This window comes from Flavobacterium suzhouense (genome assembly GCF_042684765.1).
In the GTDB taxonomy this organism is placed as follows: Bacteria; Bacteroidota; Bacteroidia; order Flavobacteriales; family Flavobacteriaceae; genus Flavobacterium; species Flavobacterium suzhouense.
In genome coordinates this window covers 230,687-286,801 of sequence record NZ_JBHUMD010000030.1, presented here as the reverse complement: position 1 = coordinate 286,801, position 56,115 = coordinate 230,687, and the positions used below count along the sequence as shown (strand labels likewise).

General features: G+C 39.3%; 61 protein-coding genes (2 of these 61 only partly in view). 20 read left to right on the top strand and 41 right to left on the bottom strand.

Translation table 11 applies throughout. The features are described from left to right. Window positions 1–408 carry the 5' portion of an NAD(P)H-dependent oxidoreductase gene (locus tag ACFSR3_RS17150; protein WP_379822758.1) on the bottom strand. The gene continues 231 nt to the left of window position 1, outside the view, so only the first 408 of its 639 coding nucleotides appear in the window; its start codon is at window positions 406–408; its stop codon lies off the left edge, out of view. A 13-nt stretch (window positions 409–421) separates the two neighbouring features. Further along, entirely contained in the window at window positions 422–874 is a 453-nt protein-coding gene (locus ACFSR3_RS17145) for a MarR family winged helix-turn-helix transcriptional regulator (RefSeq protein ID WP_379822756.1), read from the bottom strand. 140 nt (window positions 875–1,014) lie between these two features. Here ACFSR3_RS17145 and ACFSR3_RS17140 point away from each other — a divergent pair, with 140 nt between their 5' ends. From ACFSR3_RS17140 to ACFSR3_RS17130, 3 genes are read left to right on the top strand one after another with little or no spacing between them, the layout of a single operon-like run. After that, on the top strand, window positions 1,015–1,596 hold the full coding sequence (locus ACFSR3_RS17140) for a redoxin domain-containing protein (protein WP_379822754.1): 582 nt from the start codon (window positions 1,015–1,017) through the stop codon (window positions 1,594–1,596). A gap of 11 nt (window positions 1,597–1,607) precedes the next feature. Continuing rightward, window positions 1,608–2,216: a thioredoxin family protein gene (locus tag ACFSR3_RS17135; protein ID WP_379822753.1), complete on the top strand. Its 609-nt coding sequence runs from the start codon at window positions 1,608–1,610 to the stop codon at window positions 2,214–2,216. 23 nt (window positions 2,217–2,239) lie between these two features. After that, window positions 2,240–2,554, top strand: a complete 315-nt coding sequence (locus ACFSR3_RS17130; RefSeq protein ID WP_169520366.1) for a rhodanese-like domain-containing protein — start codon at window positions 2,240–2,242, stop codon at window positions 2,552–2,554. A 41-nt stretch (window positions 2,555–2,595) separates the two neighbouring features. On the opposite strand, the gene ACFSR3_RS17125 is transcribed toward ACFSR3_RS17130, so the two are convergent. Together ACFSR3_RS17125 and ACFSR3_RS17120 are read right to left on the bottom strand one after the other, a co-directional pair. After that, window positions 2,596–3,033 (bottom strand): DUF1456 family protein, encoded by a 438-nt coding sequence (locus tag ACFSR3_RS17125; protein ID WP_379822751.1) that lies wholly within the window; start codon window positions 3,031–3,033, stop codon window positions 2,596–2,598. A gap of 185 nt (window positions 3,034–3,218) precedes the next feature. After that, on the bottom strand, window positions 3,219–4,013 hold the full coding sequence (locus tag ACFSR3_RS17120) for an alpha/beta hydrolase (RefSeq protein WP_379822750.1): 795 nt from the start codon (window positions 4,011–4,013) through the stop codon (window positions 3,219–3,221). Between the two features lie 52 nt (window positions 4,014–4,065). Between ACFSR3_RS17120 and ACFSR3_RS17115 the strand changes: the two genes are divergently transcribed. Together ACFSR3_RS17115 and ACFSR3_RS17110 are read left to right on the top strand one after the other, a co-directional pair. Continuing rightward, window positions 4,066–4,467, top strand: coding sequence for an excinuclease ABC subunit B (locus tag ACFSR3_RS17115; RefSeq protein ID WP_379822749.1), 402 nt, complete (start codon window positions 4,066–4,068; stop codon window positions 4,465–4,467). A gap of 276 nt (window positions 4,468–4,743) precedes the next feature. Beyond that, complete coding sequence (locus ACFSR3_RS17110) at window positions 4,744–5,046, top strand: hypothetical protein (protein WP_379822747.1); 303 nt, start codon at window positions 4,744–4,746, stop codon at window positions 5,044–5,046. On the opposite strand, the gene ACFSR3_RS17105 is transcribed toward ACFSR3_RS17110, so the two are convergent. The 15 genes from ACFSR3_RS17105 to ACFSR3_RS17035 form a co-directional block, all read right to left on the bottom strand. Next, window positions 5,043–5,879: a mechanosensitive ion channel family protein gene (locus ACFSR3_RS17105; protein WP_379822746.1), complete on the bottom strand. Its 837-nt coding sequence runs from the start codon at window positions 5,877–5,879 to the stop codon at window positions 5,043–5,045. The two genes, ACFSR3_RS17110 and ACFSR3_RS17105, sit on opposite strands and share 4 nt — an antisense overlap. A gap of 20 nt (window positions 5,880–5,899) precedes the next feature. Continuing rightward, on the bottom strand, window positions 5,900–7,777 hold the full coding sequence (locus tag ACFSR3_RS17100; RefSeq protein ID WP_379822744.1) for a mechanosensitive ion channel family protein: 1,878 nt from the start codon (window positions 7,775–7,777) through the stop codon (window positions 5,900–5,902). A gap of 113 nt (window positions 7,778–7,890) precedes the next feature. Then, complete coding sequence (locus ACFSR3_RS17095; protein WP_379822743.1) at window positions 7,891–8,250, bottom strand: DUF4180 domain-containing protein; 360 nt, start codon at window positions 8,248–8,250, stop codon at window positions 7,891–7,893. 2 nt (window positions 8,251–8,252) lie between these two features. Then, a complete protein-coding gene (locus ACFSR3_RS17090) occupies window positions 8,253–8,747 on the bottom strand; it encodes a TPM domain-containing protein (RefSeq protein WP_379822741.1) in 495 nt (164 codons plus the stop codon). A 43-nt stretch (window positions 8,748–8,790) separates the two neighbouring features. After that, complete coding sequence (locus tag ACFSR3_RS17085) at window positions 8,791–9,153, bottom strand: hypothetical protein (RefSeq protein ID WP_379822740.1); 363 nt, start codon at window positions 9,151–9,153, stop codon at window positions 8,791–8,793. Window positions 9,154–9,329: 176 nt separating this feature from the next. Continuing rightward, on the bottom strand, window positions 9,330–11,315 hold the full coding sequence (uvrB, locus tag ACFSR3_RS17080; RefSeq protein ID WP_379822738.1) for an excinuclease ABC subunit UvrB: 1,986 nt from the start codon (window positions 11,313–11,315) through the stop codon (window positions 9,330–9,332). A 149-nt stretch (window positions 11,316–11,464) separates the two neighbouring features. Beyond that, window positions 11,465–12,127 (bottom strand): thiamine diphosphokinase, encoded by a 663-nt coding sequence (locus tag ACFSR3_RS17075; protein ID WP_379822737.1) that lies wholly within the window; start codon window positions 12,125–12,127, stop codon window positions 11,465–11,467. Between the two features lie 106 nt (window positions 12,128–12,233). After that, window positions 12,234–13,058, bottom strand: coding sequence for a DUF4249 domain-containing protein (locus tag ACFSR3_RS17070; protein ID WP_379822735.1), 825 nt, complete (start codon window positions 13,056–13,058; stop codon window positions 12,234–12,236). A 6-nt stretch (window positions 13,059–13,064) separates the two neighbouring features. Beyond that, on the bottom strand, window positions 13,065–15,443 hold the full coding sequence (locus ACFSR3_RS17065) for a TonB-dependent receptor (protein ID WP_379822734.1): 2,379 nt from the start codon (window positions 15,441–15,443) through the stop codon (window positions 13,065–13,067). A 277-nt stretch (window positions 15,444–15,720) separates the two neighbouring features. Continuing rightward, window positions 15,721–17,946 (bottom strand): NADP-dependent isocitrate dehydrogenase, encoded by a 2,226-nt coding sequence (locus ACFSR3_RS17060; RefSeq protein WP_379822732.1) that lies wholly within the window; start codon window positions 17,944–17,946, stop codon window positions 15,721–15,723. 232 nt (window positions 17,947–18,178) lie between these two features. Next, the gene (locus ACFSR3_RS17055) at window positions 18,179–18,406 is read right to left on the bottom strand and encodes a hypothetical protein (RefSeq protein WP_114757040.1); all 228 of its coding nucleotides are present in this window, start codon (window positions 18,404–18,406) and stop codon (window positions 18,179–18,181) included. A 222-nt stretch (window positions 18,407–18,628) separates the two neighbouring features. After that, window positions 18,629–18,982 carry a 50S ribosomal protein L19 gene (rplS, locus tag ACFSR3_RS17050; protein ID WP_114757041.1) on the bottom strand — a complete coding sequence of 118 codons (354 nt, stop codon included), beginning with the start codon at window positions 18,980–18,982 and terminating at the stop codon, window positions 18,629–18,631. 179 nt (window positions 18,983–19,161) lie between these two features. Further along, window positions 19,162–19,836 (bottom strand): tRNA (guanosine(37)-N1)-methyltransferase TrmD, encoded by a 675-nt coding sequence (gene trmD / locus ACFSR3_RS17045; protein WP_379822730.1) that lies wholly within the window; start codon window positions 19,834–19,836, stop codon window positions 19,162–19,164. A gap of 148 nt (window positions 19,837–19,984) precedes the next feature. After that, complete coding sequence (locus ACFSR3_RS17040) at window positions 19,985–20,437, bottom strand: DUF1569 domain-containing protein (RefSeq protein ID WP_379822729.1); 453 nt, start codon at window positions 20,435–20,437, stop codon at window positions 19,985–19,987. 42 nt (window positions 20,438–20,479) lie between these two features. Beyond that, entirely contained in the window at window positions 20,480–21,280 is an 801-nt protein-coding gene (locus ACFSR3_RS17035) for a class I SAM-dependent methyltransferase (RefSeq protein WP_379822727.1), read from the bottom strand. 116 nt (window positions 21,281–21,396) lie between these two features. Here ACFSR3_RS17035 and ACFSR3_RS17030 point away from each other — a divergent pair, with 116 nt between their 5' ends. The 3 genes from ACFSR3_RS17030 to ACFSR3_RS17020 all read left to right on the top strand — a co-directional run bounded on the left by ACFSR3_RS17030 (window position 21,397) and on the right by ACFSR3_RS17020 (window position 23,502). Then, complete coding sequence (locus ACFSR3_RS17030; RefSeq protein WP_379822726.1) at window positions 21,397–22,329, top strand: peptidylprolyl isomerase; 933 nt, start codon at window positions 21,397–21,399, stop codon at window positions 22,327–22,329. A 177-nt stretch (window positions 22,330–22,506) separates the two neighbouring features. Next, complete coding sequence (locus ACFSR3_RS17025; protein ID WP_379822724.1) at window positions 22,507–23,067, top strand: hypothetical protein; 561 nt, start codon at window positions 22,507–22,509, stop codon at window positions 23,065–23,067. Window positions 23,068–23,166: 99 nt separating this feature from the next. Further along, window positions 23,167–23,502, top strand: coding sequence for a tRNA-binding protein (locus tag ACFSR3_RS17020; RefSeq protein ID WP_379822821.1), 336 nt, complete (start codon window positions 23,167–23,169; stop codon window positions 23,500–23,502). A 165-nt stretch (window positions 23,503–23,667) separates the two neighbouring features. Here ACFSR3_RS17020 and ACFSR3_RS17015 read toward each other — a convergent pair whose 3' ends face one another. Further along, entirely contained in the window at window positions 23,668–24,039 is a 372-nt protein-coding gene (locus tag ACFSR3_RS17015) for a PUR family DNA/RNA-binding protein (RefSeq protein WP_114757048.1), read from the bottom strand. 71 nt (window positions 24,040–24,110) lie between these two features. Then, entirely contained in the window at window positions 24,111–25,871 is a 1,761-nt protein-coding gene (locus ACFSR3_RS17010) for an ABC transporter ATP-binding protein (RefSeq protein WP_379822722.1), read from the bottom strand. Window positions 25,872–26,067: 196 nt separating this feature from the next. Between ACFSR3_RS17010 and ACFSR3_RS17005 the strand changes: the two genes are divergently transcribed. From ACFSR3_RS17005 to yajC, 4 genes are all read left to right on the top strand, one after another. After that, the gene (locus tag ACFSR3_RS17005; RefSeq protein WP_379822720.1) at window positions 26,068–27,171 is read left to right on the top strand and encodes a Glu/Leu/Phe/Val dehydrogenase dimerization domain-containing protein; all 1,104 of its coding nucleotides are present in this window, start codon (window positions 26,068–26,070) and stop codon (window positions 27,169–27,171) included. Between the two features lie 122 nt (window positions 27,172–27,293). Continuing rightward, the gene (gene nusB / locus ACFSR3_RS17000) at window positions 27,294–28,211 is read left to right on the top strand and encodes a transcription antitermination factor NusB (RefSeq protein WP_379822719.1); all 918 of its coding nucleotides are present in this window, start codon (window positions 27,294–27,296) and stop codon (window positions 28,209–28,211) included. A 23-nt stretch (window positions 28,212–28,234) separates the two neighbouring features. Next, entirely contained in the window at window positions 28,235–28,717 is a 483-nt protein-coding gene (locus ACFSR3_RS16995; RefSeq protein ID WP_114757051.1) for a DUF1573 domain-containing protein, read from the top strand. A 3-nt stretch (window positions 28,718–28,720) separates the two neighbouring features. Further along, on the top strand, window positions 28,721–29,005 hold the full coding sequence (gene yajC / locus ACFSR3_RS16990; RefSeq protein ID WP_379822718.1) for a preprotein translocase subunit YajC: 285 nt from the start codon (window positions 28,721–28,723) through the stop codon (window positions 29,003–29,005). A 156-nt stretch (window positions 29,006–29,161) separates the two neighbouring features. On the opposite strand, the gene ACFSR3_RS16985 is transcribed toward yajC, so the two are convergent. The 3 genes from ACFSR3_RS16985 to ACFSR3_RS16975 all read right to left on the bottom strand — a co-directional run bounded on the left by ACFSR3_RS16985 (window position 29,162) and on the right by ACFSR3_RS16975 (window position 31,850). Then, window positions 29,162–29,746, bottom strand: a complete 585-nt coding sequence (locus tag ACFSR3_RS16985; protein ID WP_379822717.1) for a YdeI/OmpD-associated family protein — start codon at window positions 29,744–29,746, stop codon at window positions 29,162–29,164. 157 nt (window positions 29,747–29,903) lie between these two features. Next, the gene (gene pepT / locus ACFSR3_RS16980; RefSeq protein WP_379822716.1) at window positions 29,904–31,145 is read right to left on the bottom strand and encodes a peptidase T; all 1,242 of its coding nucleotides are present in this window, start codon (window positions 31,143–31,145) and stop codon (window positions 29,904–29,906) included. An 81-nt stretch (window positions 31,146–31,226) separates the two neighbouring features. Further along, window positions 31,227–31,850, bottom strand: a complete 624-nt coding sequence (locus tag ACFSR3_RS16975; protein WP_379822714.1) for an HD domain-containing protein — start codon at window positions 31,848–31,850, stop codon at window positions 31,227–31,229. A 100-nt stretch (window positions 31,851–31,950) separates the two neighbouring features. Between ACFSR3_RS16975 and ACFSR3_RS16970 the strand changes: the two genes are divergently transcribed. Both ACFSR3_RS16970 and ACFSR3_RS16965 read left to right on the top strand, forming a co-directional pair. Then, a complete protein-coding gene (locus tag ACFSR3_RS16970; RefSeq protein WP_379822713.1) occupies window positions 31,951–32,979 on the top strand; it encodes a quinone-dependent dihydroorotate dehydrogenase in 1,029 nt (342 codons plus the stop codon). A 109-nt stretch (window positions 32,980–33,088) separates the two neighbouring features. Then, complete coding sequence (locus tag ACFSR3_RS16965) at window positions 33,089–33,952, top strand: hydroxymethylglutaryl-CoA lyase (protein ID WP_379822711.1); 864 nt, start codon at window positions 33,089–33,091, stop codon at window positions 33,950–33,952. Window positions 33,953–34,071: 119 nt separating this feature from the next. On the opposite strand, the gene ACFSR3_RS16960 is transcribed toward ACFSR3_RS16965, so the two are convergent. Further along, window positions 34,072–34,365, bottom strand: coding sequence for a type II toxin-antitoxin system RelE/ParE family toxin (locus ACFSR3_RS16960; RefSeq protein ID WP_379822710.1), 294 nt, complete (start codon window positions 34,363–34,365; stop codon window positions 34,072–34,074). Then, a complete protein-coding gene (locus ACFSR3_RS16955) occupies window positions 34,358–34,609 on the bottom strand; it encodes a type II toxin-antitoxin system ParD family antitoxin (RefSeq protein ID WP_379822708.1) in 252 nt (83 codons plus the stop codon). Before ACFSR3_RS16955 ends, ACFSR3_RS16960 begins: the two co-directional genes overlap by 8 nt. Before the next feature lie 160 nt (window positions 34,610–34,769). Here ACFSR3_RS16955 and guaB point away from each other — a divergent pair, with 160 nt between their 5' ends. After that, on the top strand, window positions 34,770–36,242 hold the full coding sequence (guaB, locus tag ACFSR3_RS16950) for an IMP dehydrogenase (protein ID WP_379822706.1): 1,473 nt from the start codon (window positions 34,770–34,772) through the stop codon (window positions 36,240–36,242). 187 nt (window positions 36,243–36,429) lie between these two features. On the opposite strand, the gene ACFSR3_RS16945 is transcribed toward guaB, so the two are convergent. The 6 genes from ACFSR3_RS16945 to ACFSR3_RS16920 all read right to left on the bottom strand — a co-directional run bounded on the left by ACFSR3_RS16945 (window position 36,430) and on the right by ACFSR3_RS16920 (window position 42,915). Continuing rightward, window positions 36,430–38,328, bottom strand: coding sequence for a monovalent cation:proton antiporter-2 (CPA2) family protein (locus ACFSR3_RS16945; RefSeq protein WP_379822705.1), 1,899 nt, complete (start codon window positions 38,326–38,328; stop codon window positions 36,430–36,432). Between the two features lies 1 nt (window position 38,329). Then, window positions 38,330–38,932 (bottom strand): NAD(P)H-dependent oxidoreductase, encoded by a 603-nt coding sequence (locus ACFSR3_RS16940; RefSeq protein ID WP_379822703.1) that lies wholly within the window; start codon window positions 38,930–38,932, stop codon window positions 38,330–38,332. Between the two features lie 166 nt (window positions 38,933–39,098). After that, the gene (gene purB / locus ACFSR3_RS16935) at window positions 39,099–40,451 is read right to left on the bottom strand and encodes an adenylosuccinate lyase (RefSeq protein ID WP_379822701.1); all 1,353 of its coding nucleotides are present in this window, start codon (window positions 40,449–40,451) and stop codon (window positions 39,099–39,101) included. Window positions 40,452–40,646: 195 nt separating this feature from the next. Continuing rightward, window positions 40,647–41,333, bottom strand: a complete 687-nt coding sequence (locus ACFSR3_RS16930; protein WP_379822699.1) for an SIR2 family NAD-dependent protein deacylase — start codon at window positions 41,331–41,333, stop codon at window positions 40,647–40,649. Window positions 41,334–41,590: 257 nt separating this feature from the next. Then, window positions 41,591–42,385: an anti-sigma factor gene (locus tag ACFSR3_RS16925; protein WP_379822698.1), complete on the bottom strand. Its 795-nt coding sequence runs from the start codon at window positions 42,383–42,385 to the stop codon at window positions 41,591–41,593. Then, window positions 42,385–42,915 (bottom strand): RNA polymerase sigma factor, encoded by a 531-nt coding sequence (locus tag ACFSR3_RS16920; protein ID WP_114757066.1) that lies wholly within the window; start codon window positions 42,913–42,915, stop codon window positions 42,385–42,387. The genes ACFSR3_RS16925 and ACFSR3_RS16920 overlap by 1 nt, the downstream gene beginning before the upstream one ends. A 65-nt stretch (window positions 42,916–42,980) precedes the next feature. Between ACFSR3_RS16920 and ACFSR3_RS16915 the strand changes: the two genes are divergently transcribed. Beyond that, a complete protein-coding gene (locus tag ACFSR3_RS16915; protein ID WP_379822697.1) occupies window positions 42,981–43,643 on the top strand; it encodes a TrmH family RNA methyltransferase in 663 nt (220 codons plus the stop codon). 169 nt (window positions 43,644–43,812) lie between these two features. Here the strand turns inward: ACFSR3_RS16915 and ACFSR3_RS16910 are convergent, their stop codons facing one another. The 6 genes from ACFSR3_RS16910 to ACFSR3_RS16885 all read right to left on the bottom strand — a co-directional run bounded on the left by ACFSR3_RS16910 (window position 43,813) and on the right by ACFSR3_RS16885 (window position 48,540). Continuing rightward, window positions 43,813–44,586 (bottom strand): carboxypeptidase-like regulatory domain-containing protein, encoded by a 774-nt coding sequence (locus ACFSR3_RS16910; RefSeq protein WP_379822695.1) that lies wholly within the window; start codon window positions 44,584–44,586, stop codon window positions 43,813–43,815. A 161-nt stretch (window positions 44,587–44,747) separates the two neighbouring features. Then, a complete protein-coding gene (locus tag ACFSR3_RS16905) occupies window positions 44,748–46,586 on the bottom strand; it encodes a DEAD/DEAH box helicase (protein ID WP_379822694.1) in 1,839 nt (612 codons plus the stop codon). A 99-nt stretch (window positions 46,587–46,685) separates the two neighbouring features. Next, entirely contained in the window at window positions 46,686–47,258 is a 573-nt protein-coding gene (locus tag ACFSR3_RS16900; protein WP_379822693.1) for a non-canonical purine NTP diphosphatase, read from the bottom strand. Then, window positions 47,258–47,815 carry a hypothetical protein gene (locus ACFSR3_RS16895; protein ID WP_379822691.1) on the bottom strand — a complete coding sequence of 186 codons (558 nt, stop codon included), beginning with the start codon at window positions 47,813–47,815 and terminating at the stop codon, window positions 47,258–47,260. The genes ACFSR3_RS16900 and ACFSR3_RS16895 overlap by 1 nt, the downstream gene beginning before the upstream one ends. Then, window positions 47,791–48,198 carry a DUF2752 domain-containing protein gene (locus ACFSR3_RS16890; RefSeq protein WP_379822690.1) on the bottom strand — a complete coding sequence of 136 codons (408 nt, stop codon included), beginning with the start codon at window positions 48,196–48,198 and terminating at the stop codon, window positions 47,791–47,793. Before ACFSR3_RS16890 ends, ACFSR3_RS16895 begins: the two co-directional genes overlap by 25 nt. A gap of 6 nt (window positions 48,199–48,204) precedes the next feature. Further along, window positions 48,205–48,540 carry a TM2 domain-containing protein gene (locus ACFSR3_RS16885; protein WP_379822689.1) on the bottom strand — a complete coding sequence of 112 codons (336 nt, stop codon included), beginning with the start codon at window positions 48,538–48,540 and terminating at the stop codon, window positions 48,205–48,207. A 256-nt stretch (window positions 48,541–48,796) separates the two neighbouring features. Between ACFSR3_RS16885 and ACFSR3_RS16880 the strand changes: the two genes are divergently transcribed. Next, window positions 48,797–50,062 (top strand): aminotransferase class I/II-fold pyridoxal phosphate-dependent enzyme, encoded by a 1,266-nt coding sequence (locus ACFSR3_RS16880; protein WP_379822687.1) that lies wholly within the window; start codon window positions 48,797–48,799, stop codon window positions 50,060–50,062. Window positions 50,063–50,114: 52 nt separating this feature from the next. Here ACFSR3_RS16880 and ACFSR3_RS16875 read toward each other — a convergent pair whose 3' ends face one another. From ACFSR3_RS16875 to ACFSR3_RS16865, 3 genes are all read right to left on the bottom strand, one after another. Next, a complete protein-coding gene (locus ACFSR3_RS16875) occupies window positions 50,115–50,381 on the bottom strand; it encodes a hypothetical protein (protein ID WP_379822686.1) in 267 nt (88 codons plus the stop codon). Window positions 50,382–50,510: 129 nt separating this feature from the next. Further along, window positions 50,511–51,629: a GTP cyclohydrolase gene (locus tag ACFSR3_RS16870; protein WP_379822684.1), complete on the bottom strand. Its 1,119-nt coding sequence runs from the start codon at window positions 51,627–51,629 to the stop codon at window positions 50,511–50,513. Between the two features lie 8 nt (window positions 51,630–51,637). After that, on the bottom strand, window positions 51,638–52,654 hold the full coding sequence (locus ACFSR3_RS16865; RefSeq protein WP_379822683.1) for a transporter: 1,017 nt from the start codon (window positions 52,652–52,654) through the stop codon (window positions 51,638–51,640). An 84-nt stretch (window positions 52,655–52,738) separates the two neighbouring features. On the opposite strand from ACFSR3_RS16865, the gene ACFSR3_RS16860 reads away from it, so the two are divergent. The 3 genes from ACFSR3_RS16860 to ACFSR3_RS16850 form a co-directional block, all read left to right on the top strand. Next, the gene (locus ACFSR3_RS16860; RefSeq protein ID WP_379822682.1) at window positions 52,739–53,017 is read left to right on the top strand and encodes a DUF4834 family protein; all 279 of its coding nucleotides are present in this window, start codon (window positions 52,739–52,741) and stop codon (window positions 53,015–53,017) included. 177 nt (window positions 53,018–53,194) lie between these two features. Then, window positions 53,195–55,648 (top strand): YfhO family protein, encoded by a 2,454-nt coding sequence (locus tag ACFSR3_RS16855; protein WP_379822679.1) that lies wholly within the window; start codon window positions 53,195–53,197, stop codon window positions 55,646–55,648. Between the two features lie 14 nt (window positions 55,649–55,662). After that, window positions 55,663–56,115, top strand: the 5' end (the start) of a protein-coding gene (locus ACFSR3_RS16850) for a glycosyltransferase family 4 protein (protein ID WP_379822677.1). It continues 825 nt past the right edge of the window; only the first 453 of its 1,278 coding nucleotides appear in the window; the start codon lies at window positions 55,663–55,665; its stop codon lies off the right edge, out of view.

The following is a 56,115-nucleotide window of genomic DNA, read 5'->3' as shown; positions in this document are numbered from 1 at the left end:
TTTCATTGTCCACGCATTCTTTTGCTCTTCGGTAAGTGAATTTACATATGAAGATATGTAATCGCTAAAGCCTTTTAAGTTTTCTACAGGAATATCTCTTGTCTGGCTGATGTTGTTTACGTAGTTTTCTACATGTTTGTCGCCAACATTTACTTCATTTGCGAAAATGAAAAGGTGAGAGGCATCTGCAATAAGGTTTTGGTTGTTACCACCAGCAGCAGCTTTAAGCTTGTTTTTCATCTCATCAGATTCAACAATAAATACTTTGTAAGGCTGTAAACCTATAGAAGAAACACTTAGTCTGATAGCTTCTTTCAGGTTTTCAATATCTTCATCAGATACTTTTTTAGTACTGTCGTACTTTTTGGTTGCATAACGCCAGTTAAGGCTTTCTATGTAATTGCTCATTGTTTTAGATTTATTATATGGTCCTGTATTTTTCTAACAGGGTATTCAGTTGTTCCAGTTCGGTAGGGGTAAGGTTGTTAGCAAACTTTTCCTCATGTCCCTCTACCAGAGGATCAAGCTCTTTTAACAGCTCAAGTCCTTTTTCAGTAATTAAAATTTCCATCTTCCTTCGGTTCTCTTCACATACTTCACGTGTAACGAGTTTCTTCAGGAGTAATTTGTCGACCAGGCGTGTAGTATTGCTTGTTTTAGCAATCATGCGTTCCTGGATTACACACATATTGGCGGGTTTCCCTTTTTGTCCCCTCAATATTCGCAGTACGTTAAACTGCTCAGGTGAGAGGTCATGTTCTTTCATTGTTTCATTAAAGTTCTCGCCAATTACATTTTGTGTATACATAATATTCATCATAACCTTCTTTGAGGTAGACATTCCCGGCGATTTTATGATGTTTTCTATTTTCATATCTGTAAATACAAAATTTGTATATACAAATGTAGTATGTTTTATATTTGTATATACAAATGTTGTGTTAAAATTTTCTTAAAATTATTTTAGTAGGCGATTAGGGCTTAATTTTAGTGGGCTAAAAGAAAATACAAAACATGAATAGAGTAAAAATTGGGGTAGGGTTAATGCTCTTTTTAGGTGTTATGCTTACTTCCTGTAACAAAAAAACAGAGACTGAAGCCGAAAAAACGTCAGAACCTGTTACTGAAATACAAAAAAACAATCCTCCGACGCCCTTAAAAGTATATACTAAAGATGGCGTAAGTGTAAAAGCTTACGACTTTGACAAGCTGGAATATTTCTTAACACAAAAGAATGATACTACTTATGTAGTGAATTTTTGGGCTACATGGTGCGTTCCGTGTGTAGAAGAGCTTCCGCACTTTGAGAAGCTGAATGAGAAATACAAACAGGATAAAGTAAAGGTTATGCTTGTCAGTCTTGATATGTATAAGATGGTTGAAAGCAGGCTGCTGCCTTTTATTAAAGAAAAACAACTGAAAAGTGATGTGGTTTACCTGCGCGATCCGGATCAGAATACCTGGTTGCCAAAAGTAGATTCAACATGGAGCGGTGCACTGCCGGCTACTCTTATATATAATAAGGACAGGCGTAAATTTTATGAACAGCAGTTCACTTATGAAGAACTAGAAAAAGAAGTAAGCAATTTTAAATAAATTATAAATCTATGAAAACAGTAAAAATTTTAGGAGCCGTTGTGCTTGTTGCTTTTCTGGCAGCATTCAATGTTAACTCAGTTGCAGGTTATAAAGTGGGCGATATCGCTACCGATTTCAGCCTCAAGAATGTAGATAATAAAAAGGTGTCTTTAAAAGATATTAAAGATGCTAAAGGATATATAGTAGTGTTTACCTGTAACCACTGCCCGTATGCACAGGCGTACGAAGACCGTATCATTGCGCTGGACAAGAAATATAAAAAGTTAGGATATCCGGTAGTAGCAATCAATCCGAATAACCCTGAGAAACAAAAAGACGACAGTTTCGTTAAAATGCAGGAAAGAGCTAAAGAGAAAAAATTCACTTTCCCATACCTGTTAGACGAAGGCCAGAAGATTTATCCACAATATGGTGCTACAAAAACCCCTCACGTATATGTGCTTCAGAAAACAGCTAAAGGAAACGTAGTGAAATATATAGGAGCCATTGATGATAACTACGAAGATGCAGCCGCTGTAAAAGTAAAATATGTAGAAAATGCGGTTGATGCCCTTGTAAAAGGTAAAGAAGTATCTGTAAAAGAGACTAAGGCTATTGGCTGTTCTATAAAAGCATAATACCTTTGCCAAAAACAATACAAATGAACATATCACAACAGGAATGGTGGGAAAAAGCTCAGGCAGACAGCAACGCTGTTATACTTGACGTTCGTACCGAAGACGAGTGGAACCGCGGTATCATACCGGGTGCCATCAACATAGATATCTATAAAGGTCAGGGCTTTATCTATGCAGTTGAAGAACTGGATAAAAGCAAGAACTATTATGTATACTGTGCCGCAGGCGCACGTAGTGCTCAGGCATGTAACATAATGAATCAGCTTGAAATCCCAAATACTTTCAATCTGATAGGTGGGATATCCCAGTGGGATGGCCCGGTCGTAGCACCTGAATAAAACAGAAAAGAGCCGAGAGGCTCTTTTTTTATGCTTAATCCTTAGGATTTCTTATTCTTACCGTTATTGAATCGTACTTTTTCAACAATAGGCTCTTGTTTTTTAGGTTTTGTTTTTTGCGACGGACCTTTAGGAGTGGGCTTTTTTGCAGCCGGTTTCTTAGGTTTGTCAAAAGAGGTCTGACCTGCAGGTTTCTCTTTTTTGGCAGATGCTACAGCAGCTTTATTTTGTTTCAGTACGTCCTGAACATTTTTAGGCTCTTCTTTAGTACCGCGAAGGTGAATTATAAGTCCGTTCAAGAAGTTGCGTAATACCTGATCGCCACAATCCATATAGTTGGGGTGGTCCGCATTGCGGAAAAAAGCACCAAGTTCGGCTTTAGATATCCTGAAATCTACAAGCTGTAATATCTCAACTATCTGGTCATCCCTTAACTGAAGCGCTACACGCAGCTTTTTAAATACATCGTTGTTATTCATCCTTCTTTATTTTAGGCAAAGATAGTGTATAATAGTTGATTTGGTTATTTGTTTAATTCGGTTATTTGTTACAATACAGGTTAATTAAACACAAAGAGCACAATGTGTTTGCAAGAAGTTCACAAAGCTTTGTGTTCGTTGTGATTGCTTAGCGTACTTTGTGGTTCAAATTTCGAATTACCAAATCAATCAAATAACCAAATGTAAGCTTCTGCAAATTCTTTAGCCCACAATGTTTCGTTATGCCTGCCGTTGTGTACAATCTTTTTATGGATATTCTTTTTATTGGTTTTTGTCAGCACGATGTCAAGCATGCGTTCCAGATCGTTTTGCATATTCTCGCTTTCGTGGTCTCCAGCCATAAAGTAAAGCTTCGCATTGATATGTTCAGTTTTGATAGCGAGATCGAAAATATCATCGTTAAACCAGAAGGAAGGAGAGAAGACTCCGGCTTTTCCGAATACTTTAGGGTATTTCAGTACAGCATAGAAAGACACCAATCCACCAAGTGAGCTACCAAAAATAGCTGTATGTTCTTTATCCGTTTTGGTGCGGTAATGAGCATCTACGTAAGGTTTTAAAGTATTTACCAGGAAATCGAGGTAAGCATCTGCATTTCCGCCTCCATATTTTTCGTTAGGGTGGGGAGTAAGTTCTTCAATACGTTTGTCACCACCATGTTCTATACCAATTACTATGGTTTTAGCATGCAGGCTGTCGAGTTGCTCATCAATGCGCCATTCTCCGGAAAAAGAAGTTGCCTTGTCAAACAGGTTCTGTCCGTCATGCATGTACATTACGGGATATTTATGATTAGTTTCTTTATAATCTTCGGGTAGGTATACCCATATTTTCCTGTCGGTTTTTAGTTGTGGGGCATGTATGGTAAACCACGATACGTTTTGCGAATAGGTCTGTTCCTGAGCTTTTATGTTCATAGAGGTAAGGTACAATAAAACGAATAAAAAATTGAGCTTCATTAGTTTGATTTTAACAGGCAAAAGAATAAATTAGCTAAAATTACCTATTCCGATGAATACTTACGAAGAAAAACTTAGCCTACTTACCGAAATGATTGCTTTTGCAAAAATTGACGGACAAATACATGACCGCGAATTCAGGTTTCTTGCCGTGGTGGCGCAGCAGTTAAAGGTTGAACCTGATGTATTTGAAAGTCTTTTCAATCAGCCGGCTGAGAAAGTTGTCATGAAGTCAGAGCATCAGCGCATTCTTCAGTTTTACAGGCTGGCATTACTAATGCAGGCCGACGGTGTACTGCATGACAATGAACAGGTTGCCATCCGTGAAATGGGTATCAATATGGGATTGAGCCCGTTTGCTATGAAAAGCGTATTGGTAGAAATGCAACGTTCTCCAACCGGAATGATTGATCCCGATATGCTCCTGGCACTGTTCAGAGCACAACAAAATTAAACCAACCGTATCTAATCCAATGAAGAAAATTATTTTACTGCTTGCTCTTTTACAGGTATAACCCTACATGCTCAGGAAGCCACCACAAATAAAGTTCCCGATACACTTCAGATCTATAGCATCAATTCAACGAATATAAAAGAGGTTGCGAAAGCCTCTCAAAAGAAAAATACTCTGCTGTTTACTTTTGCGAGTTTTTGCGATCCATGCCATGTTCATTTACCTACAGCGATTAAACTGGCTAAAGATTATGATCTTGATCTTTACGTAGTAATTATGGATTCGGAGAATAGTGATGGTATGAATAGATGTGCTGATTATATACATACTATAGATAAAACAACTAAGGTGGCAGTACTTTCAAATGAGACCTATGGGATTAAAACGAAGAAGCGAAACAGGCAATTTGTAACAGAAATGACACCTCCTCAATTTGAGAATATTGATGATTTTTCAAAATATATAGTTATCAATAAACTGGGGGAGGTAATTATGGTTACCACCTGGAAAGATAATAAAGGCAACGACTGGCACGATGATTCTAAAATGGTTCAGGAAAAAATAGTTCCTTTACTTTAGTTTTCATTTTTTGTTACTATTTTATGCACTACCCTTTGAGGGAAAGGTATTTCTATATTATTGCTTCTGAACTTTTCAAGGATAAGGTAGCGAATGTCGCTTTTGGCTTTTTCAACCCTGAAAACATCTTCTACCCAAAAATATACTGTAAATACCAGCGCAGAATCGGCAAACTCATTAAGCCTCACAAAAGGATCTGGTTTTTTTAATGCCATGGGTTCTTCAGCAACTGCTTCTAAAAGAAGTCTGGTAACCAAATCGACATCCGAACTATAATCCACCCCAACTTCGACGTGAAATCTGGAAGCCAGTTCATTATGGGTCCAGTTTATTACCTCATGACGGGTCAGATCGGTATTGGGTAATATTATGTATTTATCTTCACGTGTACGGATTGTTGTTGTCCTTAATTTAATTTCCTCAACAGTACCTACTATGTTATTGATTTCAATGACATCGCCAATTTTGAGTGAAGAGTCGATGAGGATTATAATTCCCGAGATGTAATCACTGAAAAGGTTTTGGATACCAAGACCCAAACCAACTAACAAGGCAGCAGAACCTGCTAATAATATGGAAAGGTTAAAGCCTATGATTTCCAGTGATATTACAATAGCAATAACAAGTACTACGTATTTAATCAGTGCAAAAATGGAATATTTTTTACCCTGATTAAAACTCTTAATACTATAGATACTTTTTTCTAAAAGCTTAAGGCCATACATTACGGCAATCCAAAAGGCTATTAGCAATAGTATAGAGCTAACGGTTAACTGGGTTTTACCAACAGTTAATAGGGTACTACTTAAAAACTCTTTAATATTTTCCCACATAATCAGTTGTTTTTAGTTGGTTATTGATCTTTATGCTCCTGAGAAAAATTGATATTAAAACCTCCGGGTTTATAATCCTTATTAAGATAATCTGAAGGGATGGTAGTAGTATTTCCATCTCTTGCGGCTCTGTAGTGTGGCGACATGATCTCTATGCCTGCCTCGTTAAAAGTATCCTGTATGTTACGGTGCAGATCGGAATAAATAGCCGACTGATGATTGGCGTCTCTGGTGTACCCATTGACCTGATACGACACATAAAAATCGTCAAGGCTAGTTTGCAGTACGAAAGGTTTAGGTTCTTTCAGCAGGCGTTCTGTCCTGTCCACTGCATCGAGTAATGCTTTTTCGACATCTTTGTAAGGTACATCATAACCTATGGTCACCGTGGTGTATAATATAAGTCCCCTGTCTGGGGTATCACTGGTGTAATTTATGGTATGGCTGTTCATTATTGTAGAATTCGGAATTGAGATGATCTCATTTTTAGGTGTACGAATTCGGGTTACAAGCATTGATTTTTCGATAATATCTCCTGTTATATCACCTATTTTAACCCTGTCGCCGATTTTGAAAAGCCTCATATAAGTTAGCACAATGCCGGCAATAATATTTGACAACGACCCCATAGACCCGAAAGTGAACAGAAAACCCAAAAAGACCGATACGCCTTTAAAAATATCAGAGTCGCTGCCCGGCAGGTAAGGGAAGATCAAAACCAGTAAAAATGCAAGTATTAGTACTCTCAATATCTGGTAAGTAGGATTGGCCCAGTCAGGGTAAAAGCCATCGATGTTCAGTTTTCCATACCTGATTTCTTCCTTAAGGAAGTTCAGGAACTTAAGCACATAATGGAAAATGACTACCAATACAATTATAGTGACAAGGTTAGGCATGTAGTTCCAAACCCCGAAAGCAACTTTCTTTACAGGAGTAAGGACATAGCTAAAGAGTTTTTCGGCAAAATCCTGTGTCCATGGAAAAATACCAAACAATATAGGTAGCGCTATATATATGAGTATTATAATAAATATCCATTTAGTAATGCTGTTGAAGAAAAGCAATACCCTTACCTGACGCTCAGGATTCAGGAAGTCGTAATTCTTAAAGCGGATACCATTAAGCCATTTGCCTTTTTGCTCATCAATTTTAAGAGCAGTCCAACGGAAGAGCTTGTTAGAAAAGTAAATGAATAGTACGAGCAACACGATAACAAAACCTGCCCATGCAATCTCGGTAGCCAGGGTTTTAAAGCTGGTCTCATGCCTATAGCGCGTTATTTCGTCGGATATGATTTTTTTAAAGGTCTTAGCCAACTCATGTCTCGAACTGTCGTTCCATATAGCATCGGTTTCAGATATGCTGGTGATAATGATGTCATTGTAAACCACATCAACCGTATTGTCAGTTTCGGCTATTTTCAGAGAGTCGGTATGGAATAGGTAATTGTCGCCCAATACCTCAATGCGCTTGGTTACCGCTTCGGCTCTTTCCCTTGCCGAAAAACTTCCCTGATTAGCATAAATAGTGAAAAGCGTATCGTTAAAGAAACCGGTAACAGGATAGCCTTTTACTTTAGAGCGTAGTGCATCGATTTGTTTTTTCTTTTCGGCATGACGTTCCTTTTCACGATCGTTAAGTTCGGTGAGTTTTTTTAAAAGTTCCTCTTTTTTAAGGTTGTCGGTAGTTTTAAGCGAGCTTAATTGTTTTTCCAGTTCGATGCGTTCCAGTGAATCCTGTACACGTTCCTGCTCTATAACCGCAAGTTTGGTGTTGTACTCCGCAAGTTTGATTGTGGTAAGTGAATCTTTTTTTTGTGGAATAGTGTCTTTCTGCTGGGCAAAAGAAACCTTTGAACAGCAAAGCAGGAGCAAAGCGAACAGGTAAAAGTGTTTCATACCGGTATGTGTTGGTTATGGTTCCTATAAATATAGAAAAAAAACAATCGGTAGTGTTAGAGGTGTTGATTTAGTGGTGTTTGTAAGTTTGCTTTTGAGCTTCGGAGAAGCTATCATATTGATAAAGCAGCCTGACCATCTTCCATCGTCGTTACAAAATTTATCCTGCCCTGTTTGTTACTTTCATAAATGAAATCTTTCAGGCTTTGGCTGTCATACTTTGAGAAGTCACCAATAATAGCCAGTCTGCCATTATAGGTAGAGAACTTTTGCAGTATATCACCCGCCAGTTTGGTCTTCAGGTCAAAGAAAGCGTGAGGGAGGTTATAGTCATATAGTATAATGCTGTCCGAATCCTGGTAAAGACAGTTCATCAACAACTCCGCAGCATCCTCTGCATTATCAAAGATGATATCCTGCGATTGTATAACAGCGATTTTTTTGGTTGGGGTTTGATGGAAGGTGAGGTGCATTTTTAGTTGTTTTTTTTAAGATGGTCAACAATTGCTTTTATACCATCTCGGGTACCTTTATAATAGTGGCCTTCTTTGAATTTTGGTATAAAAACAGTATCAATAATTTGTTTGGTTTCTTCATCAGCTAATCTGATTTCAATCCCAATGCCACTTTGAATTCTAATCCTTCTCAAGCCCTTTGAAATTCCTATAAGAATACCATTATTTTTTTTCGCAGAACCAATTTTCCATTTGTTAGCTATTTGTAGAGTCAAGTTGTCAAATTGCTCTGCAGTGGTTGATTTTTCATCAATAGTAATTACAACAATTACAGTATCGGCTTGTTCATTATAGGCGAACATTAGTCCATTTAAAATGGCTTCTTCCTCATCTGTGAAAATGTTTTCAAAATCATTAACTGAAACAATAGGTATAGGGAATTTATCTAAAACATCTTGAGCAAAAGCAGATTGAATAAATAGGATTGAGACTAAAAGTAAGTATGCTTTTTTCATATGATGTAATTTTGCACGAGCGTGACGCTCGCGTCAGCGAATCTTATATATCTAATTTTATTTTCAAACTATTCCACTCTATCCAGAATAACTTAAAAGCGTCTCTTCCCAATTCGTCTTCAGGTAAGATTTTTTTATTAGGACTACCATAAAAAGCCTCAATGTCAGATACAAAATTAATTATCTGGGTTTTATAAGTGTTGAAGTCTATTGTTGTTGAAATGGCGTTATCTGTGATAAGTTCAACATGGCTATTAATATGATTTACCTTCCAGTCAATACCTGTAGGACAACCATAAATTTCTACACGCGATCCATCTTCGTTGAAATACATTAAATGCCCACAGCACGGTATAAGCTGAGCTTCAAAATCGCCGGGTTTGTAATCTGAATATAAAGTCCTCATTAAATGTAGTCCTGCAGCAGTAGTGCACCAGGAATCAGAGTTTAAATCGGAAAGTAATTGATTTCCAATTTTAAGATGTACAACGCCGTGTGAACATAAGTCCTCTTTATCTACTAAACCGTTATCTTTTATCCAATGATGTCGAAGTACTTTTAATTCGAATATATTTTGCATACCTAAACCTTCTCCTGTAACACTTTAATTTCATCCCTTAGTTTTGCAGCCTGCATAAAGTCAAGTTCTTTGGCGGCTTTTTCCATGGCTTTTCGTTTCTCACGGATAATCTTCTCAATATCGCCTTTAGCCATGTAGGTAGTATCCGGCTCGGCAGCTATTTTAGGAGTGTGCTCAATTTTATAAGCTTCGCTGCGTCCAAGGGTGCTGTTCTCAATCTTCTTATTCAGTGCCATTGGCACTTTGTTGTTGGCTACGTTGTAGTTGTGCTGCTTCTCGCGTTTGTAGTTGGTTTCGTCTATGGTGCGTTGCATACTATCGGTTATCTTATCGGCATACATAATAGCCTTACCGTTTACATTACGTGCGGCACGCCCTACGGTCTGTGTCAGCGAACGGTTGCTTCTCAAAAATCCTTCTTTATCGGCATCCAGTATTGCAACAAGCGAAACCTCAGGTAAGTCAAGTCCTTCCCTTAAAAGGTTTACCCCAATAAGTACGTCAAACAAACCTTTACGTAAATCTTGCATGATCTCTACGCGTTCCAGTGTATCTACCTCCGAGTGGATGTAGCGGCATCGGATGGATACTTTGGTCAGGTATTTGGCCAATTCTTCCGCCATGCGTTTGGTCAGTGTGGTAACAAGCGTACGCTCGTCAAGTTCTACACGTTGCTGTATCTCGTCAATAAGGTCGTCTATCTGGTTCAGGCTTGGGCGTACCTCGATAATAGGGTCGAGAAGTCCTGTCGGCCTGATGATCTGCTCTACGTATACACCGCCTGATTTCTGTAACTCATAGTCGGCAGGGGTAGCACTTACGTATACCACCTGATTCTGCATTGCCTCGAACTCCTCAAACTTCAGTGGGCGGTTATCCATCGCAGCCGGCAGTCGGAAGCCAAATTCCACAAGGTTTTCCTTACGGCTGCGGTCACCACCATACATGGCGTGTACCTGCGAAACCGTAACGTGGCTTTCGTCAATAACCATAAGGTAGTCATTAGGGAAATAATCCAGCAAACAGAACGGACGCGTACCCGGAAGCCTGCGGTCAAGGTAGCGTGAGTAGTTCTCAATACCCGAGCAGTAGCCCAGTTCGCGAATCATTTCAAGGTCAAAGTTGGTACGTTCTTCAAGGCGTTTAGCCTCAAGGTGTTTGCCTATTTCTTTAAAGTAGTCTACCTGTTTTACAAGGTCCTGCTGTATGTCCCAAATGGCACTTTGAAGCACATCTGGACTCGTAACGAACATATTGGCTGGGTAAATATTCAGCCTGTCGTAACGTTCTATAACTTTAGAAGTAGCTTTGTCAAAAGCTTCAATCTCTTCAATCTCATCACCAAAGAAGTGAATTCGGAACGGTTCATCGCCATAACTCGGGAAAACCTCTACCGTGTCGCCCTTTATCCTGAAGTTACCGGGGCCAAAATCGGCTTCGGTACGTGAATAAAGGCTTTGTACCAGACGGTGCAGTAATTTGGTACGCGAAATAGTTTCGCCACGCTCTATGGAAACCACGTTTTTCTGGAACTCTACCGGGTTACCAATACCATAAAGACAGGAAACCGAAGCGACAACAATAATATCACGTCTGCCCGAAAGAAGTGAAGAAGTGGTACTAAGGCGCATCTTTTCCAGTTCTTCATTAATGGAAAGGTCTTTTTCTATGTAGGTTCCCGTTACGGGTATATAGGCTTCGGGCTGGTAGTAGTCGTAGTATGATACGAAATACTCCACCGCATTATTAGGGAAAAACTGTTTGAATTCGCTGTATAGCTGTGCTGCCAGCGTTTTGTTGTGCGCCAGTACGAGTGTTGGTTTCTGTACTTCCTGGATAACATTGGCCATGGTAAATGTCTTACCCGATCCCGTAACCCCAAGCAGTGTCTGGAAACGTTCTCCTGCTTCAATTCCCGCACTAAGCTCTTTGATAGCCTGTGGCTGATCACCTGTGGGTTTATATTCCGATACTACATTGAATCTCATTCTGTTTGGCTTTTTTACAAAGATAGCAATTATAGTATTCAGAATTAGTCTCAGTCCCAGTCTCAGTTTACAGTTTTGTAACTGATTTAACGATTTGGGACTCTATAGAAGTGCTTCACCTGAAAACTGTGACTGCGACTGAATACTCATTAATCAAAACATTCCATCATCAGCAGGTCGCCCTCTTTGTGTTCTATGGTGACAATGCCGTCTTTAAGAGGTTCGTTGCTGCTGCTGGTACGATAGCCAATATTTAGCTCATAATCGGTCATTTCATATTTAAGGTTATTGGTAGTTACCCCGCTAACCTTTCCTACGGGAATTATGGATAGGGGAGTACCTGCAGGATACCATTTCTCAAACTTTTGTGGTAAAAGGAAGACTTTTGAGTGATCATCCAGAATAACGATCTTCAGCTTATCGCGGAAACGTACTATATTAGTAATGTTAGATATGGTATGGTCGGCACGGCGGCCTGTCGCCCATATTACGTTTACAGCCGGAAAACCGCGGCCTATAAGGTAATCAAAAGCTTTTTCGAGGTCGGTTTTGTCCTGATCCGGAGTATGCACTATTTCCAGAGGAAACTGTTTCTGGCGATAATATTCCGGGTCAAAACCACGGTCAAAGTCCCCCAACAGAACGTCGACCTTAATGCCGAGTTCCATCACACGCGGCATAGCACTATCAAGTACAATAACAAGTGGCGACCATTCCAGTAATTGCCCCATAAGTTCGGTGCTGCATTCAGCCCCGTTGGCAATAATTAAAGCAGGTTCCTGGTCGTCGCGTACTATGTGGTGTGATGACATATATAAGTCGAAAGTTTTAAAGTCAAAAAGAAAAGTCCTCCGATGGGAGGACTTCAAAGTTACGTACATATTTTGACTTTAAGACTTTTGCCTTTCGACTTTGTACCTATTGTATTGTATAATCAGTTTTTACCGCCTGTGTAACACGAAAATATCCTAAAGGATAGTTGTTTACGTCTGTCTGGTTAACCACATTACCTCTTACGGTTGATGGAGGTACCTGGAAAGGACCGCTTCCGGCACCACCATCTGCTATTTCAGTAAGTTGTCGCATATAATTATAATACTGTTTAGATATACCATTCAATGTGATAGCCACCGTTTGTCCGGCTTTAAGGTCTTCATCACTAAAAAAGTTGAACATCACGTTACCCTGATTAAAACGGTCTTCCATAGCGTCATATTCAGGGTAAGGTAAAACCTCTGAATCAAAACGGCTTAAATACCAGTTGTCCTCATCGCCGTTATCCTGAAAAAAGAAACGTACTTCTACTTCATCGCCTAATATACCGCCTTCATTATCCTGAATGATATCGGCTATGTCAGGGCAGGCATATAATGTTTCTGTTGCGGTATACGTAGTTCCATTGGTAACTACTGTCAATGTGTACGTTTCGCCAATAACCGGTTCAAAATTAGTACAGTTGTACAGCCCTGTTCCCGAATCTTCAATAAAGTCAAATTGTGTACCTGTACTGTTGGTAACAAATACTGTTGCGCCCGATACTACCGGAATTACAGGATTATAATAACCTGTAGTGGTGGTAAGCTTTATGGTTTGCTGACTGCCATCAGTACCTTTTACCCAGTCTAATGAAGCATCAACCACCAGGCGGGGAGGTGCTGTTTCAAGGTCAACATCTACTACTTCTTCGCAACTGGTAAAGAAACTGAATGTTATTATAGCGAATAGTAATTTAAAATATCTCATGATTCCTTAAAATTTAAAGTTATACGTAACACTCGGAATAATTCCAAAAATAGAAAGCCTTACAGCTTCATTGTTTCCGGTGTCCTGATTTTGTCTGAAAGTTATTGAGGCTGCATTCATCCTGTTGTAAAGGTTGTAGATGCTGAATACCCATTCTCCCTGCCATCCCTGTTTTTTCTCAGGTTTAGGAGTATAAGTAGCTGATACATCTAAATGGTGATAGGCAGGATTTCTGTCTTCATTTCTTCCTCCAAAGCTTGGAATGGTAATATCGCCATACTGATAATAACCATTAGGATAGGTTACAGCCTGTCCTGACTGCAATGCAAATATGGCTCCAAATGCCCATTTAGGACTCAATTCATAGTTTCCTGTAACCGAAAGGTTATGTGTCTTGTCATATCCTGAGCGATACCAGTTACCGTTGTTTATACCAGTTTCTTCGGCAGTCCTGCCTTCAGTTTGCTGTTCTGCACGTGAAAGTGTATAGGATATCCATCCGGTAAGTTTGCCTGTATTTTTTCTTAGCATCACTTCTAGTCCATAAGAGCGTGCTCGTCCCGGGAGTACTACCTGTTCTACAGCATCATTAGCAATAAGGTTAGCGCCGTCAATATAATCAAGTTTGTTCTTTATTTTTTTGTAGAATACCTCGGTTTCAAGCGTATATGTGTCGTCTTTAAAGTTCCTGAAATAACCTACAGCATACTGGTCAAGAGTTTGGGGTTTCAGGTAATTGTCACTTGGTGCCCATACATCCAGTGGAGTAGGAGATGAGGTATTAGTAATAAGATGCAGGTATTGCGCCATTCTGTTGTATGATGCTTTAACCGATTGGTCATCGTTCAGTTTGTAGGCTATCCCTACACGTGGTTCGAAATTGTTGAAGTCACTAATTACATCGCCGCTGCCGTAATGTTTAGTACCAATAGGGGTGGCTTCTTCATAAATTTTCAGGTCGTTGTTAAAAGTCACAGCCTGATTGTTAGTGTACAAATTCACGTTTTGAGAACCCAGTCTGTAGAACATGCTGTAGCGTACACCATAACTTACGGTAATCGCTTCGCTTAACTGTTGTTCAGCATCAATGTATAGTGCGGGCTCAAACGCGTGTTTCTTTTCCAGTTGTTCAGGGTTAATATCAGATGTAGCATCACTCGGGTTTATTGTTCCCGGGTTAAAGTCATAATAAATAGCATTAAGACCGTAGTTCAGTTTAAATTTATCAGATAGATAGTGTTTTAAGTCATACTTAAAGTTGTAATTCTTAATTCCTGAATCCCAATCCAGCCCTATAAAATCCAGCTTTAGTCCATAATAGTAGTCGCTGTATATCATGGACGCATTAGAGAAAAGCTTTTCACTGAATAAGTGATTCCATCTAAGGTTCACCACCGCGTTACCGTAAACATTATTAAAACTATCGCTGATATCTAAAAGATCGCGCCCAAAATAGCCTGAAAGGTATAGGTTATCGTTTTGACCAAGTTTATAACTTAACTTAGTATTGAGGTCATAAAAATAAGCTGAGTTATCTTCTCCGGCAGCTTTCATGAAAAGATGTGCATAAGACGCCCTTCCGCCCACAAGGAAAGATGCTTTATCCTTAACAATAGGGCCTTCGGCCAACAAACGGCTTGAAATAAGGCCAATTCCACCGGTCATGTGAAAGTCTTTACTGTTACCTTCTTTTTGATAAATGTCAAGAACAGACGATAATCTTCCTCCGTATCGTGCAGGAATCCCTCCTTTGTAAAGTTTAAGGTCTTTTATAGCGTCAGCATTGAATACTGAGAAAAAACCAAACAGGTGGGAAGAGTTAAAGATCGTAGCCTCATCAAGAAGGATAAGGTTTTGGTCAGCTGCACCACCGCGCACGTTAAAGCCCGATGCACCCTCACCGGCATTGGTAACACCGGGTAATGTAAGTATCGATTTTAGTACGTCTACTTCACCCATTACCACCGGCATTTTCTTGATTTCCTGAACGGTAAGTTTGTTAACGCTCATTTCAGGTTTACGTATCTCTGCACGTTTAATGTTATTCGAAATAACAACTTCTTCAAGTTCTTTGTTTTCAGATGTCAACTTTACATTTTTACGAATATTACTGTTCAGTACGACAGTTTCTTCACGTGTGCCAAAGCTCACATAGCTTATCTGTACGGTATAGGTACCTGCCGGAAGCGAGATGGAATAAAAGCCGTATTCGTTAGTTGTTGTGCCTTTTTGAAGTTCTTTGATGTAAATGCTGGCACCAATAAGGGTTTCGTTGCTGCTGTCGTCAGAAATAGTACCGCTAAGGGTATATTTATCCTGCGCCAACACAGTGCTGAAAATTAGCAGGAGGAATACCGTGAAGTACCCTCTTTTTTGTAAGATCATGTTTTAGTGGTTTTGTAGAAGCTAATGCTTCAGTTGATTAATTGATTGATGTTTGTTTTTTACAATTTTATAAAATTATTTAGATAACGTCATTTGACGAATGAAAGTATATAATGTTACGCTGTTTTACGTTTTTTTGACAGAAAAATAATAATTTATTCTAAGTACCCTGTTGAAAGAGAGGTTAAGGTAATTCTGACTATTATTTTTTGCGTTTTAGGGCATAAAAAAAGCCACCCTTTCGGATGGCTTTTTTAATATGATTGAAAATCGGCGATTAAGCCAGTTTTGCAAGTATAGCATTAAACGTTGCGCTTGGTCTCATTGCTTTATCAGTAAGCTCAAAGTTAGGGTGGTAGTAACCGCCTATTTCCTGTGCATTGCCCTGAGCAGCGATAAGTTCTGCATCAATTGTAGCTTCGTTAGCTGTAAGTTCAGCAGCTATAGTCTCAAATTTAGCTTTAAGTTCAGCATCTTTAGTTTGCGCAGCAAGAGCCTGAGCCCAGTAAAGTGCAAGGTAGAAGTGAGAACCACGGTTGTCGATTTCACCTACTTTACGTGCAGGAGATTTGTCATTCTCAAGGAATTTCTCGTTAGCAGCATCAAGAGTTTCGCTCAATACAATAGCTTTAGCATTGTTTTGAGTTTGCCCAAGGTGCTCTAAAGAAACGCCAAGTGCAAGGAACTCACCAAGAGAATCCCAACGCAGGTAACCTTCTTCTGTAAATTGCTGAACGTGTTTAGGAGCCGATCCTCCTGCGCCTGTTTCAAACAATCCACCACCGTTCATAAGTGGAACGATAGAAAGCATTTTAGCTGATGTACCAAGCTCAAGGATAGGGAACAGGTCAGTAAGATAGTCACGTAGTACGTTTCCGGTTACCGATATAGTGTCCTCACCTTTACGGATTCTCTCAAGAGAGAATTTAGTAGCATCAACAGGATTCATGATACGAATATCAAGTCCGTTTGTATCGTGATCTTTAAGGTATGTTTTTACTTTTTCGATAATCTGAACGTCATGAGCTCTGTTCTCATCTAACCAGAATACAGCCGGAGTAGCTGATAATCTTGCACGGTTTACAGCAAGTTTAACCCAGTCCTGAATAGGAGCGTCTTTAGTCTGGCACATTCTGAATATATCACCAGCTTCAACGTTTTGCTCCATATATACAGTACCATTGTTGTTGTCAATTACTTTAACAACACCATTAGCAGCAGCCTGGAATGTTTTATCGTGTGATCCGTACTCTTCAGCTTTCTGAGCCATAAGGCCAACGTTTGGTACGCTGCCCATGGTTGCAGGGTCAAAAGCACCATGTTTTTTACAGTCTTCAATAGTAGCAACATATACACCGGCATAACATCTGTCCGGAATGATAGCTACAGTATCCTGTTGTTTACCTGCAGCATTCCACATTTGTCCTGATGTACGGATCATTGCCGGCATAGAAGCGTCAACGATTACGTCAGAAGGAACGTGTAGGTTAGTGATTCCGTTGTCAGAGTTAACCATTGCAAGAGCCGGCCCGTTGCTGTAAACAGCTTCGATGGCAGCTTTTACTTCCGCTTCCTGAGCGTGTCCTGCTATTTTAGCATAAACATCACCAAGACCATTGCGTGTGTCAACCCCAAGCTCTTTGAAAAGAGCGGCATATTTTTCAAATACCTCTTTGTAGAATACCTCTACAATCGCGCCGAAAATGATAGGGTCAGAAACCTTCATCATCGTAGCTTTAAGGTGAACAGAGAAAAGTACACCTTCCTGTTTTGCTTTTACCACTTCTTCAGCGATAAATGCTTTCAGTTTGTTAAGATTCAGTGCAGAAGAGTCGATAACTTCACCGGCTTTAAGCGCAGTTTTGTCTTTAAGTACAGTAACTGTACCATCGTTTGCAGTAAATTCAATTCTTACATCAGTAGCTTCTTTTACAGTAACCGATTTCTCGCTTCCGTAGAAGTCACCTTCGCTCATGCTCGCAACGCTGGTTTTAGAGTCAGCCGACCATTTACCCATCGAGTGAGGGTGAGCTTTTGCGTAGTTTTTAACTGCTCTTGGCGCTCTACGGTCAGAGTTACCTTCACGTAATACAGGGTTTACAGCAGAACCTAATACTTTAGCATATTTAGCTTTGATTTCTTTTTCTTCGTCAGTTTTAGCATCTTCCGGGAAGTCAGGGATGTTGTATCCTTGTTCCTGAAGTTCTTTGATGGCAGCTTTAAGCTGAGGTACTGAAGCAGAGATGTTTGGTAGTTTGATGATGTTAGCTTCAGGGGTAGTAGCCAGTTGGCCAAGTTCAGTAAGCGCATCGCCAATTTTCTGGCTGTCAGTAAGGTTTTCCGGGAAGTTAGCAAGAATCCTTCCGGCAAGTGATATGTCACGTGTTTCAACTTCTATTCCTGCAGGTGCAGTAAAGGCCTGCACGATTGGAAGTAATGAATGGGTAGCCAGCATTGGGGCTTCATCAGTTATCGTGTAAAAGATTTTTGATGTTTTGGACATTGTCTTCGTTTGTTTAATGACCCTTTTGGTGTTGTTGCCAAAAGGCTGATTATTAGTATTTTATTTGAGTGTTTGTGTGAGTTGTTCTTTTTAGTGCACGGCAAAGCATGCCTTATATAGAACAAGGCTCGCAAATATAGGAAAATCTTATGTAACAGGGCGTTGGTAAATCGGTAAAAAAACGATGTAGTTATTTTGGTATTCGCATTTTTTTAAGGATGATTCCTCTGCTTTACGGCTTTTCTTTCAATTGGTTTATTCTTTCCAGAAGAACGTTAGTAAATTCCTTGGTTATAACTTTATTTACCTGACCTTTTTTGCAATCAGGTATGGAGTAATACCGCACGTGTGTAAGCTTGGCTTTGGCGCTTATAACTTCTTCCACCTCATAAATGTGCTTGATGTTTACAAAGTGTACTCCACCACGAATGTCTGCTATTTTGATAAAGATTGGATCCATGTGGTAAAGGTAGGGAAATATGATTTAGGTAGGGCGTATGGTTTACACACCCCTAGCCCCTCTCAAGAGGGGAACACTCAAGCCTACTTACTCATACTCAATTAAGCAAGAGTGAAGCTTGTTCCCCTCTTGAGAGGGGCTAGGGGTGTGTTCTTTTATAGTTTGTATAAAAAAAATCCCGCGCAATGCACGGGATTCTGTATGATATTCCAAAAGGGAAGACTATCTTCTTCTTCTTTCTTTGATCTTAGCTTTTTTACCAGTAAGATCACGGAAGTAGAATATACGAGCTCTTCTAACTTTACCTCTTTGGTTAACTTCGATTTTTTGTAGCGCAGGCATGTTAAGCGGGAAAATACGCTCTACACCTACAGCACCAGACATTTTACGGATTGTGAATGTTTGAGTTATACCAGCACCTCTTTTTTGGATAACAACTCCTTTGAAGAACTGAGTTCTAGTTTTTTCACCCTCTTTAATTTCGTAGTATACAGTTAATGTATCTCCTGCATTAAATTCAGGGAAATCTTTTTTTGCAACGAATTCGTCTTGTACGAATTTTAATAAATCAGACATGATTATTAGTTTTAAATGTTTGATTCAAAGCAACATGCACGATTTTCGCCAGAGGTTGGTCCGAATGAGGGTGCAAATATAAATATTTTTTTGGAATTGCAAAAAGTTTGAATGTTGAAAGTTTGAATGTTGTTAGTTTAGGGACAAACATTTAAACATTATAACTTTCAACTTTATAACTATTCGAGTAAATCCGGTCTTCTTGTCTTTGTGTGTTCCAATGCCATGTCTTCACGCCATTTGTCAATGTTGGCTGCGTGTCCGCTTAAAAGCACATCCGGCACTTTCCATCCTTTGTATTCTGCGGGGCGTGTATACACCGGAGGTGCCAGCAGGTTGTCCTGAAAACTATCAGTAAGGGCAGAGGTTTCATCGCTCAGTACACCCGGTATAAGGCGGATAATACTGTCAGCTACTACTGCGGCTGCAAGTTCTCCTCCCGAAAGTACGAAATCACCAATAGATATCTCTTTGGTAATAAAGTGATCGCGTACACGTTGGTCTACACCTTTGTAGTGTCCGCAAAGTATAATGATGTTCTTCAATAAAGACATACGATTGGCCATGCCCTGATTAAGGGTTTCGCCATCGGGTGACATGTAAATCACTTCATCATATTCACGCTCTGCTTTTAGTTTAGAGATACATGCATCTATGGGTTCTATCATCATAACCATCCCTGCGCCACCGCCAAACTGGTAGTCATCTACGTTTTTATGTTTGTTTGTGCTGTAATCTCTAAGGTTGTGCAGGTGTACTTCTACAAGGCCTTTGTCCTGAGCTCGTTTTAATATCGATGCGTCAAAAGGGCTGCGTAATAATTCAGGAAGTACGGTAATAATGTCTATTCTCATGTTCTAATTGTTCAATGTGCAAATGTACTAATTCTTTAATGTAACAATGTATCAATTGAGCTTCCTGTTTGCAATTGTTGTTCTGCAATTAATTCAGGAGGTTATAGCTAAATTGATACATTGAAAAATTGATGAATTGCTCCATTATTTAAGCACCAAACTGTTTCAGGTGGTGGTCAAGGTGTTTCCACTGCATAGCATCCCAATCCTGAGGTGTCATGTGTCCAAAGAAGGGATGTTTTTCTATTTTAATTGCAGCATGGCCTTCTTTGGCAAAAACTCCTACCAGCTCGATTAATTCCTTTTTGGATTTTTCGAAATCGGGCTCATGTTTGATAATGAATTCCTTTGCTGTTGGAGAACCTTTGCCAAATGGCTGTTTACTTGTAAGTTTCTTTTTTGCTGCTTTACCAAACAGAAAGCTTAATAAAGGTTGTGGTTTAACCTGTAGCGTGCCGTAAGCTAATTTTATAGGTTGCTGGCAATGCAGCAGCATTTGGCTAACGGTCATCTTACCCCATTGGGAAAGTGCAATTGGGGTTAGTGACTCTATACGATTTATTATGTCCTGGTTGTCTTTTGGGTTGTATATGCTCTCCATTTCGTTTTTTGATAGTTTTCCCAAAATTAATAATATTTCTTTTTACTTTTTTGTAGCTTTTATCGCATATACCATGGGTATGTCATTTCTTAAATGAGCGATGCGGAATTTTCCGGGTTCAAACTCCTCAGTACCACGGAAGCAGTTATAAGGGGAGTAGTCATATTCGTTCAAAAGATTTATTTCGAGGCCTGCACTAATAAGATTGTTTACCACTTCGCTGATGCTATGGTTCCACGTAATCATTTCATATTCAGCCGGGGTTGTAATATCAGCGTAGGTGCCAAGTTCCGTTTCGATAATAGCTTCCGTTTTAAAATAACGATAGGCTACTTTTTCAAAATTAGAATCGAACATCCATACTACGGGGTGGAATTCAGCGAAAACGAATTGTCCTCCCGGTTTCAGGAAACGCGATACCGTTGCAGCCCATTTTTCAAGATCCGGTAACCATCCGATTGTTCCATAACTGGTGAATACAATGTCAAATTGCTCGTCCAGCACTTCATGAAGGCTGTAAACATCTGAACAGATAAAACGGGTATGTGCTTCCGTCTGAACTGATAATTCGCGGGCTTTTTCAATTGCTTTATCGGATAGGTCAACCCCTGTTGCCTCAGCGCCCATTCGGGTAAAGGAAATGGTATCCTGTCCGAAATGGCATTGCAGGTGTAGTATCTTTTTACCTTTAATGTCGCCAAGTAATGGTAGTTCAATATCATTTAATGTATTCTTTCCTGCAAGGAATGATGGCGTATCATAAAACTCAGAGTTTACGTGTACTTCGGTTTTATCGTTCCATGCCTTGCGGTTTATGTCAAGGTAATTGTCTTCTTTTTTCATTTTTATATAGGATTGGTTTTCAGCTTTTCAAATTTAAACTTTTGTTATGATAAGCGTATACTGAAAATAGTGAATTAATTCGTAAATTTGCCTCTTTCAAAATAAACAACAACATAATGGAAAACGGAATTTACGCAAAATTCAATACTTCTAAAGGTTCTATCCTTGTGAAACTTACACACGATCTTACGCCTGGGACAGTTGGAAACTTCGTTGGCCTTGCAGAAGGAAACCTTGAAAACGACGCTAAGCCTCAGGGCAAACCATATTATGACGGACTTAAATTTCACCGTGTTATCGCTGATTTCATGATTCAGGGTGGATGCCCACTTGGAAAAGGTACAGGTGGACCGGGTTACCAATTTGATGATGAGTTCCATCCGTCACTTCGCCACGATGCTCCGGGTGTGCTTTCAATGGCTAATGCAGGTCCTGGTACAAACGGTTCTCAGTTTTTTATCACTCACGTTCCAACGCCTTGGTTAGATGATAAACACACTGTGTTTGGTAAAGTGGTTGAAGGTCAGGATGTGGTTGATGCTGTTCAGGGTAATGATGCTCTTGAAAGCGTTGAAATCATCCGTGTTGGTGAAGAGGCTCAAAACTGGAATGCTATCGAAGCGTTCAGAACTTTTGAAGGTTCTCGTGAAAAACGTCTTGCTGAAGCTAAAAAACAAGCTGAAGAGGCTATGGAGAAACTTGCTGCTGGTTTTGATAAAACTGAAAGCGGACTTCGTTATAAAATCATTCAGAAAGGTAACGGAAAACAGGCTCAAAAGGGTAAAACTGTTTCTGTACACTATAAAGGTTCTCTTGAAAACGGAATGGAATTCGATTCTTCGTACAAAAGAAAACAGCCAATCGATTTCCCTCTTGGAATGGGGCATGTTATCGAAGGATGGGATGAGGGTATTGCACTACTTCAGGTAGGTGACAAAGCCCGTTTTGTTATCCCTTCTCACTTAGGTTATGGTTCGCGTGGTGCAGGTGGTGTTATTCCTCCTGATGCAACACTTATATTTGACGTTGAGCTAATGGATGTAAAATAGTTCTCAGTATTGAGGATTGAGATATTAGAAAGCCGGAAGAGAATCTTCCGGCTTTGTTTTTTTAAATCGGGCAATCATCGACCGACAACCATCAACCGACAACCATCAACCAAATTATTGGAATACTTTTTGAAAGTAAGAGGGTATAATCTTATTTTTGCAGCAATTCAATTACTTATGAAATACGCATTACTAGTAGTAGTCTCTCTTTTGGGTTTAACGGCTAAAGCACAGTTGCCGGGTGGTAATGCTATGCACTGCGGTTACGATTTTACGTCATACATAGTGCTTGATGTGCATGAGTCGGGTAAAAAGGAGAATATTAAAAATCTGAAAATTACAGTTGTAGATAGTACAGGCAGAGATATTATTAATATTGGTAACCGCTATAGTTTTAAGAATGCGAACCAGCCTATGGCTTTTACAATGAATTATCTGATTGGTGATAACAACCTAAGGCTACAACCGGGAGAAATTGCTAAAAAAGAACGTTATTTCTTTCCGTTCGCAAAGGATAATTATCTTCTTAGTGTTGCAAATACTTTCCCTGCTGATAATTTTTCTGTAAAGATAGAAGATGTTGACGGAAAAGAAAATGGAGGAAAATTCAAAACTATTATTCTGCCGTTATACAGTTATAATATGTATATATTGTGTTCTAATGAAAGCGAGCAGGCTGCCGTAAAATTCGGGCGTAAGATGAATAAGCCGGTGGATATTGTCCTTGAGTTAGAGTAATATGTCAATTGTCTAATATACCGATGTATCAATTTTTTAATGTAACAATTGCTATACAGGAAGCTTAATTGTTACATTGCTACATTGAAAGATTAATAAATTATGCTGAGCTGGGAAGAATTTGAAAAAACCGAAATGCGTGTGGGTACCATCATTGATGTAAATGATTTTCCGGAGGCGCGAAAACCTGCATATCAGTTAACTATTGATTTTGGTGCTGATATTGGTGTCCGAAAATCATCTGCGCAAATCACAAAACGCTATACTAAAGAAGATTTGGTAAACCGCCAAATTGTTGCTGTGGTGAACTTTCCTAAAAAACAGATTGGTAAGTTCATGAGCGAATGTCTGGTACTTGGTGCTGTAGGGCAGGAGGGAGATGTGGTATTGCTGGCTCCTGATTTTAAGGTTGAGAATGGGTTGAGGATAGGGTAGTTTTGTTCTGAGTTCAGGGTTTTGTGTTCAGAGTTTGAGTGAAGCTGCTTCCTCTCCTTTGGAGTCCCGATAGCTATCGGGAGGGGTGAGGCCAAAAAAAAAAGTCCAAAAACCTCACGGATTCCGGACTTCATAATTCATAGTTTTTTGACGGTTATTGTTGGTTTAAATGTCGTCAAAATTTACGTCGGTAAAACTCTCGCTGGTTACAGCTTCTTCGCCTTTTTCACCAAACAGCCTTCTAAAGTCTTTTTGATGTCTTTCAGAGATTACTTCCTCACCTTTGTTGTTAAGTACATAAGATGTCATTTCGTCAAGTATGTCTCTGAAGGCGTTAAAATCTTCTTTGTAAAGATAGATTTTGTGTTTTTTGAAATGGAAAGACCCGTCTTCTTCTGTAAACTTTTTACTTTCGGTAATGGTAATATAATAATCATCAGCCTTAGTAGCTCTTACATCAAAGAAATATGTCCTTCTGCCTGCTCTCAATACTTTAGAAAAGATCTCTTCCTTTTCAAGCATGTCATTTTCTCTCATAATCCTTGGTTCTTTTAATTTGGTTTATGTCGAACCCAAAAATCTAAAAAAAATCTAAACAAACCAACAATTTATTGCAATTCTTTTTCAGAAAGTTGCTTTAGATACAATTCTTTGTAATATCCCTGTTGGTTTATTAATTGATTGTGAGTTCCTTGTTGCAGTATTTCACCATCTTCCAGGATTATTATTTTGTCGGCATTTTTCGCTGATGATACCCTGTGGCTTACAATAATTGTGGTTTTGTCTTTGCAGAACTCCAAAAGGTTGTTAAGGATAGCTTCTTCAGTTTCAGTGTCTACTGCGGAAAGACAGTCGTCCAATAATAGTATAGGAGCGTCCTTTATCATGGCGCGGGCTATAGATACACGCTGTTTTTGACCGCCTGAAAGCGTGATGCCTCGTTCTCCCAGAATTGTTTCATACTGTTTGTTGAATCCTATAATGTTATTGTGTACCATAGATTTTTGCGCCACTGCAACAATTTCATCGTGAGAAGCTTCTTCTTTACCGAACTTGATATTGTTGCTTATTGTATCGGAGAACAGGAATGCATCCTGAGGAACAAAACCAATGCTGTTGCGTAGGTCGTAAAGATTGAGGTCTTCTACATTCTCATTATCAACGGTAATTTTTCCTTTATCGACATCATATAATCGGCTGATAAGAGATAGTATTGTTGATTTTCCTGAACCTGTCCTTCCTAATATGGCAAGAGTTTCTCCTTTATTTACTGTAAACGACACGTTTTTTAGAGCTGTAATATTTGTGTCCTCATAAGTAAAGGTAACATTGTTAAAAGCAATCTGACCAAGAACCGGTGTATGGGTAGGGTTATTGTTTTGAATGTCAGGCTGTATCTTAAGGAATTCATTAATCCTTTTTTGTGAAGCTTCTGCTTCCTGTACCATTGATGATATCCAGCCTAAAGAGGCTACAGGCCATGTCAGTCGGTTAATGTATATTACAAACTGTGCGATAATACCTATTTCAGCGATATTTCCGTTTATGTACATCATGCCGCCTACATATATAACTACCAGATTGCTTATACCTATAAGTAATATCATAAATGGCCCGAACAAAGCGTTTACTTTAGCCAGGCTCAGGTTTTTAGCAACACTGTCTCTTGAAAGTTCTGTAAAATCATCCTGTTTTTGCTTTTCAAGGGAGTAGGCTTTTACAATTCGTATACCTGAAAACATTTCCTGTGTGAATGAAGAAAGTTTTGAAAGGTTTTGTTGGTATAAAGTACTTCTCTTGTTAATTTGCTGGCTGATCCAAAATATGCTATATGCTAATATAGGTAACGGCAGCAGGGTGTAAAAGGTTAGTTTTGGTGAAATCGTGAACATATGAGTGGTTATCACGGCAAAACTTATCACGGTGTTGAGAGCATACATGATTGCAGGGCCTACGTATTGACGTACACGTCCCACGTCTTCACTAATACGGTTCATGAGGTCGCCGGTACGGTTCTTTTTGTAGAAACTGGGCGAAAGGTTTTCGTATTGGCGGAATACCTCATTCTTAAGATCGAATTCTACGTGACGGGACATAACTATAAGTGTCTGACGCATAAAAAATGTCAAAATACCGCCTATAAGTGTTGTTGCTAATATTAGTAACAGGTTGTTAGTGAGCATTCCTTTCACTTTTTCAGGGTGTATACTGCCGTCCTGAGCGGTAGAAAGTACAGAGTTGATAGAGTCCTTGATTAGCTCCGGAGTGAACAAAGAGAAGATTTGTGCTACTATCGTTATAAAGATTCCTAGAAGAAATTGAAATTTATATTTTGCAAAATATTTATTTAAATACTGAAGTTCTTTCATGTTATTTTTTCAAATGCAATTTTATATATTAAGTAATTGTTAAAACAGTGCTAAAAATGACGTGATTAACCAATTAAAAATAACCGTTGTTTATTATAGAATCGATAAAAAAGGACTTTTAATTTCCTTTATTTTAATTAAATGTGTAATTTTGTCTTCTGTTTTTGAATAAAATTCAAATTTAAAAAATATTATTATGATAACAGAAGTTATTAAGGCTAACGAGCTTAGTAAAGTTGATCCTGTATTTGGACAGGCTTCATTCAATGACCATGAGCAGATCGTTTTTTGCCATGACAAAGATACAGGTTTAAAAGCAATTATAGGTATACATAACACAGTTTTAGGTCCTGCACTTGGAGGTACCAGAATGTGGAAATATGCTAACGAATGGGAAGCTCTAAATGACGTTTTAAGGCTTTCAAGAGGTATGACTTTTAAATCAGCTATCTCTGGTCTTAACCTTGGTGGTGGTAAAGCTGTTATCATAGGTGATTCTAAGCTGGACAAAACTCCGGAAATGATCACAAGATTTGGTCAGTTCGTACACACGCTAAGCGGAAAATATATTACTGCTGAAGATGTAGGAACTACTACTGCTGATATGGATCTTATCCGTGATGTGACGCCTCACGTTACTGGTATCTCTGTAGAACGTGGAGGTTCTGGTAACCCTTCTCCTGTGACTGCTTATGGTGTTTACATGGGTATGAAAGCTGCTGCTATGCACCAGTTTGGAAGCGATAAGCTTGCAGGTAAAAAAGTATTGGTACAAGGTACAGGTCACGTAGGTGAAACACTTATCGATTACCTTACTAAAGAAGGTGCTCTTGTTCAGATCTCTGATATCAACGAAGCAAGAATGCAGGAAGTATCAGCTAAATATGGTGCTACAATCTATACAGGTGAGGATGTTTATGCTGCTGATGTAGATATCTATGCTCCATGTGCTCTTGGTGCTACTATCAACGATGCGACTATTGATAAATTAAAAGCTAAAGTTATTGCCGGTGCTGCTAATAACCAGCTGGCTAATGAGCTTGTTCACGGAAAAATACTTCAGGAAAAAGGTATTCTTTATGCTCCTGACTTCCTAATCAATGCAGGTGGTATTATCAATGTTTATGCTGAGATTGTAGGTTATGATTCAGCTGAAGCTATGAGAAGAACTGAGAATATCTACAATACTACACTTGAGATATTTGCTCTTGCTGAGACTCAGGGTATTACTACGCAGCAGGCTGCAATGGCAATCGCTCAGAAGCGTATTGACGACAGAAAAAAAGAAACAGCTAAATAATTTAGCTTACAAAAATATTATTCTTAATTTTGCAGAGCGAAAGGGAACCTACCTTTCGCTCTCTTAATTTTTAAAGTTCTTATAGGCGGATGTTAAACAGAAGACATATTCGGGTTAAAGTGATGCAATCAATCTATGCTATGCATCAAAACGATTCAGACAATCTTGAAAAGGAAGAGAAATTCCTTTTTAATAGTATTGAAAACATTCGAGACCTGTATCTTATCATGCTGTCTGCATTGGTAGAGATTAGAAACAGTGAGGAAGATTTTATCGAAAAATCGTCAAAAAAGCACCTTGCTACCGCCGAAGAGCGCAATCCAAACAAAAAATTCATCAACAACAAGGTGCTTAATATGCTTTCAGAAAGCAATTCGCTTAGCATTGCCATGGCTGACAGGAATATTAACAACTGGAAGAATAATGATGATTATATCCTTCTTTTGCTTGAGGATATCAGAAAGAGTGATGTGTATCAAAACTATATGGAAAGTAAAACCAATAGCTTTGAGGAAGATCGTGATTTTGTAACCAATCTGTTTACAGAGGTTATCGCTCCTAACGAAAAACTTTATGAGTATCTTGAAGATTACAAGCTTACATGGGTTGATGACATTCCGGTTGTAAATACACTTATAGCGAAACAGCTTGGGCAAATGACTCCTGCTGAGGAAGATAAAGAAACTTTTAAAGTGTCACGACTTTATAAAGATCTTGATGATAAGGATTTTGTGAAAGATCTTTTCCGTAAAACGGTACTTAATAACCAGGAGCTGGCTAAGGAGTTTATTGATAAAACGCCTAACTGGGATACAGAGCGTATAGCCGAAATAGATGCTATTATTCTTAAAATGGCAATTTGTGAGTTCTTAAAATTCCCGTCGATACCGGTTAAAGTAACGATAAATGAATATCTTGAGATCGCAAAGGAGTATTCTACGCCAAAAAGCAGTATTTTTATCAACGGAATCCTTGATAACCTTATCAAAGATTACCAGGCAAGTAATAAATTAATCAAAACCGGTAGAGGTTTAATGTAAAACAAGTTATAAATTTTTAAGTTATGTTGAAAAAAACAGCCGCTATGTTGTTTGTAGCATCTTTAGTGCTTACAGCATGCAAGAAAGAAAACGCAGCATTACGCATAGACGACAAAACAGCTAAAGATGCTGAAATTGCTCACGCACAGTCAGGAAACCTTCCTGTGTCAGAATTTGACAGTATGGAGTTTGATTTCGGAAAAATCAAACAGGGAGACAAAGTAGAGCACACTTTTAAAGTAACAAATAAAGGTACTGCTGATCTTGTTATCAGTGATGCTAAACCAAGCTGCGGATGTACTGTTCCTGAGTTTACTAAAACACCTATCAAACCGGGTGAATCAGGAGATATCAAAGTAATTTTTGATTCTACAGGAAAAAGCGGACAACAGGAAAAAACAGTTACAGTAAACATGAACACTGAAAAAGCTTCAGAAGTTCTTAAATTTAAGGCTAACATTGAAGCTCCTGCAGGAGGTATTGGTGTTGCGCCGGCAGCACACTAAGTTATGGAACAGATAGGACAATTTGCACCGATTATATTAATGTTTGTAGTAGTTTATTTTTTAATGCTACGCCCACAACAAAAAAGGCAAAAACTTGAAAAAGAGTTTGAGCAGAATCTTAAAGTAGGTGATAAGATCATCACTAAAAGCGGCATCCACGGAAGGATTGCTGAAATAGCTGAAGATTCATTAGTTATTGAGACTATGGCAGGAAAGCTTAAAATGGAGCGTTCGGCTATATCACTTGAACTAAGCCAGAAATTAAACAACCCTAAAGAGGTTAAATAATAAAATAAAATCCCAATCGAAAGATTGGGATTTTTTTATGGTGCTTATGTCATTGCGAGCGGAATGTAATGGAGCGCGGCAATCTCAGAGATTGCTTCGTCGTACCTCCTCGCAATGACAGACTGTAATTGTAAATTACGCTGATCACTACTGTTATTACTTCCTGTATTTATCATTCAGTCCAATACCCTGAAGAATTAGCGGTTTTATCTTTTCAAGGCGTGCTAAAACAGTTTTTTCCTGTTTAGCGGTTGCTATCTGTTCGATGAATTCTTTTTGTTTGTAAGGCGAAAATTTCGCGAAAGCTTTCGCTAAATCGGTTGAAGCGTCCAGTTCTTTCTGAAGGCGTTCAGGTATTACGGCTTCTTTTCTTTCGGGTTTAATACCCAAGCCGGCCTTTTCTACAGCGATAGCTTCATGAATGTATTGAAGAACCAGCTTTTCGTTTATCTCGTCTTTTGAGGTAAAACGCCACTGTCGCAACGATTTGGTTACACCTTCATTAGCGTTTACAAGTATACCGGCTTCATCCTTTAAAAATACACCTTTAAAGAACCAAATGGTGAAAAAATCTTTGAAGCCTCCAATGCCTAAAACATTCTTGTTATTGATGGTGTAAACAATGCCTCCCCACTTAGTGGTTTCAACCAGTTCTGTTTTGTTGATGATGCTTTTCAGGACTTCAAGCTCTTCAGGCAACTGACCGTTTTTGTTCCAGTCATATTTCTCTTTGGTTTCCATTGGGCAGGGATTTATTTTTATAAGCTTAAAAATAAAGAATATTCTGTTTGGTAATAATTTCAGGAAGGGTAAAAAATAAGCCACGAATTACACAAATAACACAAAATAAAATTTGTGCTGAATTGCATAATTCGTGGCAAAAGTATGTTTTAATCTATTATTTCTTTTCGGCAGTAAGCTCGGCGATCTTAACGATAACCTCTACAGCTTTCTGCATGCTCTCTACAGGAACATATTCGTATTTTCCGTGGAAGTTATGTCCGCCCGCAAAGATATTAGGGCATGGTAGGCCCATGTATGAAAGTCTGGAACCATCAGTTCCGCCACGAATAGGTTTGATAAGTGGTTCGATACCCAGTTCTCTCATTGCTTTTTCGGCAATTTCTACAATGTGCATAACCGGCTCAACCTTTTCTTTCATGTTGTAGTAGTAATCTCTTACTTCAGGAATAACCACATCACCGCCAAATTGCTTTTGGTATTCGGCGTTTATGTTGTCAGTAATGGTCTGGATCATCACTTTACGCTCCTCAAATTTTACTTTATCATGGTCACGGATGATAAGCTGAACAGTTGTTTCTTCGATACTTCCACTGATGCCTACAACGTGGAAGAAACCTTCGTAACCTTTAGTTTTTTCAGGAACTTCATTAGCAGGTAGCTGACTGATAAAGTTATTAGCCAAAAGCATAGAGTTGATCATTTTGCCTTTTGCATAACCAGGGTGAACGCTGATACCTTTAAAAGTAATTTTTGCACCGGCTGCATTGAAGTTTTCATATTCAAGCTCACCAATCTGGCTTCCATCCATAGTATACGCCCATTCAGCGCCAAATTTTTCTACATCAAAAAGGTCGGCACCACGTCCGATTTCTTCATCAGGAGTAAAACAGATACGGATTTTTCCGTGTTTAATCTCAGGATGCTGGATCATGTATTCCATAGCAGTTACAATTTCCGTAATACCTGCTTTGTCATCAGCACCAAGAAGGGTAGTGCCATCGGTAGTGATAATTGTCTGCCCTTTGTATTGTAGCATGTCTTTAAAGTAAGACGGAGAAAGTACGATGTTAAGTTCTTTATTCAGGATAATATCGCCACCGTCATAATTTGGAACAATCTGCGGTTTAACATTAGCTCCTGTAAAATCAGGCGTTGTGTCAAAGTGAGAAACAAAACCTATAACAGGAACTTCATGGTCTACATTAGAAGGCAATGTAGCCATTACATAAGAATGCTCATCAATAGTAACATCTTCCATACCTATAGCTTTAAGCTCTTCGGCAAGTTTGTTGGCAAGATCCCATTGTTTAGCGGTACTTGGTGTAGTTGGAGAGTTTGCGTCAGATTCTGTGTCAATAGTCACATAGCTAATGAAACGGTCTATGATATGCTGCATTTTTGAATTTTATTTATTAATGAAGTGCAAATTTACGATTTTACGTATTTCTGTATTGATTTTAGATAAATTTTCTATGTATTATTCTTTAGAAAGAAGTGTTATTTCGGTGTGTATATTTTGCTTAGCCTGATCTTCAAATTTTTTCCTGAAAAAGGGCGTCTTAAAAATGTATTCCATGTCTAAAAAGTGCTGTAGTGCTTTCTTTCTTCCCGGGTTGTACATAAAGTCAGGATAAATGGCATATTCTTTCCGTACCTGCCGGCTGTATTCAAGGTAAATTTCCCATTCACTGCCTAAAATAGACAGGTCGGCGTCCGTAAATAGATTGGTGTCATTATCGGTGCTTAATTCATGGCTTTTTGTGGCAAGTATCTGTTCTGCACAAAGTTTTACCTTTTCTTTAGGATAACCAATGCTGTTAAGGGCTTTGATTGCAGCCAGGGCACTCTTATCTTCGTTTTCTTTAGAAGTTACTTTATAAATAATGTCATGGTAAAAAAGAGAAAACAGAAGGGTGTCCCAGTCGGTAATTTGTTCTCTGCACGTTTCAAGCTGAAAAAGCATATTCTCTAAATGCTGCAGGTTGTGGTAATGACGTTTTGGTGATGAATAATGTTGTTCGATATTATCCCACAATGTCTCAATTAGGGATTTTTCACTGGTATATTTATTTAGAAGGCTTGTAAAAACTCCTTTGAGCATGGTGTATTTGTATGGGGTGAATCATCAAATGTAATAACTTTTACACTTTAATTTTTAATATGGCTTGTTATTCATAAATTTGCACACCAAACAAAACGATATGTACAAATCCTTAATAAGGCCTATACTGTTCCGCTTCGATCCGGAGAAAATTCACCATTTCACATTTTCATCAATACGTTTCTTAAACAGCATACCGGGAATGCCGTCGCTGCTTAAGTCGATGTATGAAGTAAACGACCCACGTTTGGAACGTGAGGTATTTGGTTTGAAGTTCAAAAATCCGGTTGGCCTTGCGGCTGGTCTTGATAAGGATGCTAAACTGTACAAAGAGTTGGGTAACATGGGCTTCGGATTTATAGAAATCGGAACCCTGACACCAAAACCGCAGGATGGAAACCCTAAAAAGAGATTATTCCGCTTAAGGGAAGATGGCGGGCTTATTAATCGTATGGGCTTTAATAATGGTGGGGTACAGGAAGCTGTAGAACGCCTGAAAAAGAATCCTAAAGGGAAAGGCCACGTGCTTATCGGTGGAAATATCGGTAAGAACAAGGTAACGCCTAATGAAGATGCGGTAAGCGATTACGAAATCTGCTTTGATGCCTTATATGATTATGTAGATTACTTTGTTGTAAACGTGAGTTCGCCCAATACACCTAACTTAAGAGAACTTCAGGATAAAGAGCCATTGACGAACTTGTTGCAAACGCTTCAGGATAAGAATGCTGCCAAACCGGTTCAGAAACCGATATTACTTAAAATAGCACCGGATTTGACGGATGAACAATTGCTTGATATCATCGATATTGTAAAAACAACTAAGATTGCTGGTGTAATTGCTACAAATACTACTATCTCGAGGAATGGATTGGTGTCTGAAAATAAACAGGAAACGGGAGGGTTAAGCGGTAAACCACTTACCAAACGTTCTACAGAGGTTATCCGATTCCTTTCTGAGAAAAGCAACAAAGCATTCCCTATCATTGGAGTAGGAGGTATTCATACTGCTGATGACGCTATAGAGAAACTGGAAGCAGGTGCAAGCCTTATACAACTGTATACAGGTTTTATTTATGAAGGTCCGGCACTTATAAAGGATATCAATAAAAGATTATTGTATTCTTAGATAGTTCGATGATTCGATATTTTGATTATTGGATTTTTCGAACTATCCAAAAATCGTAAAAGAGAAAACGTTTTCGTAAATGTGCTAAATCTATTATCTTTGAGCCTTTATGGAAAAGATTAAAATTATCGAATGTCCCCGCGATGCTATGCAAGGCATCAAGGCGTTCATTCCTACCGAAAGGAAAATAAGCTACATACAGTCCCTATTAAGGATTGGCTACGATACTATAGATTTTGGAAGTTTTGTTTCGCCAAAAGCTATTCCACAAATGGTGGATACTGCCGAGGTGCTGGCAGGGCTTGACCTTTCTAAAACGCAAAGTAAGCTGCTGGCTATCATTGCCAATACGCAGGGGGCTCAAATGGCGTCTGAGCATAAAGAAATTCAATACTTAGGCTATCCGTTCTCGATCTCTGAGAACTTCCAGATGCGTAACACGCACAAAACGATAGCTGAATCAATAATTACCCTTCAGGAGATACTTAACATTGCGGATGCTTCTAACAAAGAAGTTGTGGCATACCTTTCTATGGGCTTCGGGAATCCGTATGGTGACCCGTGGAATGTAGAGATAGTAGGGGAGTGGACTGAAAAACTTGCAGCTATGGGCGTTAAGATACTTTCGCTTAGTGATACTGTAGGTAGCTCTACGCCGGATGTTATTGATTACTTGTTTTCGAATCTTATCCCTAAATACCCTCAGATTGAATTTGGGGCGCATTTACACACTACACCTGATAAATGGTTCGAGAAGATTGATGCGGCCTATAAAGCCGGCTGTAAACGTTTCGACGGAGCGATACAAGGCTTTGGCGGATGCCCAATGGCCAAAGACGACCTTACCGGAAATATGCCTACAGAACGTATGTTATCGTATTTCACCACTGTAAAAGCTGATACTAATATGCAGCCCATGAGCTTTGAGAGTGCCTATAACGAGGCGACGAAGCTATTTGGGGAGTTTCATTAACAGAGTTTACAGTCGCAGTCTCAGTTAGCAGTTTTATGTGTTCTGTCATTGCGAACGTAACGTAGTGGAGTGTGGCAATCTCAAGTGATTATTAAAATTTGAATAGAAAAGATTAAAGTCTAAAATTTTCTATTCAAATCCATTCTTCCATGTAATATTCTAACGATTTCAATTTCTTGAGAATCAATTATGAAATAGAAAATGATGTGTTCTGCAGATTTATGACCGTATAGGTTATGTGAGATTTCATTGTAAAGTTTACCTAAATAAGGGTTTTCGGCTAATTCTGTACACGAATCTATAAGCAGGCTGTAATATCTGTCGGCTTGTTTTTCAGACCATTCGTCAATTGTATATTCCCAAATCTCAGTTAAATCATCTAGAGCCTTGTTTAAAAAATGAAATTTAGCCATTTAATTTTCTGGCTGCTTTTAGTGAGGTAAGGTGTTTTTTAGGGTCGAAATTTTCAGCTCTGCCACTTTTAATGCCTTCGTTTATGGCAGATTTGAGTTGGATTATCCTGCTTTCGTCTTCTTCAAGTAGACGTAAGCCGGCTCTTATAACTTCACTTGCATTTTTAAAACGTCCGTTTGATATGCTATCCTCAACAAAATGTTCAAAATGGCTGCCTAATGAAATTGATGTGTTTTTGCTCATAATCAGATAACTTTATTTCAAAGTTACCAAAAATTGGTAACAAAGCAAGTTAAAGATATAAGAATTGCTTATTGATGTATAAAAATATATTATCACACTCTATATTTTGCATTCGCGAAAAAAGATGTATATTTGCATGCAATTTAACTACAATTGCATAATGAAAGCACACACTTCTAAAATCATCGGTGAAGGCCTTACTTACGATGATGTTCTGCTGGTTCCTAACTACTCTGAAATATTACCACGCGAAGTTAGCATTCAGTCTAAATTCTCTAAAAACATAACGCTAAATGTACCTATCGTATCTGCTGCGATGGATACCGTAACCGAAAGCGCAATGGCAATCGCTATGGCTCGTGAAGGTGGTATTGGCGTTCTTCATAAAAATATGACGATCGAACAACAGGCAACTGAAGTTCGTAAAGTAAAAAGAGCGGAGTCAGGAATGATCATCGATCCTGTTACGCTTCCTCTTACATCAAACGTAGGTGATGCTAAAAACGCAATGCGTGAGTATGGTATCGGAGGTATTCCTGTAGTTGATGCTAACGGAATCCTTAAAGGTATCGTTACTAACCGTGACCTTCGTTTTGAAAAAAATAATACACGTGCCATTACTGAGGTAATGACATCTGAAAACCTTGTTACTGCTGCTGAAGGTACTACGCTTCAGGAAGCAGAAGGTATCCTTCAAAAAAATAAGATCGAAAAACTTCCTGTTGTAAATGCTGACAATAAACTTGTTGGCCTTATCACATTCAGGGATATCACTAAACTTACACAAAAACCTATCGCTAACAAAGATAAGTTCGGACGCCTTCGCGTTGCAGCTGCCCTTGGTGTTACTGCCGATGCGGTTCAGCGTGCTGAAGCTCTTGTTAATGCTGGTGTTGATGCTGTTATCATCGATACGGCTCACGGTCACACTAAAGGTGTGGTAACGGTTCTTAAAGAAGTAAAAGCTAAATTCCCTCAGCTTGATGTGGTGGTAGGTAACATTGCTACTCCGGAAGCTGCATTATATCTTGCCGAAAACGGTGCTGATGCTGTAAAAGTAGGTATCGGTCCGGGTTCAATCTGTACTACACGTGTAGTTGCAGGTGTTGGTTTCCCTCAGTTCTCTGCGGTTCTTGAAGTAGCTGCTGCCCTTAGAGGTACAGGTGTTCCTGTAATCGCTGATGGTGGTATCCGTTATACGGGTGATATTCCTAAAGCGCTTGCTGCGGGTGCCGACTGTGTAATGCTTGGATCGCTTCTTGCAGGGACTAAAGAATCTCCGGGTGAGACGATCATCTTCGAAGGAAGAAAATTCAAATCATACCGCGGAATGGGATCTGTAGAAGCAATGAAAGAAGGTTCTAAAGACCGTTACTTCCAGGATGTTGAGGACGATGTGAAAAAATTGGTTCCGGAAGGTATCGTTGGGCGTGTTCCTTACAAAGGAGAGCTTTTCGAAAGCATGCTTCAGTTCATTGGAGGTCTTCGTGCCGGTATGGGCTACTGTGGTGCTAAAGACATTCCTACACTACAGGAAAACAGCCGTTTTGTACGTTTAACGTCAAGTGGTATCGCTGAGAGCCACCCTCACAACGTAACAATCACTAAAGAAGCTCCGAATTATTCAAGATAATTATTTGGTTTGTTAGTTGTCAGTTGCCGGTTGTCGGAAGATATAAGGTGTATTGATAACGATATAATACATGAAAAAGGCATGGGTTAGGAGTTGTAAAACTTCTTCTCTGTGCCTTTTTTGATTTTTAAAGTTGTAATCTTTTTTTTGTGTTGAACTTTTGACATTACAACTTTATAACTATAGTCTAATCCGTAGTATTATCAAGTTCTTCCCTGCGTTCTTTTCGTATATCGGCACTTTCCCAGGCATGGTCTTGTGCTCCTAGTTGTGAATATAAATCATTGCGAAGAAGTTGTTCCTGCATTTCAATTTCTTCTTTAGCGGTCATCAGGAAGGCTTTTTTGTCGTGACGTTTTTCAGCTAATCTTACTATAGATTGCTCGTCGTACTTCATAAAGCGCTGACCTTGTCGTGTAGCGGTATAACGCCTGTGGCCAAGCTCTACCAACGCATCTACACCCAAATGAACAGCACTGTACATATTTTCCCTGTAAAAATCCTTTACTCCCATATCCAGTAGCTCAAAAGCATCACTGCGGTTACGGGCACGAGCCAGTACTTTTAAATGTGGGAAGTGTTTCTTTATCATTTCCACTACCTCGAGGTTTACTCTTGGGTTGTCAATGGCGGCTATAAACAGTTTTGCATTGTCGCAACCTGCTGCTTTAAGCAGCTCAAGCCTGGAGGCATCTCCATAGTAAACCGTAAAGCCCATTTTTCGCAGTGAATCAACCCTGTCGGAGTCCATGTCGAGTACGGTTGCCTTAATGCCATTTGTTTTTAGTAAACGCACGATTGTGCTTCCAAAGTTTCCAAAACCGGCAATCACCACATCGTTATGTTCATCAATTGAATCATATTTGTCTTTTGGCTGTTTTTCCTTCACGCCAAAATAAGGGTCTATGAGCTTTTCATTTATTAGTAATAAGAAAGGTGTTCCTACCATACTAATGGCAATTACCGCCATCATCTGGTTGGATAACTCTTCCGGCATAAGATTAAGCTGCAATGCAAATCCGAGTATTACAAAACCAAATTCCCCGGCCTGGCTTAAAGCAAAAGAGAATAATAGATTTTGATCTGAGCTTTTCTTGTATATATTTCCAACAATCAGCAATACAAAAAACTTGATACTGTTGAATATGGTAGTAAATATGATAATGAATGCCGGATCGGCCATAATAAGTGAAAAGTTGATGGAAGCACCAACACCAATAAAGAACAGGCCTAAAAGCAGTCCTTTAAAAGGGGCAATATCGCCTTCCAATTCATGCCTGAATTCACTATTAGCTAATACCAGTCCTGCAAGGAAAGCGCCTAATGCCGGGCTTAATCCTACCAGTTGCATCATAAATGACACACCCATTACCAATAATAGCGCTGAAGCTGTAAACAACTCCTGAAGTCTTGTTCTGGCTACTACATGCAATAACGGAACAATTATAAAACGTCCGCCGACATAAACCATGCCTATGGCTCCAAAAACAATAAGCGTTTGCAGCCAGGGTTCAAAGTCGGAAATAAGGGACTGATTTACGTGCTCGAGATTTACTGCTCCGTCAGTTTCGGCCAATAAGGGCAATATTGCCATGATTGGGATTACGGCTATATCCTGAAACAGCAATATAGCAAAAGAGGAACGCCCCATAGAGGTATTGGTAAGTCCTTTTTCTTTTAGGGTCTGCATTACGATAGCAGTTGAAGAAAGGGTAAGTGCTAACGAAATAACTAGTGTAGCACGCCATTCCCAGCGGAGTACAAACGAACAGGCTATAAATAATACAGCAGCTGTACCTACTACCTGAAGGGTGCCCATACCAATTATGAATTTCCGCATTCGCCAGAATTTCTGTGGATCAAGCTCCAGTCCGATGAGGAATAACATCATTACAACTCCGAATTCGGCAAAATGCATGATGTCCTGGCCTTCCTGGCCAATGAAGCCCAGTACATAAGGGCCAATGATGATTCCGGCAAATAAATAACCTAATATTGAGCTAAGTCCTATTTTTTTGGCAATAGGGACACATACCACGGCTGCGACAAGGTATATTATGGCCTGAAAGAAAAAACTGTCCTGCATATTATCCTAATTTTGTTTTTATCCAGTCGTTAAAATAGTGGTACTCTGAAACTTCTTTTATGTTAAGGTCTATATTCTCTAAATATTCAAGAACCTGTCCGTACAGTTTTGCGTTCTTTTCGTAACCGGCCTCATCCATAGAATGTGTGCCGTGTACAACAAAAGGCGGTAGATATATCATATTACAAACCTTTGCTGTCTGGTTAAAAGGTTCCAAAAGCTGAGGGATCGTAAAACGGTCACGCCCTAGTGGACTGTAGTTTTCTTTTCGTCCACCTGTGGTTATTACCTGTAATAGAGGTTTGTCTTTGAGGGCAAAGCCTTCTTTGCCGTAAGCCCAACCGTGCTCCAGTACAATATCTATCCATTGCTTGAGGAGGGGAGGGCAACTGTACCAATACATAGGATGATGCCAGATGATAATGTCATGCAGCATTAATAGTTCCTGCTCACGTTTCATATCGATATCGAACTCGGGGTACTCCTGGTAGAGGTCGTGAAAAGTAATGTTATGAGAATTTGGGATATGGCTTATAAGCGCATTATTGGCGTTCGATTTCTCGAACAACGGATGCGCGAAAAGGATTAAAATCTTATTTGGCATATATGAACCTGTTTGATTATGCTAAACGCGGTTGTACTGCAATATAAGGATTTTTGACCATTTTTTATAGAAGTTTCCGGTCGCTGAGGTACTTTTCAGTAGATGCATAAAAAAAGAGACATAACAAATGTTACATCTCTTCAGTATTTTATTAAGCTAAAACTTATTAAGCGTGTATTCCAAGGTAATTAGCAGGAGTGATTTTTAATAGTTCTGCTTTTATTTCGTCGCTAACGTTCAGGTTGTTGATGAACGCATGCATTGACTCTTTATTGATAACCGTATTCGTTCTTGTAAGGTCTTTAAGTGCCTCATACGGGTTAGGATAAGCCTCACGGCGAAGGATCGTCTGGATAGCCTCAGCTACTACAGCCCAGTTTTTCTCAAGATCTTCGTGGAATTTCTCCTCGTTAAGAAGAAGCTTGTTTAAGCCTTTAAGTGTAGCTTCGAAAGATATGATAGTATGTCCCATTGGTACACCTACATTACGAAGTACTGTACTGTCAGTAAGGTCACGCTGTAGTCTTGAGATTGGCAGTTTAGCCGAAAGGTGCTCAAAAATGGCGTTAGCGATACCTAGATTACCTTCAGAATTTTCAAAGTCGATAGGGTTAACTTTATGTGGCATAGCCGAAGAACCGATCTCACCGGCTTTGATCTTCTGTTTGAAGTAATCCATAGACACGTACGTCCAGATATCCCTGTCAAGATCGATAAGGATAGTGTTGATACGCTTAAGTGCATCAAAGAACGCAGCAAAGTGATCGTAATGCTCTATCTGTGTTGTTGGAAATGAATGTTTAAGTCCAAGTGTACCTTCTACGAAGTCATTACCGAACTTTCTCCAGTCATTTTGCGGGTATGCAATAAAATGTGCATTGAAGTTACCTGTTGCACCACCAAATTTAGCTGCAAACGGCACGTTGAAAAGCAAACGCATCTGCTCTTCTAAACGTTCAACAAATACATGGATCTCTTTGCCAAGACGGGTAGGAGAGGCCGGTTGTCCGTGGGTACGGGCAAGCATCGGTACATCTTTCCACTCAATGCTAAGCTCTTTCAGTTTAGCAATAACGCTGATTAACGATGGCATGTATACGTTTTCGAACGCTTCTTTTGTAGAAAGCGGAATAGCAGTGTTGTTGATGTCTTGTGAAGTCAGTCCAAAGTGGATGAACTCTTTGTGAGCATCAAGGCCAAGTTTGTCGAAAGCAGCTTTTATAAAGTATTCCACGGCTTTAACGTCGTGGTTTGTTGTTTTTTCGATTTCTTTTATCTGAAGTGCATCTTCGCTTGAGAAGTTTCTGTAAATGTCACGAAGCGGCTCAAAAACATCTTTGCTTACGCCGGTAAGCTGAGGTAATGGCAGTTCGCAAAGAGCGATAAAGTACTCGATCTCTACAAGCACGCGGTATTTTATTAGCGCTTCTTCTGAAAAATAAGCAGCTAAAGGAGCAGTTTTGTTTCTGTAACGGCCGTCTATAGGCGATATGGCATTCAGTTCAGATAAATTTTGCATGTGTTTAAGTGTCAAAATTAGAAGCCGCGAAGGTAAGGATTTTGAGGGGAATAAAGAAATTGGAATAGGATTATTTGGTTATTTTAATGCTATAAAAGAGCCTCGGAGAGGCGACATATTTATAGCAGTATGTGATGCGTTGTTGTGAAAAAGCTTCGGAGGAGCGACATATAATATGCCGCTCCTCCGAAGCTTTTAAATACTTCTTAATCTCTCCCTCACAACCGCCATACCTTCACTTGCTGTCATTGGTATTACGTCAATAGAATTAGTTAGGTAAGGAATAGTCGCCGGGTTTGGGTCAATATAGAAAATCGGAACTGTAGGTCTTACATAATCTACCAGTCCAGCTGCAGGATATACCTGCATTGACGTACCTACAATAACAATATAATCGGCTTCTTTTACTATATCGGCAGCTTCTATAATTGCCGGAACCATTTCACCAAACCAAACGATATGGGGGCGTAGCTGATGTCCGTCGGTGTGTAGGTCGCCAACGTTTATATCGGTTTTCCATTCGATAATATCATTTTCATTATTAACGCTACGGGCTTTCAGGAGTTCGCCGTGCAGGTGTAAAACCTTAGTGCTGCCGGCGCGCTCGTGCAGATCGTCCACATTTTGGGTGATGATGTGTACATCAAAATCTTTTTCAAGCTCGGCAGCGATAATATGTCCCTGATTAGGTTGTACTTCAAAGAGCTGCCTGCGACGTTGGTTGTAAAAGTCCAGTACGAGCGCGTTGTTCTTTCGCCAGCCTTCGGGCGATGCTACTTCCATTACGTCATGGCCTTCCCATAGTCCGCCTGCATCACGAAAGGTTTTTATGCCGCTTTCGGCACTCATTCCTGCTCCTGAAAGTATTACTAGTTTTTTCATTTTTATATTGAATAATGTAAATGTTTTATTGCAGAGACATAGCATTGCTACGTCTGTACTGTCAAAAATAAATCAGAAATTTGGTTTATCACTATTATATTTTACCACAAAGTGCACAAAATTTTTTCACTATGATCACAAAGCTTTGTGATTCCTTGTGTTCTTTGTGGTTTAATAATTCGGGAGGATATTTAAATAAAAAAGTGCGCTGAGTTTTCACAAAGCGCACCTTACAGTTTTATAAAAATTTCGGCTTGTTAGCTTTTTACTTGGCCTAAAGTATATAGTTGTTCCATAGTAGGTGTTGCGCTACCGCCTGCAGGCTCAAGGGTGATACCAAAGGCCTGTACGCCTTCAAAGTTATCCACCTGAATGATTCCCTGGCTGTCCGCAACTTTATTCTTGTCAAGTACCCCAATGCTTGTTGGTGTAAGCGGGTTAAGCGTTAGTGCCCATACCTGATACTCTTTTCCTTCCGGTGCTTCGGGCAAACCGGCGATATCTACAAACACTTCATTGTCTGCATCGTTCATATAGATCTTTGCATACGAATCTGGAGACACCTGTTGTCCACCAAGGTTTACTATAGCACTGTTTTTCGCACGGATAACACGCAATGCCTTTTCTTTTTGTTCATTGTCTTTAGTGGTGCTCGCAAACAGTTGCTCATATTTGTCCCTTTCTTTAGTAACAGCTTCTTTTTTCTCCACCTCCTGGTCATACATAAAATATTGTACGCCTAAGCAGCCCAGTAATACGATAGCTGCTGCCCATCCAATGTATGAAGAAGCGCTCTTGCGGGGTTGTAGTTGTATAACATCTTCAGTTCCATGCTTGTCGATGAGTTCTCTGCGAATCCTGTGGTATACTTCCGGTGATAGTTGTGGTGATACGCTATAAGAAAGATCGATAATCGCTTTTTCTATAGATAATATCTCGGCTCTGACCTCGGCATGTTTACCGGCCATTTCCTGAACTTCCCTGTTTTCTTCTTCAGTGGTTACACCAAAGATATAAAGTTCTAAAATCCCTGAGTTGATAAATTCTTCCATTATACCTCTAATATGTTTCTTAAATCTTTAATACAAGTCCTGTTTTGTGTCTTAACCGTGCCAAGAGGCATTGCCAGTTCGTCTGAGGCTTCCTGTTGGGTATAGCCCTTGAAAAATAATAGCTCGATAATGCGCACGCATACAGGCTTTAGCTTTTTTACAAATTCACGTATACCAATAGCGTCTATTCTGTTAACGACTGTGGCATTGTGGTCAAGGATATGTACGAAATTATCAACCGAGAGGTTTTTTAAATTTTTAGTATGGTCTTTAGATCGCAACCTGTCTATGGCTGCATTCCTGGCTATGTTTAGGATCCAGGTGAAAAAACGTCCTTTACTTTCGTTATAAGAGTCAACATTTTTCCAGATTTTTACAAATACTTCCTGTAAAACGTCTTCCGCTTCTTCTTTGTTTTTTAATAGATTGAAAATTACACCATAAAGGCTTTTAGAGTACATGTTGTACAGCGTATTAAAAGCATTGCTGTCTTTTTTGTAGATTTGCGCGAGTAATTCTTCCTGAGTCATACAAACAATTTAGTTGGTTTTGTTGACCCTAATATAGTAAAAATTAAATGGCAAACTTGCATATAATGAAAAATATATCAGACGTAAACTATCTCAACTATCTTGAAACCATTATAACGGAAGAAAGAAAAAATAAGTTTATTGATATGCTTTCACGTCGCACCAGGCATTTTACTGTTGCTATGGAAGATGTTTACCAGTTGCACAATGCAAGCGCTGTAATGCGTACCTGCGAGATCTTTGGGTTTCAGGAACTGAATGTTATCGAGGCAAAATACGGTAAGACCATTGATAAAGAAATAGCTTTAGGTGCCGAAAAATGGGTAGATGTTAACCGTTTTAATTCAACGGAAGAATGTATAAAGAACCTTAAGGATAAAGGATATCGCATTATTGCTACAACACCGCATAAAGATTCCTGCTACCTTGAAGATTTTGATATCAGTACTCCGGCGGCTTTGTTCTTCGGTACTGAAAAGCTTGGTTTGTCGGAAGAGGTAATGGAACAGGCGGATGGTTTCCTTAAAATACCCATGTATGGCTTTACCGAAAGTATCAATGTGTCTTCATCGGCTGCGATAATTATTCATAGTTTGAGTACGAGACTACGAAATTCTGATATACAGTGGCAGTTAAACGAAGAAGAATTGCTTGAAAAACGCATTGACTGGGCACGTAAATCAATAAAAGATATTGATTTTATTACAGAGAGGTATCTTTCAGACTAGTTTTAGTCGCAGTCACATTTTACAGATATAATAATAAATATTTGTTTATAAAAGAGTAGAGCCGTAGCATTGCTACGGCTCTACGTGTATTTTGTCTATACAAGTGTAATTGTTTAATAGGTCTTCAGGATAGCTGTCTTAACTGTAAACTGCGACTTAATACTGCTAACTAGTTACTTCTGTTCAGTGCTTTATATTCTTCATAACAACCGCTTATGGCATCCATAATCTGCAGATCGTTGGCAGATTTTATAAACTCCTCCGAATAATTACAACGCTCTAGTATGTCGGCTATATCATCTTTGCTTACACCTAAAAGGGCAGCAAGGGTTTCGCGGTCATATTTTTCGGCAAGCGCGTTACGCACGGTGTCGTCTTTTTTCATTTCCTTCAGTCTGCGCATTTCCTGTGGTTTTTTACCAAAAATATTATGTAGCAGGTCGGCAGGATTGAACATCGAGCTTACAATTTTCTTGAAAGAGTTTGGAGAATTGTCGCCACCTTCATAACCTATATTAAGTCCTGAAATGCTGTAGCGGTAGTTTTCGCGAACAGGAGCCAGCTTAGAGTCAATCTGCAGGTAACCTGTCAGGTTGTATTTGCTGATGATTACTTCCTCGAGTGTGTAGGCTTTCTCCTGAAGCAAAATTTTTGTCACATTTTTAAATTTGATCCAGTCGTTGGTCACGCGTACCCTTACCGACTGATATCCTACAAAAGATATATGGAGCGTATCGTTTACAGAAGCCTCGATGGTAAAATTACCACGGTCGTCACCTGTTACTCCCTTTACACGATTGATGTTGATGATACTGGCTCCCGGAACCGGCTGAAGCGTAGCTTCGTTCAGTATAATACCGGAAACTTTTTCGGGTGCAGAAGTATTCTGTGCAAAAGCGCTGAAAGAAAGTAATGCAAATAAAAAAACTACAAAATATCTCATTGAATGTTTATGTGTCGTAAAAGTAATAAACTAACGGGATATTTTGAAGTTAGTATATGAACTTGTTTAATTTTTTTTAGTGGAAATGAAAACACGGGTGTTATAAATGAAAAAGAGACGCAACATTGTTGCGTCTCTTCCTGAAAATATGATTTGCTTTTTTAGTTTCTTCTTGGTTTTCTGTCTCTTGGAGCGGCAGAATCACCTCTTCTTGGAGGACGTCCGCCCGGGCTTGAATTCCTTGCGCCGCTTCTTCCTTCTCCGTAAGAGCTTCCGCCTCTTCTTTCGCCACTGTTTCTGTTTCCGCGCTCAAAACCTCTGTCGCTTCCACCACGTTTAAAGCCGCCACCACGGTTGTTGTGGTCTCTTCTTCCGCTATTATTGTCGCGACCGTCGTTTTTAGAGATCTCAACATTAATCCTGCGTCCATCCATCTGGAAGCTGTTCAGAATATCAAGTACTTTTTCGCTGTGCTCTGCATCAGTGTTAAAGAAAGAGAAACCTTCTTTTACATCCACTTTAAACACGTCGTCACGTCCAAGACCTAATGTATCACGAAGGAAGTCTTTAAGGCTCATCCAGTCGTAATTATCTCTTGATCCGATGTTAATAAAGTAACGAACAGCGCCGCTGTCGTTTGGCCTTGCAGCACCTCTTTCGCCTCTTTCACCTGCCGATTGAGCAGAAAGGTCACGGTTCTTTTTATAGTAGTTGATGAATCGGTTAAATTCTACCGATACCATTTTCTTGATAAGTTCTTCTTTAGAAAGGTCTTTCATTACCTCATAAATAGCAGGAAGATAAGAATCTATCTCGTGGTCAACCTCTACATCTTTAATCCTGTTAGCAAGGTGGAATAGCTGTATTTCGCAGATTTCCATCCCTGAAGGGATTGTTTTTTCTTCAAACTTCTGTTTGATGATCCTTTCGATAGCCGATATTTTACGAAGCTCACTTTTAGTGATAATAACGATAGATGTACCAAGTTTACCGGCACGTCCTGTACGGCCACTTCGGTGGTTGTACGTTTCAACCTCGTCAGGTAGCTGATAGTTAATTACGTGAGTAACGTTATCAACGTCAATACCCCTTGCAGCAACGTCGGTAGCAACAAGCATTTGTATTTGTCTGTTACGGAATGATTTCATTACAGAGTCACGTTGTGCCTGAGAAAGGTCACCATGAAGTGCTGCTGCATTGTATCCGTCTTCGATAAGTTTTTCGGCAACAGCCTGAGTATCTCTTTTAGTACGGCAGAAAACAACCGAGAAGATATCCGGGTTAGCATCGGCAAGACGCTTAAGAGCTTCATAACGGTCACGTGCATTTACAAGGTAAAACTCGTGAGATACTGTAGAAGAACCTGAGTTTTTGTGTCCAACTGTAATCTCAAGTGGCTTTCTCATGAATTCTTTAGCGATACGTGCAACTTCCTGTGGCATAGTAGCCGAGAAAAGCCATGTGCTCTTATCGTCAGGTGATGTAGAAAGGATGTTTACGATATCATCATAGAATCCCATGTTAAGCATTTCATCAGCCTCATCAAGAATACAGTAATCAATTTTTGAAACATCAACAAGACCACGATTAATCATGTCCTGCATCCTTCCCGGTGTTGCAACAATAATTTGTGCGCCACGTTTTACTTCTCTTGCCTGTTCTGTAATGCTGGCACCGCCGTATACTGCAACAGTATGAAGGCCTTTTATGTATTTAGCGTAAAGTTTGATCTCGTTTGTTATCTGTAAGCAAAGCTCACGAGTAGGCGACAAAATCAACGCCTGTGTGTTCCTGTTCTCAGGATCTATCTTCTGGATAAGCGGAAAACCGAAAGCAGCGGTTTTCCCTGTACCCGTCTGGGCTAACGCTACTATATCTGTATCTTTTTCCAATAATAGGGGAATCGCTTTCTCCTGCACTTCTGACGGATTCTCAAATCCTAGATCGGTTATCGCCCTCAGCAGCGATTCATTCAATCCTAATTGTTCAAATTTATTCATATATATTTTTAAAATAGGTGCAAAGGTACTGCTAATTAGCGACATATGCTAATGAGATTTGCAGTTTTATTTTAATAAAAATATTTGAAAATCAGAAAGTTATGATTTCAGAAAAGCGATAAGCTGCGCTACAGCACGTCCACGATGGCTTAAGAGTGCCTTTTCGGCAAGAGAAATTTGCGCAAAAGTGAGATCTAACCCCTCCGGTTTAAATATAGGATCGTAGCCAAAACCCTCTTTTCCTGCTTTTTCGGTAGTGATTACACCATTAACAATTCCTGTAAAAAGGTGTTGTTGTCCGTTACTGTTAAGTGCTATTACGGTTTTAAAATGTGCTTTACGGTTGGTGTTGCCTTCAAGCTCCTGTAAAAGCTTATCCATATTATCGTTAGCGTCTTTCTGTTCACCGGCATAACGTGCGGAATATACTCCGGGAGCGCCGTTTAATGCATCAACTTCAAGTCCGGTATCATCGGCGAAACAGTCGTAACCGTAATTTTTGGTTACATAATCGGCTTTCAGTATGGCGTTGCCTTCAATGGTATCGGCAGTTTCAGGGATATCTTCATGGCAGCCTATGTCTTCAAGGCTAAGCAGTTCGATGTCCTGAGGCAGCTGATGTCTTATTTCCTGTAGTTTATTCTTATTGTTCGAGGCAAATACCAGTTTCATTATGCTGTTTTATATGGGTTTCTGTCTTCTGTACTAGTTAGCCTGTCGGCTAACGAAGCAATTCCAAACCAGCGAACGTTATGGCCTTTTCTAACTTTAGTAGCTGTAGCGATAACAATAATAAATTCGGTTATGTTCAGAATTATGACAAAGGTAATATAAAGCCAGTATAAAAGGGTAGTGCCTGTATAATCTTCAAAAAGAGTTACATTGTCAGCATAATAACGCCTTGGAATATCATATAATCCTAAAAAGCCCCTGCCGCCAAACAGTATGCCTAATGTCCATGCAAGAGCGATGCTGTTAAATGGAATAAGTGCAATTTGTCCTAAAGAGGCCTGTATGCAATGCCAGCGTACAAGATAGGATGATTTTCTGTGAGCAAGGTAATAGCCTACAGTGGCAATAAGGTTGATAACGGGCAATGGCAGGCCTGCAATGACCGATACTACAGCCATCATATAACTGTTAGAAGCTAATTCGTATTCATAAGGATGTACAAATGGCTTTGTTTCTGTTACCGGAGTAGTTTCTATAGTCCCTTCTGTATATTCCATGCCCAGTTGATTAAGATTAAAATAATAAGTATAATGGCTACCCATTTTATTCGGATGAGCTGCTCTGTTTTTTTATAGCTTGTATAAAGAGTGTCTTTTTTGAGGATGACATCATATAGTAGCCAAAAAGGAGCTGTAATCATTATTGCGGCCATAATCAGGCCAAGGGGATTAAGTAAAATCGCTTCTGTAATATGTCCGTGGGATACCTGAAGTACAGAGCGTGTAACACCACAAGAAGGGCAGGCTATACCGGTTGCATTTTTAAAAAAGCAAGGTGTAAAATCGCTATGATGCGTAGTTTGCCACGATGCCCATATCAGCCAACCGTAACCGGCCAAAAGGCCAAGAGACAGCAGCAGGTATAGCCTGTTTCTTGTCATGTTATATTATAGGTAAGCCTGTAGCTTTTCCATGTTTTTCTGGCGGGTAATATCCATGATTAGGAACCAGTCGATAATTGTCCATATACCTAAACCTCCGCAAGTAAGTAGTTTTGCAACTCCTAATCCTGTATCGCCAACAAGAAAACGGTCTATTCCAAGTCCGCCGGCAAGGATAGAAACGATAAGGATAGTTGTTGGGTCCTTAAGATCAGCTGACTGGATGTACATCCATTTAGATTCGTCGGCAGCAAGAAGTCTTTCGCGAATATATGCTAGTTGAGAAGGTTGAAAAAACTTTGAATTTGACATTAAGTACATGTCTACTTTTTGTGAGTCCATCGTAATTGATTGTTTTTGGTTATTAATTTCGTAAAACTATAATTTTTTTTAAAAGAGTGGCGCTTTTCCCTCATTTTTTTGAGTGCTATCGGTTTAATCCGATACTTTTTACTTGCTGAAAGGCAGTGTTGGCAACCCTTCTTTCCTGTTAGACGAAAAACTCCCTGTTTTATTACAATGAAAATCGAAAATTATTTGATGTGATTAATATAATAGTTACTTTTGGTGCGTTTTTAAAAAGCACAAAACTATAATTATGGTAAAAGATCTTTTCGAAAGAATACAGAAGAATAAAGGCCCTCTTGGCAGGTGGGCTTCACAGGCTGAGGGATATTTTGTTTTTCCTAAACTTGAAGGCCCTTTGGCTAACAGGATGCAGTTTCACGGTAAAGAGGTTATCAACTGGAGTATAAACGATTACCTTGGTCTTGCTAACCACCCTGAGGTGCGTAAAGTAGATGCTGAGGCTGCTGCAGAGTATGGTTCTGCATACCCAATGGGAGCAAGGATGATGAGCGGACACACTTCATGGCACGAGAAACTGGAGCAGGAACTTGCTTCTTTTGTTGGAAAAGAATCGGCCTACCTGTTAAACTTCGGTTACCAGGGGATGGTTTCTACTATTGATGCTCTTGTGTCTAAAAATGACGTTATTGTTTACGATGTCGATTCTCACGCTTGTATTATTGATGGTGTTCGTCTTCACATGGGTAAACGTTTTACCTATAAACATAATGATGTAGAGAGTCTTGAGAAAAACCTTGAACGTGCTACAAACATGGCAGAAACTACAGGAGGTGGTATCCTTGTGATCACCGAAGGTGTTTTTGGTATGAGAGGCCAGCAGGGTAAACTTAAAGAGATCGTAGAGCTTAAAAAGAAATATAACTTCAGACTTCTTGTTGACGATGCTCATGGTTTTGGTACACTTGGTAAAACAGGTGCCGGAGCAGGTGAGGAGCAGGAATGCCAGGACGGTATCGATGTGTACTTCTCTACTTTCGCTAAATCTATGGCGAGTATAGGTGCGTTTGTTGCGGCAGATAAAGACGTTATCGACTTCCTTAAATATAACCTTCGTTCGCAGATGTTTGCTAAAGCGCTTCCAATGGTATTGGTTAAAGGTGCTCTTAAACGTCTTGAAATGCTAAGAACTATGCCGGAGCTTAAAGATAAGCTTTGGGAAAATGTAAACTACCTGCAAAACGGACTTAAAGAAAAAGGATTCAATATTGGTGATACAAATACTTGTGTTACTCCTGTATATCTTGAAGGTAGTATTCCGGAAGCTATGGTAATGGTAAACGACCTGAGAGAAAACTACAGTATTTTCCTTTCTATCGTGGTTTATCCGGTAATACCTAAAGGAATTATCCTTTTAAGGATGATCCCTACGGCTACACATACTAAAGCGGATATTGATGAGACCCTTGCTGCGTATGAGGCTATCCGTGAGAAACTGGTAAACGGTACTTACAAAGCTATCGCTGCCCAGACTACAGTTGACGTTTCTGCTGAATAAGCATACAATTTATATTAGAGAAGCCCATTCGTTCTGCGAATGGGCTTTTTTATTACATCCATCCGTATATTTTACTTAGTACTCCAATTATGATTAGTACTCCTAATAGGCAGAAGAAAAGTACCTGACAGCGTTTTATGTTTTTTCCTGTTTTTTGCAGCCAGCTATCTTCCGGATTTTTTTGCATTAAGTTGACAAGTGCAATATCTTCCGAAAACCATTGTCCGTCATATCTGGAGTAAGAATTGTAGGCTTTTTTTGAAGAAGAATCAATATAAGTGTAGTATATTTTCTTTTTCTGCCTGATGATATATTCCATTAGTACTAATATTATGATAATACTTAAGATTATTAAAGTGCAAATTGTGATGCGCATAAATAATAGTTAATAAAAACTCCGAAACCATTGGCTTCGGAGCTATATAGTAAATAATAAGAGCAATATAAATTACAGCTCTTTTTTATAGGTTTTCCTTCGTTTATGGATCTTTGGGTTAAAGTTCTTCCAAAGGTTATGCATAGCATAGTTATCTTCCAGTTCAGGTGTTCTGATACAAGTGTGAATGTTGTTTTTCATGAAAACCTTATAGTATTCGTCAAAGATAATAGCTGTAACGCCTTTGTTTTGGTATTCGGGATCTATGCCTATAAGGTAAAAAACCACTTCTTTGCTGTTTTTTCTGGCTTTTAAAAGATGGATGAAGCCAAACGGGAACAGTCTTCCTTTAGCTTTAATCAGTGCTTCAGAAAACGAAGGCATAACTATGGTAAAGGCTATTATGTTGCCATTTTGGTCTTCAACAAACTTGATGTACTCAGGATTGATGAGTCCAACGTATTTCTTTTTGAAGTATTCCTTTTGTATTTCGGAAATCGCGACAAACGAAGATAGTTTTTCGTAAGTTTTGTTGAAAAGGTCAAACATCTTGTCTACATACGGCATTACTTCTTTTGAAGAAGAGAAGCTAACTGCCCGCAGGTTGTAACGTTTTTTGATTAGGGTGCTTGCCTTTTGAAAAGGAGCGGGATCTACATCAAAGAATGAAAATACACTTTCGTGGTATTCTTTTTCGATGGTCATTCCTAATTTTTCAAAGTGTTCTTTGTAGTACGGGTAGTTATACCAGGTAATCATGGTACCTATCTGGTCAAAACCTTCGGTAAGTACGCCTACCTTATCAAGATTTGAGAATCCCATAGGGCCCTCGGCATGATCCATGCCTTTTTCACGTCCGTATTCGTATACTTTTTCCAGTAATGCTTTAGTTACTTCAATATCGTCTATAACATCGAACCAGCCAAATCGAACTTTTTTCTTGCCTTGCTGGTTTACTTCCTGCCAGTTGATTATAGCGGCAGTTTTACCTACTATTTTGCCATCGCGGTATGCCAGATAAAATTTAGCCTCTGCGTTCTCAAAGGCAGGATTCTTGTCTTTGTCAAAACCTTCAAGTTCATCGTTTATAAGCGGTGGTACCCAGTAAGGGTTGTTTTTGTAAAGTTCAAAAGAGAACTTGATAAAATCTGTAAGTTCTTTTTTTGTCTTTGCTTCTTTAATTGTAATCATGTAGTGTGTTATTCTCCTTCCGGAAGGACATTGTCAAGTCTTTCTTTCTCCTGTTTTTCTTTTTGTTTCTTCATTTTTTTATCCATCTCGCTCTGGCTCTTTTCAGCATCCGATTTGCCAGGGAGTAATATATCACGGTAACCGGCATCAAAACGCCAGGACAGTCCGGCACCGCCATAGAGTATGGCAGGAGTATCTTTAAAGTTTTTATTGATGTAAGCATCGAGCTGCAGGTTGTCGTTCAATAGGTATGCAGCACCTACACGAGCAGCAATATCTGAATAGTAGTCACTGTCAAACACCTGTAATTCAACAAAACCTGACCATTTGGCAGCAAATGATCGTGTTACTGTCGATATCCAGCCAATGCTCATATAGTCAGTAGTAATTTTGTCAGCTATGATGTTGTTAGTCCATATTACACCATTAAATCGGTTTTGGGTAATTGCCATTACCTTAGGACTAACCTGGTCTTCAGGGAAGGTATAAGGGTTCTTTCCGCCTATAAGATTAGCTCCGGCATATACCGATACAGATGGCAAAAGATTACGCCATTTGAATTTATGGTTGGCTTTCCAGCTGTATATGTTTACTTCCGGATGATAGTTCTTGTTCGGGTCATAAATAAGGTATTTGGCTCCGATAAGGAACTGCTTGAAATCGTTACGATTAGTTACATATATGGCATCTTCAAACTGGTCGAACTGATACTGCATATCAACAATAAATTCTAGCTGCTCCAGAAAGGCACCGTAACGAAGTGTAAGGTCTAGACCCATACCTTTGGTCTTATTGTTAAGCACATCGTGCTTTTCTTTTATGCCATACAATCCGCTTTCCAGCTGCATTACTGTTTTACCTACAGCAAACGCCCCCATAGACATACTTGGGCGGTTAGTGTTTATCTGATCGGTGTATTGTGCCTGAGTAAGGGCTGAACAAAAAAGTAAGGTTAGCGAAAATATTTTCCTGATACCCGTCATGTTTGGCTCGTTTATTGGTTGTACAATGATATTGTTTTCCAAAAATAGTACAATTTATTATTAATTTAGGGGAGACGATTTATTTTTAAATAACCAATTACGTATTTTTGAAAAAAATTAATGATTATGGATATAGCATCATTCTCTAGTGTTATACGAACTCTTCTTTGGATTGTACTAATTTATTATGCGCTAAAGTTCTTTATGAAACTTTTTGGCCCTATGATATTTCAGGCGGCAGTAAAAAAAGCCGGAGAAAACTTTCAGCAGCAATTCCAGCAACAGCAACAACAATATCAGGAGCAATATCAACAACAACAGCAAGCCCATCAGGTCCCTAAACAAGATAAGCCGCATGAGAAGAAAAAAGTTGGTGAATATATTGACTTCGAAGAAATAGACTAATACGATACAAAGCCTTTCAGAAAAGAAAGGCTTTTTTGTTGGCCACACCCTCCCAATGGCTATCGGGAGGGTGTGGCCATTTTAGAGTTTAGCGTATATAGTTATTAATTACATCCTGCACAAACTCCATTTGTAGAAAATTAAGTATCTTCACGGCGTTTTTTACAAAAAGTATTTATGAAAAATCTCAACAGGTTCTACCCGCATTTATTAGCTATTTTAGGATTTGTAATCATTTCGCTTATCTATTTTTATCCGGTATTACAAGGGAAAAAAATATACCAGTCTGACATTGCCCAATATACGGGAATGGCTAAAGAGCAGAATGATTTCAGAAAAGAGACAGGCGAAGAGCCATATTGGACAAACAGTGCCTTTGGTGGTATGCCTACCTATCAGTTGGGTGCAAAGTATCCTCATAATTACGTAAAAAGCCTTGATGAAGCAATCCGCTTCCTGCCTCGTCCCGCAGATTATCTTTTCCTTTATTTCTTAGGATTTTATATACTGCTAACGACCCTTAAAACCGATCCGCTCAAAGCCTTTTTTGGTGCACTGGCCTTTGGTTTTTCTACCTATCTGATTGTAATATTAGGAGTTGGGCACAATGCCAAAGCCCACGCTATTGCCTATATGCCGCTTGTTATTGCCGGTTTTGTAATGGTAATGCAAAAGAAATATGTAAAAGGAGGTTTGCTCATGATGCTTGCTACAGCACTTGAGTTAAGTGCCAACCATATACAGATGACCTACTATCTGTTCCTGTTACTTCTGGCAATGGGAATATGGTTCCTTGTAGGTATTGTTAAGAACAAAGAGTATAAACACCTAGCGATTTCGCTTGGTATTTTCGTAGTGGCAGGATTAGTGGCTTTAGGTACAAATGCTACCAATCTTATGGCTACTTCGGAATATGCAAAATACAGTACACGTAACGACAGTGAACTTACTTTTGAGCCGGATGGTAAACCAAAAGCAAGTAAAAATGCCATGACTTATGAGTATATTACCGATTATAGTTATGGTATTGCTGAAAGTTTAGACCTTATATCACCACGTTTATTCGGAGGTTCGTCAGGTCATGAAGATCCTCAGGATGACTGGCATTTGGTTGAGTTCTTACAGCAGCAGCAGGTTGCCGAAGGCCAGTACATCACTAAAGAACAGGCGCTACAGATTGCCGGTTCAGGAATCCCGACATACTGGGGAGACCAGTACAGTGTGGCAGCCCCTGCTTATATTGGTGCTGTGGTATTCTTCCTTTTTGTTCTTGCACTTTTTGCTGAACCAAGAAAGATAAAATGGGCATTTTTAGTTGGTGCAATCTTTTCACTATTATTATCATGGGGTAAATATTTCCCGCTGCTAACCAACTTCTTTATTGATTACTTCCCAATGTACAATAAGTTCAGGGCAGTAGCATCAATACAGGTATTGCTTGAAGTATGTATTCCTGTGCTTTCTGTTATGGGATTATATTCTTTCTTTACTCTTGATAAAGAAAAGCAATGGAATGCACTTTGGAAAACTTCTGCCATAACATTAGGTACTGTAGCATTGCTATTTGTATGTAAAGGAATGTTCAGTTTTGCAGGTCTTAACGACGGTGCAATTACAGAAGCTTACGGGCAGGAATTTATGGATGCGCTGCGAATGGACAGAAAAACAATGTACAGTGCCGATTTGCTGCGTACAGGCTTCTTTATACTTATTACTGCTGCAACATTATGGTTCTTTACAAAACAGCGTCTGTCGCAAACTACAGCTGTAATACTGATAGGCTTATTCATGGTAGGCGACCTTTTCTTTGTAGATAAACGTTATGTTGATGGAGATAACTTCCAGGCGGCATCTAAAATTGATATTCCGTTCCAGCCTACAACTGCCGATCTTCAGATCATGCAGGATACCAGCTATTACAGGGTTTTTGATATTGACGGAAGCCTGAATAGTGCACGTGCATCATATTTCCATAAATCACTTGGAGGATATCACGCCGCCAAACCAAGAAAATTACAGCAATTGTTTGAATACCAACTGGCAAAAAATAATATGAGCGTATTGAATATGCTTAATGTTAAGTATGTGATCCAGACAGATGAAGAAGGAAAAGAAGTGCCTACGCTAAACAACCAGGCGAATGGTAATGCATGGTTTGTGAGTAACTTACGAATTGTAAATACTCCGGATGAGGAAATGAGGGCGCTTACCAGAATGGATTCTAAAACTACTGCGGTAGTGAACAAATCTAAATTTCCTGATGCGGTTACAAAGACTTCGTTTGTGGTTGACAGCACAGCAACTATAAAACTTACTGCTTATGAACCTAACTATCTGAAATACATTTCGAATAACACCAACGAAGGTCTGGCAATATTCTCTGAAATGTATTATGCTGAAGGATGGAATGCTTATATAGATGGCAAGCTTACACCTCACTTTGAAGCTGATTATGCACTTAGAGGCTTAAAAGTTCCTGCCGGCAAACATACTGTTGAATTTAAGTTTGAACCTCAGGTTATTAAAACCGGTAGTACAATTTCTTTAGTAAGCTTTATATTGATGCTTGGGCTTATTGGCTTTGGTGTTTATACAGAGAGAAAAAAGAAATCGGAAACTACTGTTAATTAATATAAAATTCTAAAATGAAGGTACTTATCATAACTTATTATTGGCCGCCTGCCGGTGGTCCCGGTGTACAACGCTGGCTTAAGTTTGTTAAGTACCTTCCTGATTTTGGTGTAGAACCCATAGTTTATATTCCTGAAAATCCTACATATCCTCTTATTGATGAAGGGCTGTTGTCGGAAGTCAATCCTAATGTCACTATCCTCAAACAGAAGATTACCGAGCCTTATGCATGGGCTTCGGCATTTTCAAAAAGTAGTACTAAAAAGATAAGTTCCGGTATTATTCCTAACAAGAAAAAGCAATCGTTTTTACAGTGTATCATGTTGTGGGTGAGGGGTAACCTCTTCATTCCCGATGCAAGGGTATTATGGGTAAAACCTTCTGTAAATTACCTTTCAAAGTATATAAAGGAGAATGGTATCGATACAGTTATTACCACCGGGCCTCCTCACAGCCTGCACCTTATA

Coding starts and splice junctions, on each gene's coding strand:
- ACFSR3_RS16895 (WP_379822691.1), bottom strand. CDS start 47,815: ATGGAATATACAGAAGGGACTATAGAAACTACTCCGGTAACAGAAACA.
- ACFSR3_RS17135 (WP_379822753.1), top strand. CDS start 1,608: ATGAAAACAGTAAAAATTTTAGGAGCCGTTGTGCTTGTTGCTTTTCTG.
- rplS (WP_114757041.1), bottom strand. CDS start 18,982: ATGTCTGATTTATTAAAATTCGTACAAGACGAATTCGTTGCAAAAAAA.
- ACFSR3_RS16855 (WP_379822679.1), top strand. CDS start 53,195: ATGAAAAATCTCAACAGGTTCTACCCGCATTTATTAGCTATTTTAGGA.
- ACFSR3_RS17040 (WP_379822729.1), bottom strand. CDS start 20,437: ATGGAGAGCATATACAACCCAAAAGACAACCAGGACATAATAAATCGT.
- ACFSR3_RS16875 (WP_379822686.1), bottom strand. CDS start 50,381: ATGGAATATATCATCAGGCAGAAAAAGAAAATATACTACACTTATATT.
- ACFSR3_RS16985 (WP_379822717.1), bottom strand. CDS start 29,746: ATGGAAACCAAAGAGAAATATGACTGGAACAAAAACGGTCAGTTGCCT.
- ACFSR3_RS17105 (WP_379822746.1), bottom strand. CDS start 5,879: ATGTGGGAAAATATTAAAGAGTTTTTAAGTAGTACCCTATTAACTGTT.
- ACFSR3_RS17055 (WP_114757040.1), bottom strand. CDS start 18,406: ATGGATCCAATCTTTATCAAAATAGCAGACATTCGTGGTGGAGTACAC.
- ACFSR3_RS17125 (WP_379822751.1), bottom strand. CDS start 3,033: ATGAATAACAACGATGTATTTAAAAAGCTGCGTGTAGCGCTTCAGTTA.
- ACFSR3_RS17140 (WP_379822754.1), top strand. CDS start 1,015: ATGAATAGAGTAAAAATTGGGGTAGGGTTAATGCTCTTTTTAGGTGTT.
- ACFSR3_RS16945 (WP_379822705.1), bottom strand. CDS start 38,328: ATGCAGGACAGTTTTTTCTTTCAGGCCATAATATACCTTGTCGCAGCC.
- ACFSR3_RS16920 (WP_114757066.1), bottom strand. CDS start 42,915: ATGACTCAGGAAGAATTACTCGCGCAAATCTACAAAAAAGACAGCAAT.
- ACFSR3_RS17075 (WP_379822737.1), bottom strand. CDS start 12,127: ATGTCATCACACCACATAGTACGCGACGACCAGGAACCTGCTTTAATT.
- ACFSR3_RS17025 (WP_379822724.1), top strand. CDS start 22,507: ATGAAATACGCATTACTAGTAGTAGTCTCTCTTTTGGGTTTAACGGCT.
- ACFSR3_RS16940 (WP_379822703.1), bottom strand. CDS start 38,932: ATGCCAAATAAGATTTTAATCCTTTTCGCGCATCCGTTGTTCGAGAAA.
- ACFSR3_RS17010 (WP_379822722.1), bottom strand. CDS start 25,871: ATGAAAGAACTTCAGTATTTAAATAAATATTTTGCAAAATATAAATTT.
- ACFSR3_RS16880 (WP_379822687.1), top strand. CDS start 48,797: ATGGTAAAAGATCTTTTCGAAAGAATACAGAAGAATAAAGGCCCTCTT.
- ACFSR3_RS16905 (WP_379822694.1), bottom strand. CDS start 46,586: ATGAATAAATTTGAACAATTAGGATTGAATGAATCGCTGCTGAGGGCG.
- ACFSR3_RS17100 (WP_379822744.1), bottom strand. CDS start 7,777: ATGAAACACTTTTACCTGTTCGCTTTGCTCCTGCTTTGCTGTTCAAAG.
- trmD (WP_379822730.1), bottom strand. CDS start 19,836: ATGAGAATAGACATTATTACCGTACTTCCTGAATTATTACGCAGCCCT.
- ACFSR3_RS17085 (WP_379822740.1), bottom strand. CDS start 9,153: ATGAGGACTTTATATTCAGATTACAAACCCGGCGATTTTGAAGCTCAG.
- nusB (WP_379822719.1), top strand. CDS start 27,294: ATGCAATCAATCTATGCTATGCATCAAAACGATTCAGACAATCTTGAA.
- ACFSR3_RS17110 (WP_379822747.1), top strand. CDS start 4,744: ATGGATTCGGAGAATAGTGATGGTATGAATAGATGTGCTGATTATATA.
- purB (WP_379822701.1), bottom strand. CDS start 40,451: ATGCAAAATTTATCTGAACTGAATGCCATATCGCCTATAGACGGCCGT.
- ACFSR3_RS16955 (WP_379822708.1), bottom strand. CDS start 34,609: ATGAGCAAAAACACATCAATTTCATTAGGCAGCCATTTTGAACATTTT.
- ACFSR3_RS16960 (WP_379822710.1), bottom strand. CDS start 34,365: ATGGCTAAATTTCATTTTTTAAACAAGGCTCTAGATGATTTAACTGAG.
- ACFSR3_RS17090 (WP_379822741.1), bottom strand. CDS start 8,747: ATGAAAAAAGCATACTTACTTTTAGTCTCAATCCTATTTATTCAATCT.
- ACFSR3_RS17145 (WP_379822756.1), bottom strand. CDS start 874: ATGAAAATAGAAAACATCATAAAATCGCCGGGAATGTCTACCTCAAAG.
- ACFSR3_RS16965 (WP_379822711.1), top strand. CDS start 33,089: ATGGAAAAGATTAAAATTATCGAATGTCCCCGCGATGCTATGCAAGGC.
- yajC (WP_379822718.1), top strand. CDS start 28,721: ATGGAACAGATAGGACAATTTGCACCGATTATATTAATGTTTGTAGTA.
- pepT (WP_379822716.1), bottom strand. CDS start 31,145: ATGCAGCATATCATAGACCGTTTCATTAGCTATGTGACTATTGACACA.
- ACFSR3_RS16900 (WP_379822693.1), bottom strand. CDS start 47,258: ATGAAACTGGTATTTGCCTCGAACAATAAGAATAAACTACAGGAAATA.
- ACFSR3_RS17095 (WP_379822743.1), bottom strand. CDS start 8,250: ATGCACCTCACCTTCCATCAAACCCCAACCAAAAAAATCGCTGTTATA.
- ACFSR3_RS17015 (WP_114757048.1), bottom strand. CDS start 24,039: ATGAGAGAAAATGACATGCTTGAAAAGGAAGAGATCTTTTCTAAAGTA.
- guaB (WP_379822706.1), top strand. CDS start 34,770: ATGAAAGCACACACTTCTAAAATCATCGGTGAAGGCCTTACTTACGAT.
- ACFSR3_RS16925 (WP_379822698.1), bottom strand. CDS start 42,385: ATGGAAGAATTTATCAACTCAGGGATTTTAGAACTTTATATCTTTGGT.
- uvrB (WP_379822738.1), bottom strand. CDS start 11,315: ATGAGATTCAATGTAGTATCGGAATATAAACCCACAGGTGATCAGCCA.
- ACFSR3_RS17070 (WP_379822735.1), bottom strand. CDS start 13,058: ATGAGATATTTTAAATTACTATTCGCTATAATAACATTCAGTTTCTTT.
- ACFSR3_RS17120 (WP_379822750.1), bottom strand. CDS start 4,013: ATGAAGCTCAATTTTTTATTCGTTTTATTGTACCTTACCTCTATGAAC.
- ACFSR3_RS17035 (WP_379822727.1), bottom strand. CDS start 21,280: ATGAAAAAAGAAGACAATTACCTTGACATAAACCGCAAGGCATGGAAC.
- ACFSR3_RS16860 (WP_379822682.1), top strand. CDS start 52,739: ATGGATATAGCATCATTCTCTAGTGTTATACGAACTCTTCTTTGGATT.
- ACFSR3_RS17030 (WP_379822726.1), top strand. CDS start 21,397: ATGGAAAACGGAATTTACGCAAAATTCAATACTTCTAAAGGTTCTATC.
- ACFSR3_RS17005 (WP_379822720.1), top strand. CDS start 26,068: ATGATAACAGAAGTTATTAAGGCTAACGAGCTTAGTAAAGTTGATCCT.
- ACFSR3_RS16970 (WP_379822713.1), top strand. CDS start 31,951: ATGTACAAATCCTTAATAAGGCCTATACTGTTCCGCTTCGATCCGGAG.
- ACFSR3_RS16890 (WP_379822690.1), bottom strand. CDS start 48,198: ATGACAAGAAACAGGCTATACCTGCTGCTGTCTCTTGGCCTTTTGGCC.
- ACFSR3_RS16870 (WP_379822684.1), bottom strand. CDS start 51,629: ATGATTACAATTAAAGAAGCAAAGACAAAAAAAGAACTTACAGATTTT.
- ACFSR3_RS17060 (WP_379822732.1), bottom strand. CDS start 17,946: ATGTCCAAAACATCAAAAATCTTTTACACGATAACTGATGAAGCCCCA.
- ACFSR3_RS16930 (WP_379822699.1), bottom strand. CDS start 41,333: ATGAAAAAACTAGTAATACTTTCAGGAGCAGGAATGAGTGCCGAAAGC.
- ACFSR3_RS16915 (WP_379822697.1), top strand. CDS start 42,981: ATGAAAAATATATCAGACGTAAACTATCTCAACTATCTTGAAACCATT.
- ACFSR3_RS16995 (WP_114757051.1), top strand. CDS start 28,235: ATGTTGAAAAAAACAGCCGCTATGTTGTTTGTAGCATCTTTAGTGCTT.
- ACFSR3_RS17130 (WP_169520366.1), top strand. CDS start 2,240: ATGAACATATCACAACAGGAATGGTGGGAAAAAGCTCAGGCAGACAGC.
- ACFSR3_RS17115 (WP_379822749.1), top strand. CDS start 4,066: ATGAATACTTACGAAGAAAAACTTAGCCTACTTACCGAAATGATTGCT.
- ACFSR3_RS16885 (WP_379822689.1), bottom strand. CDS start 48,540: ATGGACTCACAAAAAGTAGACATGTACTTAATGTCAAATTCAAAGTTT.
- ACFSR3_RS16975 (WP_379822714.1), bottom strand. CDS start 31,850: ATGCTCAAAGGAGTTTTTACAAGCCTTCTAAATAAATATACCAGTGAA.
- ACFSR3_RS17065 (WP_379822734.1), bottom strand. CDS start 15,443: ATGATCTTACAAAAAAGAGGGTACTTCACGGTATTCCTCCTGCTAATT.
- ACFSR3_RS16910 (WP_379822695.1), bottom strand. CDS start 44,586: ATGAGATATTTTGTAGTTTTTTTATTTGCATTACTTTCTTTCAGCGCT.